57 protein-coding genes, 3 tRNA genes and 1 pseudogene (2 of these 61 running past the window's edge) are annotated in these 54755 nt (G+C 71.1%); 31 read left to right on the forward strand and 30 right to left on the reverse strand.

Annotation, left to right across the window (positions count from 1 at the left end; all coding sequences use genetic code 11):
• Both ABZZ20_RS16085 and ABZZ20_RS16090 read right to left on the reverse strand, forming a co-directional pair.
• Positions 1-398, reverse strand: partial view of an aminopeptidase P family protein gene (locus tag ABZZ20_RS16085; RefSeq protein ID WP_356870021.1) — the 5' end (the start) only. 1069 nt of this gene lie to the left of the window's left edge; the window shows 398 of its 1467 coding nt (coding positions 1-398); its start codon is at positions 396-398; the stop codon falls past the left edge of the window.
• Between the two features lie 87 nt (positions 399-485).
• Positions 486-2177 carry a PP2C family protein-serine/threonine phosphatase gene (locus tag ABZZ20_RS16090; protein WP_356870022.1) on the reverse strand — a complete coding sequence of 564 codons (1692 nt, stop codon included), beginning with the start codon at positions 2175-2177 and terminating at the stop codon, positions 486-488.
• Between the two features lie 408 nt (positions 2178-2585).
• On the opposite strand from ABZZ20_RS16090, the gene ABZZ20_RS16095 reads away from it, so the two are divergent.
• A complete protein-coding gene (locus ABZZ20_RS16095; RefSeq protein ID WP_356870023.1) occupies positions 2586-3284 on the forward strand; it encodes a bifunctional DNA primase/polymerase in 699 nt (232 codons plus the stop codon).
• Between the two features lie 90 nt (positions 3285-3374).
• Positions 3375-3953, forward strand: coding sequence for a hypothetical protein (locus ABZZ20_RS16100; protein WP_356870024.1), 579 nt, complete (start codon positions 3375-3377; stop codon positions 3951-3953).
• A gap of 183 nt (positions 3954-4136) precedes the next feature.
• Here the strand turns inward: ABZZ20_RS16100 and ABZZ20_RS16105 are convergent, their stop codons facing one another.
• The 3 genes from ABZZ20_RS16105 to ABZZ20_RS16115 all read right to left on the reverse strand — a co-directional run bounded on the left by ABZZ20_RS16105 (position 4137) and on the right by ABZZ20_RS16115 (position 6785).
• The gene (locus ABZZ20_RS16105) at positions 4137-5111 is read right to left on the reverse strand and encodes a DUF5926 family protein (protein ID WP_356870025.1); all 975 of its coding nucleotides are present in this window, start codon (positions 5109-5111) and stop codon (positions 4137-4139) included.
• A gap of 188 nt (positions 5112-5299) precedes the next feature.
• Positions 5300-5902 (reverse strand): ATP-binding protein, encoded by a 603-nt coding sequence (locus ABZZ20_RS16110; RefSeq protein ID WP_356870026.1) that lies wholly within the window; start codon positions 5900-5902, stop codon positions 5300-5302.
• A gap of 85 nt (positions 5903-5987) precedes the next feature.
• Entirely contained in the window at positions 5988-6785 is a 798-nt protein-coding gene (locus ABZZ20_RS16115; RefSeq protein ID WP_356870027.1) for a glycerophosphodiester phosphodiesterase, read from the reverse strand.
• Positions 6786-7009: 224 nt separating this feature from the next.
• On the opposite strand from ABZZ20_RS16115, the gene ABZZ20_RS16120 reads away from it, so the two are divergent.
• From ABZZ20_RS16120 to ABZZ20_RS16145, 6 genes are all read left to right on the forward strand, one after another.
• Complete coding sequence (locus ABZZ20_RS16120; RefSeq protein ID WP_356870028.1) at positions 7010-8677, forward strand: trypsin-like peptidase domain-containing protein; 1668 nt, start codon at positions 7010-7012, stop codon at positions 8675-8677.
• Positions 8678-8779: 102 nt separating this feature from the next.
• Positions 8780-9685 (forward strand): LysR substrate-binding domain-containing protein, encoded by a 906-nt coding sequence (locus ABZZ20_RS16125; RefSeq protein WP_356870029.1) that lies wholly within the window; start codon positions 8780-8782, stop codon positions 9683-9685.
• Positions 9686-9805: 120 nt separating this feature from the next.
• The gene (locus ABZZ20_RS16130; protein WP_356870030.1) at positions 9806-10360 is read left to right on the forward strand and encodes a cysteine dioxygenase family protein; all 555 of its coding nucleotides are present in this window, start codon (positions 9806-9808) and stop codon (positions 10358-10360) included.
• Positions 10360-11418 (forward strand): putative sulfate exporter family transporter, encoded by a 1059-nt coding sequence (locus ABZZ20_RS16135; RefSeq protein ID WP_356870031.1) that lies wholly within the window; start codon positions 10360-10362, stop codon positions 11416-11418. The genes ABZZ20_RS16130 and ABZZ20_RS16135 overlap by 1 nt, the downstream gene beginning before the upstream one ends.
• A gap of 171 nt (positions 11419-11589) precedes the next feature.
• Complete coding sequence (locus ABZZ20_RS16140) at positions 11590-12549, forward strand: peptidase (RefSeq protein ID WP_356870032.1); 960 nt, start codon at positions 11590-11592, stop codon at positions 12547-12549.
• 39 nt (positions 12550-12588) lie between these two features.
• Positions 12589-12675: transfer RNA gene (locus tag ABZZ20_RS16145), tRNA-Ser, on the forward strand.
• A gap of 54 nt (positions 12676-12729) precedes the next feature.
• On the opposite strand, the gene ABZZ20_RS16150 is transcribed toward ABZZ20_RS16145, so the two are convergent.
• Positions 12730-13017: a hypothetical protein gene (locus ABZZ20_RS16150; RefSeq protein ID WP_356870033.1), complete on the reverse strand. Its 288-nt coding sequence runs from the start codon at positions 13015-13017 to the stop codon at positions 12730-12732.
• 295 nt (positions 13018-13312) lie between these two features.
• On the opposite strand from ABZZ20_RS16150, the gene ABZZ20_RS16155 reads away from it, so the two are divergent.
• The 8 genes from ABZZ20_RS16155 to ABZZ20_RS16190 all read left to right on the forward strand — a co-directional run bounded on the left by ABZZ20_RS16155 (position 13313) and on the right by ABZZ20_RS16190 (position 21633).
• Positions 13313-13660, forward strand: coding sequence for a DUF6344 domain-containing protein (locus ABZZ20_RS16155; RefSeq protein WP_356870034.1), 348 nt, complete (start codon positions 13313-13315; stop codon positions 13658-13660).
• Between the two features lie 588 nt (positions 13661-14248).
• On the forward strand, positions 14249-15400 hold the full coding sequence (locus ABZZ20_RS16160) for an acyl-CoA dehydrogenase family protein (protein WP_356870035.1): 1152 nt from the start codon (positions 14249-14251) through the stop codon (positions 15398-15400).
• A complete protein-coding gene (locus ABZZ20_RS16165; RefSeq protein ID WP_356870036.1) occupies positions 15397-16440 on the forward strand; it encodes an OB-fold domain-containing protein in 1044 nt (347 codons plus the stop codon). Before ABZZ20_RS16160 ends, ABZZ20_RS16165 begins: the two co-directional genes overlap by 4 nt.
• Entirely contained in the window at positions 16440-17489 is a 1050-nt protein-coding gene (locus ABZZ20_RS16170; RefSeq protein WP_356870037.1) for an acyl-CoA dehydrogenase family protein, read from the forward strand. The genes ABZZ20_RS16165 and ABZZ20_RS16170 overlap by 1 nt, the downstream gene beginning before the upstream one ends.
• Entirely contained in the window at positions 17486-17869 is a 384-nt protein-coding gene (locus ABZZ20_RS16175; protein ID WP_356870038.1) for a MaoC family dehydratase, read from the forward strand. Before ABZZ20_RS16170 ends, ABZZ20_RS16175 begins: the two co-directional genes overlap by 4 nt.
• Complete coding sequence (locus ABZZ20_RS16180; protein WP_356870039.1) at positions 17866-19032, forward strand: lipid-transfer protein; 1167 nt, start codon at positions 17866-17868, stop codon at positions 19030-19032. The genes ABZZ20_RS16175 and ABZZ20_RS16180 overlap by 4 nt, the downstream gene beginning before the upstream one ends.
• A gap of 137 nt (positions 19033-19169) precedes the next feature.
• The gene (locus ABZZ20_RS16185; protein WP_356870040.1) at positions 19170-19703 is read left to right on the forward strand and encodes a SigE family RNA polymerase sigma factor; all 534 of its coding nucleotides are present in this window, start codon (positions 19170-19172) and stop codon (positions 19701-19703) included.
• 280 nt (positions 19704-19983) lie between these two features.
• A complete protein-coding gene (locus ABZZ20_RS16190) occupies positions 19984-21633 on the forward strand; it encodes a long-chain fatty acid--CoA ligase (protein ID WP_356870041.1) in 1650 nt (549 codons plus the stop codon).
• 71 nt (positions 21634-21704) lie between these two features.
• On the opposite strand, the gene ABZZ20_RS16195 is transcribed toward ABZZ20_RS16190, so the two are convergent.
• The 3 genes from ABZZ20_RS16195 to ABZZ20_RS16205 form a co-directional block, all read right to left on the reverse strand.
• The gene (locus ABZZ20_RS16195) at positions 21705-21941 is read right to left on the reverse strand and encodes a hypothetical protein (RefSeq protein ID WP_356870042.1); all 237 of its coding nucleotides are present in this window, start codon (positions 21939-21941) and stop codon (positions 21705-21707) included.
• A 13-nt stretch (positions 21942-21954) separates the two neighbouring features.
• Positions 21955-25455 carry a PAS domain-containing protein gene (locus ABZZ20_RS16200; protein ID WP_356870043.1) on the reverse strand — a complete coding sequence of 1167 codons (3501 nt, stop codon included), beginning with the start codon at positions 25453-25455 and terminating at the stop codon, positions 21955-21957.
• Positions 25456-25574: 119 nt separating this feature from the next.
• Positions 25575-26009 carry an SSI family serine proteinase inhibitor gene (locus ABZZ20_RS16205; RefSeq protein WP_356870044.1) on the reverse strand — a complete coding sequence of 145 codons (435 nt, stop codon included), beginning with the start codon at positions 26007-26009 and terminating at the stop codon, positions 25575-25577.
• 209 nt (positions 26010-26218) lie between these two features.
• Between ABZZ20_RS16205 and ABZZ20_RS16210 the strand changes: the two genes are divergently transcribed.
• Together ABZZ20_RS16210 and ABZZ20_RS16215 are read left to right on the forward strand one after the other, a co-directional pair.
• A tRNA-Ser gene (locus ABZZ20_RS16210) sits at positions 26219-26309 on the forward strand.
• Positions 26310-26565: 256 nt separating this feature from the next.
• A tRNA-Arg gene (locus ABZZ20_RS16215) sits at positions 26566-26638 on the forward strand.
• A gap of 78 nt (positions 26639-26716) precedes the next feature.
• Here ABZZ20_RS16215 and ABZZ20_RS16220 read toward each other — a convergent pair.
• The 12 genes from ABZZ20_RS16220 to ABZZ20_RS16275 all read right to left on the reverse strand — a co-directional run bounded on the left by ABZZ20_RS16220 (position 26717) and on the right by ABZZ20_RS16275 (position 33732).
• Positions 26717-27955, reverse strand: a complete 1239-nt coding sequence (locus ABZZ20_RS16220) for a site-specific integrase (protein WP_356870045.1) — start codon at positions 27953-27955, stop codon at positions 26717-26719.
• The gene (locus tag ABZZ20_RS16225; RefSeq protein WP_356870046.1) at positions 27943-28149 is read right to left on the reverse strand and encodes an excisionase family DNA-binding protein; all 207 of its coding nucleotides are present in this window, start codon (positions 28147-28149) and stop codon (positions 27943-27945) included. The genes ABZZ20_RS16220 and ABZZ20_RS16225 overlap by 13 nt, the downstream gene beginning before the upstream one ends.
• Positions 28137-29549 carry a replication initiator protein RepSA gene (gene repSA, locus ABZZ20_RS16230; protein ID WP_356870047.1) on the reverse strand — a complete coding sequence of 471 codons (1413 nt, stop codon included), beginning with the start codon at positions 29547-29549 and terminating at the stop codon, positions 28137-28139. Before repSA ends, ABZZ20_RS16225 begins: the two co-directional genes overlap by 13 nt.
• Before the next feature lie 4 nt (positions 29550-29553).
• On the reverse strand, positions 29554-29739 hold the full coding sequence (locus ABZZ20_RS16235; RefSeq protein WP_356870048.1) for a hypothetical protein: 186 nt from the start codon (positions 29737-29739) through the stop codon (positions 29554-29556).
• A gap of 5 nt (positions 29740-29744) precedes the next feature.
• Positions 29745-29924 (reverse strand): hypothetical protein, encoded by a 180-nt coding sequence (locus tag ABZZ20_RS16240; protein WP_356870049.1) that lies wholly within the window; start codon positions 29922-29924, stop codon positions 29745-29747.
• Between the two features lie 94 nt (positions 29925-30018).
• A complete protein-coding gene (locus ABZZ20_RS16245) occupies positions 30019-30561 on the reverse strand; it encodes a GGDEF domain-containing protein (protein ID WP_356870050.1) in 543 nt (180 codons plus the stop codon).
• Positions 30562-30565: 4 nt separating this feature from the next.
• Complete coding sequence (locus ABZZ20_RS16250; protein WP_356870051.1) at positions 30566-30907, reverse strand: SpdD-like protein; 342 nt, start codon at positions 30905-30907, stop codon at positions 30566-30568.
• 11 nt (positions 30908-30918) lie between these two features.
• On the reverse strand, positions 30919-31074 hold the full coding sequence (locus ABZZ20_RS16255) for a hypothetical protein (RefSeq protein ID WP_356870052.1): 156 nt from the start codon (positions 31072-31074) through the stop codon (positions 30919-30921).
• A gap of 19 nt (positions 31075-31093) precedes the next feature.
• Positions 31094-31282, reverse strand: a complete 189-nt coding sequence (locus ABZZ20_RS16260) for a mobile element transfer protein (protein WP_356870053.1) — start codon at positions 31280-31282, stop codon at positions 31094-31096.
• Between the two features lie 20 nt (positions 31283-31302).
• Entirely contained in the window at positions 31303-31962 is a 660-nt protein-coding gene (locus ABZZ20_RS16265; protein WP_356870054.1) for a DUF2637 domain-containing protein, read from the reverse strand.
• 91 nt (positions 31963-32053) lie between these two features.
• A complete protein-coding gene (locus ABZZ20_RS16270; RefSeq protein WP_356870055.1) occupies positions 32054-33400 on the reverse strand; it encodes an FtsK/SpoIIIE domain-containing protein in 1347 nt (448 codons plus the stop codon).
• A 2-nt stretch (positions 33401-33402) separates the two neighbouring features.
• Positions 33403-33732, reverse strand: a complete 330-nt coding sequence (locus ABZZ20_RS16275) for a hypothetical protein (protein ID WP_356870056.1) — start codon at positions 33730-33732, stop codon at positions 33403-33405.
• A 155-nt stretch (positions 33733-33887) separates the two neighbouring features.
• Here ABZZ20_RS16275 and ABZZ20_RS16280 point away from each other — a divergent pair, with 155 nt between their 5' ends.
• Both ABZZ20_RS16280 and ABZZ20_RS16285 read left to right on the forward strand, forming a co-directional pair.
• On the forward strand, positions 33888-34682 hold the full coding sequence (locus tag ABZZ20_RS16280) for a GntR family transcriptional regulator (protein ID WP_356870057.1): 795 nt from the start codon (positions 33888-33890) through the stop codon (positions 34680-34682).
• A complete protein-coding gene (locus ABZZ20_RS16285; RefSeq protein WP_356870058.1) occupies positions 34679-35362 on the forward strand; it encodes a YdcF family protein in 684 nt (227 codons plus the stop codon). The genes ABZZ20_RS16280 and ABZZ20_RS16285 overlap by 4 nt, the downstream gene beginning before the upstream one ends.
• Here the strand turns inward: ABZZ20_RS16285 and ABZZ20_RS16290 are convergent.
• Positions 35335-35901, reverse strand: coding sequence for a nuclease-related domain-containing protein (locus tag ABZZ20_RS16290; RefSeq protein WP_356870059.1), 567 nt, complete (start codon positions 35899-35901; stop codon positions 35335-35337). The genes ABZZ20_RS16285 and ABZZ20_RS16290 overlap by 28 nt on opposite strands.
• Before the next feature lie 950 nt (positions 35902-36851).
• On the opposite strand from ABZZ20_RS16290, the gene ABZZ20_RS16295 reads away from it, so the two are divergent.
• Positions 36852-37514, forward strand: a complete 663-nt coding sequence (locus ABZZ20_RS16295; protein WP_356870060.1) for a hypothetical protein — start codon at positions 36852-36854, stop codon at positions 37512-37514.
• A 250-nt stretch (positions 37515-37764) separates the two neighbouring features.
• Here the strand turns inward: ABZZ20_RS16295 and ABZZ20_RS16300 are convergent.
• Positions 37765-38391 (reverse strand): annotated as a pseudogene (locus ABZZ20_RS16300) (SMP-30/gluconolactonase/LRE family protein); the annotation flags it as partial.
• Positions 38392-38531: 140 nt separating this feature from the next.
• Here ABZZ20_RS16300 and ABZZ20_RS16305 point away from each other — a divergent pair.
• The 9 genes from ABZZ20_RS16305 (at position 38532) to ABZZ20_RS16345 (ending at position 48131) form a co-directional block, all read left to right on the forward strand.
• Positions 38532-38966, forward strand: a complete 435-nt coding sequence (locus ABZZ20_RS16305; RefSeq protein ID WP_356870061.1) for an Lrp/AsnC family transcriptional regulator — start codon at positions 38532-38534, stop codon at positions 38964-38966.
• The gene (locus ABZZ20_RS16310) at positions 38963-39877 is read left to right on the forward strand and encodes a DUF2797 domain-containing protein (RefSeq protein ID WP_356870062.1); all 915 of its coding nucleotides are present in this window, start codon (positions 38963-38965) and stop codon (positions 39875-39877) included. The genes ABZZ20_RS16305 and ABZZ20_RS16310 overlap by 4 nt, the downstream gene beginning before the upstream one ends.
• Positions 39878-39996: 119 nt before the next feature.
• Complete coding sequence (locus ABZZ20_RS16315; RefSeq protein WP_356870063.1) at positions 39997-40335, forward strand: antibiotic biosynthesis monooxygenase; 339 nt, start codon at positions 39997-39999, stop codon at positions 40333-40335.
• Complete coding sequence (locus ABZZ20_RS16320; protein ID WP_356870064.1) at positions 40319-41197, forward strand: amidohydrolase family protein; 879 nt, start codon at positions 40319-40321, stop codon at positions 41195-41197. Before ABZZ20_RS16315 ends, ABZZ20_RS16320 begins: the two co-directional genes overlap by 17 nt.
• A 77-nt stretch (positions 41198-41274) precedes the next feature.
• On the forward strand, positions 41275-42042 hold the full coding sequence (locus tag ABZZ20_RS16325; RefSeq protein ID WP_356870065.1) for a response regulator transcription factor: 768 nt from the start codon (positions 41275-41277) through the stop codon (positions 42040-42042).
• A gap of 44 nt (positions 42043-42086) precedes the next feature.
• Positions 42087-43826, forward strand: coding sequence for a HAMP domain-containing sensor histidine kinase (locus ABZZ20_RS16330; protein ID WP_356870066.1), 1740 nt, complete (start codon positions 42087-42089; stop codon positions 43824-43826).
• Between the two features lie 25 nt (positions 43827-43851).
• Positions 43852-45120 carry a bifunctional glycosyltransferase family 2/GtrA family protein gene (locus tag ABZZ20_RS16335; RefSeq protein ID WP_356870067.1) on the forward strand — a complete coding sequence of 423 codons (1269 nt, stop codon included), beginning with the start codon at positions 43852-43854 and terminating at the stop codon, positions 45118-45120.
• Positions 45117-47384: a glycosyltransferase family 39 protein gene (locus ABZZ20_RS16340; RefSeq protein ID WP_356870068.1), complete on the forward strand. Its 2268-nt coding sequence runs from the start codon at positions 45117-45119 to the stop codon at positions 47382-47384. The genes ABZZ20_RS16335 and ABZZ20_RS16340 overlap by 4 nt, the downstream gene beginning before the upstream one ends.
• Positions 47385-47474: 90 nt before the next feature.
• On the forward strand, positions 47475-48131 hold the full coding sequence (locus ABZZ20_RS16345) for a TetR/AcrR family transcriptional regulator (protein WP_356870069.1): 657 nt from the start codon (positions 47475-47477) through the stop codon (positions 48129-48131).
• Positions 48132-48212: 81 nt separating this feature from the next.
• On the opposite strand, the gene ABZZ20_RS16350 is transcribed toward ABZZ20_RS16345, so the two are convergent.
• Positions 48213-50000, reverse strand: coding sequence for an MDR family MFS transporter (locus ABZZ20_RS16350; protein WP_356870070.1), 1788 nt, complete (start codon positions 49998-50000; stop codon positions 48213-48215).
• A gap of 13 nt (positions 50001-50013) precedes the next feature.
• Complete coding sequence (locus tag ABZZ20_RS16355; protein ID WP_356870071.1) at positions 50014-50478, reverse strand: MarR family transcriptional regulator; 465 nt, start codon at positions 50476-50478, stop codon at positions 50014-50016.
• Between the two features lie 188 nt (positions 50479-50666).
• On the opposite strand from ABZZ20_RS16355, the gene ABZZ20_RS16360 reads away from it, so the two are divergent.
• Positions 50667-50900 (forward strand): hypothetical protein, encoded by a 234-nt coding sequence (locus ABZZ20_RS16360; protein ID WP_356870072.1) that lies wholly within the window; start codon positions 50667-50669, stop codon positions 50898-50900.
• A 145-nt stretch (positions 50901-51045) separates the two neighbouring features.
• Here the strand turns inward: ABZZ20_RS16360 and ABZZ20_RS16365 are convergent, their stop codons facing one another.
• The 5 genes from ABZZ20_RS16365 to ABZZ20_RS16385 form a co-directional block, all read right to left on the reverse strand.
• Entirely contained in the window at positions 51046-51789 is a 744-nt protein-coding gene (locus ABZZ20_RS16365) for a hypothetical protein (protein WP_356870073.1), read from the reverse strand.
• A gap of 47 nt (positions 51790-51836) precedes the next feature.
• Positions 51837-52685 carry an RNA polymerase sigma factor SigF gene (locus tag ABZZ20_RS16370; protein WP_356870074.1) on the reverse strand — a complete coding sequence of 283 codons (849 nt, stop codon included), beginning with the start codon at positions 52683-52685 and terminating at the stop codon, positions 51837-51839.
• A gap of 220 nt (positions 52686-52905) precedes the next feature.
• The gene (locus tag ABZZ20_RS16375; protein ID WP_356870075.1) at positions 52906-53919 is read right to left on the reverse strand and encodes an RNA polymerase sigma factor SigF; all 1014 of its coding nucleotides are present in this window, start codon (positions 53917-53919) and stop codon (positions 52906-52908) included.
• A gap of 221 nt (positions 53920-54140) precedes the next feature.
• Positions 54141-54302, reverse strand: a complete 162-nt coding sequence (locus tag ABZZ20_RS16380; RefSeq protein WP_199828096.1) for a hypothetical protein — start codon at positions 54300-54302, stop codon at positions 54141-54143.
• Positions 54303-54663: 361 nt separating this feature from the next.
• Positions 54664-54755 carry the 3' portion of a hypothetical protein gene (locus ABZZ20_RS16385; RefSeq protein WP_356870076.1) on the reverse strand. The gene runs 196 nt beyond the window's last position, so 92 of the gene's 288 nt are visible here — the last part of the coding sequence; its start codon lies off the right edge, out of view — the gene reads right to left on this strand; it ends in the stop codon at positions 54664-54666.

Genomic DNA, 54755 nt, shown 5'->3' on the forward strand with positions numbered 1-54755 from the left:
TTGGAGCGCGGCAGCAGGTAGACCGTGGCGGTGTGGCCGGTCTCGCCCGTGGGCTCCAGGACCAGCACGCCGTTCTCGGTCTGGTCACCGGTGAGGTACGCGTACTCGGTCGAGGCGCGGAAGGGGTACTCGGTGTCGTTCGAGCGGGTCTTGAGGCGCCCGGCGGGCACGACGAGGCGCTCGCCCGGGAAGCGCTCGGACAGTGCGGCGCGGCGGGCGGCGGTGTGCGCGGCCTGGGCGATCGGCTCGAGTCCGTGCAGCTCGGTGTCGGCCCAGCCCGTGCGCATGTTCTCGGCGAGTTCGTCGCTGACGCCCGGGTACAGCCCGTTCTTGCGCTGCTTGTGCTTCTTCTGGGGCTGCTCTTCTTCCGGGGTCTCCGGGGTGAGCTCGTCAGCCACGTCTTCTCCTCAGCTACGACAGGACCGGGTGCGGACCGCATCCATCGTATGTGCGAGGGGAAGACGCCCGGCGGCGGGTGTGATAAATCAGTCAAAACGGGCAGCGAGCAGGATGATGTCCTCCACCCCGCCTTCCTCCGCGGCCCATGCGGCGCTGGCGTTCGCGGTGGCTGCGGGACCCGTGGAGCCGGAAGCGACCGGGGAGCCGGAACCCGCCGGAGAACCGGAGCCGGGGCCGGCCGTGGAAGCGGCCGTGGGTCCGGAGCCGGCCGGGAGGACGGTGGCGAGCGCCGGGTCCTCCTCGGGCAGCACCGTCCGCAGGATGTGGTCGCAGAGGGCGGCCGGGTCGTCCCGGATGCCGCGGGGCGCACCGGCGGCTGCCGCGTGCAGCCGTGCGTAGGCCCGGTCCATCGGGTCGCCGGTGCGCCGCAGCAGCCCGTCGGTGTACAGCAGCACCGTTTCTCCGCGGGCGGGCTCGATCTCCACGCTCGGCGCCTCCCAGCACGACAGCATCCCGAGCGGCGCGGAGAGCGAGGTCTCCACGTACTCCGTGCGGTGCTCGCCGATGAGCAGTGGCGGCGTGTGTCCCGCCCCGGCCAGGAGGATCTTTCCCCGGGCGGGTTCGCAGTACGCGAAGAGCGCGGTGGCACAGCGCGCCGGCTCGGTCAGGCGCAGTAGTAGCTCCAGGTCGGACAGGACCGCTACGGGGTCCTCGCCCTCCATGACGGCGTACGCCCGCAGCGAGGCCCGCAGCCGACCCATCGCGGCGACGGCGCTGGGCCCCGAGCCGGTCACGGAGCCGACGGCCAGCCCCAGGGCGCCTTCGGGCAACGGCAGCGCGTCGTACCAGTCGCCGCCGCCGCGCGGCCCGGTGTGGTGGCGGGCGGCGAGCTGGACCCCGGGGATCCGGGGGAGCCGGCTGGGCAGCAGTTCCTCGGCGATCGTGGCCAGGTCGCTGCGGGACCGTTCCACCTCAAGCATCCGGGCCAGGTGCTCGGCGGCGTGCCGGACGTACAGCCCGACGAGGTCGCGCTGGCGGTCGCTCGGCTCGACCTGATCGTCGTAGAGCCAGACGACCGCGCCGAGTCGGCCGATGGCCTCCGCGGTCAGCGGCAGCGCATAGCTGGCGGCGTAGCCGAGTCGCGCGGCGACCTCGCGGTGGCGGGGGTCGACCGGGGGGCCGTACGTGCCGATGCCGGGGGCGGCGTCGGGTTCGGGGAGCACCTCGGAGCCGCCCTCGGCGTCGGGGAGTCCGTCGAGGATGCGGCCGTAGGACGTGGCGGCGCGCGGGACGGTCTCGATGTGCCCGAGGTCCGCGCGGCCGAGACCGAGGCCGATCGTGGTCGTCGGCCCGAGCCCATCGGAGGGCTCCAGGACGATCAGGCCGCGACGGGCGCCGACCAGCGCTGCTCCGGCACGGAGGAACTCCTGGAGGGAGGAGTCGAGATCGCGGGTGCGGGCGAGGCGTTCGGTGAGCTCGTGGAGGGTGGTCAGGTCGGAGACCATCCCCGCCAGCCGGTCCTGGATCAGGGTGCTCGGTCCGGGGACCGCTGCCGGGGCCGGTGCGGGGGCGGTGCGGGCGCGCGTGGACGCCGCAGTGTGCTGGACCGCTGTAACTGCTGGATCGATTCCAGCCACTTTCGGCAGATGCGGGGCGCTCATGGCGTCCGCCTTTCCACCTGGTGCGATTCGCCATATAGCATCGCAAACCCCCAGATCGTGCTGCGCCGCCATCAATGAATCCACATCTACACGCACACGAGGATCGATGTCCAGCATCGCCCAGGTGGGAATACTGGTGTCCGTGGGACGGCAACTCATTGTCCAGCCAAGGCTAGAACTTGGCCGGAAAAAGCTGGAAGCAGACGGTTTTTGCGATCGACTGGTCGGGCGTCAGAGTGGCCCCGGGTACCTCATCTGTGGTGCACGAAGGCAGTTGGCGCAGCCCGGCAGCCGCCGGGAACCGCCCGACACGGACCGTCGTCCTTAGCGGCGGCAGCCGGTTTCGGCGCTGGCGCGGGTCGCGCTCCGCCCCCGCCGGACGTTTCATGGACCCGTAAGAAGACTGCACGAACCCGTGTGGACCTGCTTCTGGCGGACAGTGACGCGAAACGTGTACGTGTGGTGAGACACCGGTTACATGGTGTGATGTGGCCCTCGGCGTTCAACGGAAAGGAACGAGCGCTCATGCGCGAGATCCTCGGAAGGCGTCTCCAGCGGCTCCGCAATCGCTTGATGTCCCTCCGTCCCGCCCCCGGGCGGAACGACGATCCGGCTCTCCTCGACGCGGCGCTCGCCTGCGCCACCGCCTGGCAGTGGCCGGTCCTGCCCGGCGTCGGCCGCTCCGGCACCGACAGCGCCCGGTGCGCCTGCCCCGACCCCGACTGCGCCGTCCCCGGCGCGCACCCCTTCGACCCCGGACTGCTCGCGGCCACCACCGACCCCCGGATGGTGGCCTGGTGGTGGGCCAACCGGCCTGCCGCTCCCGTGCTCCTGGCCACCGGCGGGTCCGCGCCGTGTGCCGTGAGCCTGCCGGCCACCGCGGCCGCGCGGGCCGTCGTACGGCTGGACGCGCAGGGCGTACGGCTCGGTCCGGTCGTGGCCACGCCCACCCGGTGGTCACTGCTCGTCGCGCCGTACTCCCTGGAACGGCTCGGTGAACTGCTCTACGCCAAGGACCACGTGCCGTCCGCGCTGCGTTTCCACGGCGAGGGCGGCTACCTGTTGTTGCCGCCCTCGCCGGCGTCGGGCGGCGGGCACGTGCGATGGGAACGGAAGCCCGTGGACACCGGTGGCCTGTGGCTTCCGGAGGTCGAGACGGTCGTGGATGCACTGGTCGAGGCGAGCAGCGGGGCCTCCGGCGGTGGGAGCCGCCTCGCGTACTGATCACTCGTACGGGTGTCAGTGCGACGTGTTTCCAAGGGAATTGGGCGCGGGGATCTCCGTGCCCCATTCCCGCATCGCTATCTTCGGCGAATGAATCTCCGCTTGATCGGTATCAGCGCCGGTGTGCTGGTCATCTTGTCGCTCCCACTGGCAGGGGCGATCGCCGGACCAGATTTCGCCGGTCAGGATGACGGAAAAGGCGGCGGGTTGCTCTCCTCGCTCGGGTTCGTCGAGCCCGGGGGGCGCTCCCGTACCCCGGCGCCGGCCGCTGCACCGGCACGGCCGGCCGTTCCGCAGGAGCCGGGCCCGTCCAAGCAGCCCCGGACCGATTCCCGGTGCGGTCCCGAACTCTCCTCGCCGCAAGGGGTGGAGGCGCAGACCTGCATCCTGGTCGGCGACGGTCAGACGTGGGGCCGCAGCTACTACCGCAACACGGGCAGCCGCGCGCTGGACGCCGTTCTGACAATGATGGGGCCTGCGGGGCACACGGTGCAGATCCGGTGCGCGGTCAAGGCGGGTGGCGAGCCGGGGCTGTGCGAGACGCCTCGGGAGGCCTCGGCGGGAGGGCCGGACGCCTACTCGGCCATTGCGGAGTTTGCAGTTCCGGATGATGAAGGGCAGCTGCTGCTGCGGTCCGGGAGCAACTCGCCGGCACCGGCCGACGGTTGAGCGACGTCGGAAATGGAAGGGCCCGGTCGCTGGCGACGGGGGATGCACCAGCGACCGGGCTACAAGAACGGTAACAAGAGATCGCCTGTTCGCAAATTCGATCTCTGATATTCAGACACCGATTTGCAGGCGATTAGCGGGAGTTGTGACCCCAGTCACCGGTCTGCCAGGGGGTGTTGGACGTCAGTTGAGCGTGACCTGGCGGTTGGTGAGTCCGCCGCGCGCCCGGCGCTCCTCCGGGGTGAGCGGGGCGTCCGAGGCCAGGGCCGTGGCCAGCCGCTCCGCGAACTCCGCGGCCGGCTTCTCCACGTCGTCGGCGGTCACCCCGGTGGGCAGGTCCCAGACGGGGACCATCAGCCCGTGCGCCCGGAAGGAACCGACCAGTCGGGTGTTCTCGCCGAGCGAGGAGGCGCCCGCGGCGTGCAGCCGCGCGAGGGCGTCGAGCAGCTTCTCCTCGGGGTACGGCATGACCCAACGCAGGTGGTTCTTGTCCGGGGTCTCGCACCAGTAGGCCGCGTCCACGCCGGCCAGCTTGACCGTCGGGATGGCGGCGGCGTTGGCGCGCTCCAGGGAGGCGGCGATCTCCGGGGAGGAGTTCTGAGCGCTCTCCGCATCCGGAATCCAGAATTCGAAGCCGCTGTGCACAACCGGCTCGAAAACGCTGTCCGTGTCCAGGAGATCCTGAAGTCGCGGACCCTCGGCGGGAACGCGGCGGGCAGGAACCGGAGTGCCCGGCTCCGCGACGAGCGCGCGCTCCAGGGTGTCGGCCATGTCCCGGGAGAGGTCCCCGGTGGTCGAGTCGTTCTGGAGCCCGAGCAGGACCGACCCGTCCTCGCGGCGCAACGCCGGCCAGGCCATGGGCAGTACGGTCACCAGCGTGACGGAGGGGACGCCTTCGGGCAGGCCGCCCTTGAGCGTCAGGGGGATGGTCGCCGCGGGCACGAGCTCGCGCAGCGCCACCCAGTCGCACTCGCCGGGCAGGCCCTCGAAGGGGCGCGCCACGTGCTCGGTGACGGCGTGTGCGGCGGCTGCGCCGTGGCAGGCCTTGTAACGGCGCCCGGATCCGCAGGGGCAGGGCTCGCGCGCGCCCACCACCGGGATCTCCCCGTTCTTGAGCTGCGGCTTTGCAGTCTTGGCTGCGGGGCGCTTCTTGGCCATCGTGGGTGTCTCCCGGTTGCGGCGGTACGGCGTGGTCTGGGCGCGAGCCTAGCCGTTCGTACCGCCACAACTGGTGGGATGCGGCCGGGAGCACGGTCGGCGTGCGCTCCCGGGGCCGCCCGTTCGGATGGCCGGTGGTGCGGGTGCTGCTGTCGGAATCTCGTGAAGGATGCGACGGCGGATCCTGGTCAGGGAGCCAGATCGTCGAAGGCCGCGCTGAAATCGATCGCCGGGGGCGCAACGCGCGTAGCGAAATCCTCATGCCGGGCCCCGCACGCGACGATCACCCATACGGTGACCTCGCCCGCCGCTCCGTCCCGGACACCCCAGTCCTGGGCGAGGGCGCTGATGATGTTCAGCCCCCGACCGCCGCGCGCGGTGACCGAGGGCGTGGCCGGAACCGGGCGCGTGGGACCGCCCCCGTCCGTGACCTCGACCGTCAGCCGCCCCGCCTCGTCTATGCGCCATGCGGCGCGTATCTCCCCGTCTCCGATCGCTCCCGCGCCCAGCGGCCTGCCGTGCCGGCAGGCGTTGCTGAGCAGTTCGGAGAGGATCAGTACGGCATCGTCCACGACCGAATCGGACACCCCGCTCATGCGCAACTGTTCGCGCATGTGGCGTCTTGCCTCGCCCACGCCCGCAGGACCATGGCATACGTCCACGCACGACGACGTGGGCACTTCCTGTGCCACCACCAACGCCACCCCCGGAACCTCCTTAGTCCCACGCCATGGTCTGGATGCCCCAATGGCCTGGACCGGAAACGCCCTGACCTGGGCCCCCTGACGCATTCATGACCATTGATTGCGGAACGGATGCGCCGGGGCACACCCTGTCACGCGCGGGTCGTGCGGGGTCGGTGGGCAAAACGGGACGTCAGCGCCCGAGCTGTGACAGAACCTGTCGCGGCCGGTTCGTGATGATGGCTTCCACGCCCAGATCAGCGCAGAGCTGAACGTCTTCCGGATCGTTCACGGTCCACACGTGTACGGAGTGGCCCGCGCTCTGGAGCTTGCGGATGTAGCCGGGATGGTTGCGCACGATCCGCATTCCCGGACCGGCGATCCGCACCCCGGCAGGCAGTCGTCCGTCGCGCATCCGCGGCGAGACGAACTGCATCAGGTACACGGTCGGGACCGCCGGGGCGGCCGCCCGCACCCGGTGCAGGGAGCGCGCGGAGAAGCTCATGATCCGGACCGGGTGCGGGCCCTCGGCAGGCGGCGCGTCCAGCCCGAACCGCTTGAGGAGGAACAGGAGCCGTTCCTCCACCTGTCCGGCCCAGCGGGTCGGGTGCTTCGTCTCGATGGCGAGCTGCACCGGCCGCTCGGCGTCGCAGACCAGCTCCAACAGCCGCTCCAGGGTGAGTACGGAAGTGGCCTCGGGATCGGCGTCCCAGTCGGGGGACTCCTCGCGGTCCTTCCAGGAGCCGAAGTCGAGGGCGGCGAGGTCGGCCAGTTCGAGGGCGGAGACGGCGCCGCGGCCGTTGGAGGTGCGGTTGACCCGGCGGTCGTGGACCAGGACCAGATGGCCGTCGGCGGTGAGCCGGACATCGCATTCGAGGGCGTCGGCGCCGGCTTCGATGGCCTTGCGGTAGGCGGCCAGGGTGTGCTCGGGGGCATCCTCCGAGGCGCCGCGGTGGGCGACGACCTGGATGGGCGGCGTTGCATGGGTCACCGGGTCATGGTGCCACCGGGAGGGCCTCCGATGTCGGGCCCGGGCTTGCGGATGCGCCCGAAATGCCGGAGATAAAGGATGAGGGAGATGCACAGGTCCGGCTTACAGTGCTCTGACGGGTCATGGGGAAGGCTTTTCCCTGGAACTTGTGCGGCACGTCGAACGTTCAGTCGGGCCGAATCGCTAGTTTTTGTGAAGCCGTGTGTGACGAGGAGAAGAGCGCTGTGAGCACCGAGAACGAGGGCACCGCGGCCCCGACGCCCCCCGCGGCCCCGTCGGCACGCCCCGTGGCCGCTCCCGCCCCCGAGACGCCTGCACCCGCGACCGCACCGACCTCGGCACCGGACCCGACCGCGGAGACCCCGGCGGCACCCGCCCCGGGGGCGGAGCCGGCTGCGCCGGTCGCCACGCCTGCCCCGGCCGCAGCCGAGCCGGTGACCCAGCAGCTGCCGACGACGCCCGGCACGGAGCACACCCAGCAGCTGCCGCCGACGCCCGGCACGGAGCACACCCAGCAGCTGCCGCCGACGCCCGCGCCCGGCACGGAGCACACCCAGCAGTTCCCGCCGATGCAGCCCCCGGCCCCGGCGTACCCGCAGCCCCCGGCCTACCCGCAGCCTCCCGCATACCCGCAGGCCCCCGCCCCGGCCGCGCACGGAGCCGAGGGCTGGCCTCCCCCGCCGCCCGCGGTCCCCGCGTACGGCTCGGGCGGCGGCCACGGCGGCGGTGTTTGGGGCGTGCCCCAGACACCCGACGGCACCCCGCCGGCGAAGCCCAAGGGCAGGGGCGGCCTGATCGCCGCCGTGCTCGTGGCGGCCCTCCTGGCGGGCGGCGTCGGCGGCGGCATCGGCTACTGGGCCGCCGACCGCAGCGGCAACGGCTCCGGTTCGACCACGATCACTGCGGGCAACACCCCCAAGGACGTCAAGCGGGAAGCGGGTTCGATCGCCGGCCTGGCCGCGGGCGCGCTGCCCAGCGTCGTCACGATCGAGGCCTCCGCGGGCGACGGCGAGGGTGGTACCGGCACCGGCTTCGTCTACGACCAGCAGGGCCACATCCTCACCAACAACCACGTGGTGGCCTCCGCCGCGAACGGCGGCAAGCTCTCCGCGACCTTCTCCGACGGCAAGAAGTACGAGGCCGAGGTCGTCGGCCGGGCCCAGGGGTACGACGTGGCCGTGCTCAAGCTGAAGAACCCGCCGGCCGCTCTCAAGCCGCTGCCGCTCGGCGACTCCGACAAGGTCGCGGTCGGCGATTCGACCATCGCGATCGGTGCGCCCTTCGGCCTGTCCAACACGGTCACCACCGGCATCGTCAGTGCCAAGAACCGCCCGGTGGCCTCCGGTGACGGCTCGGGCAGCAAGAACTCGTACATGAGCGCCCTGCAGACGGACGCCTCGATCAACCCGGGTAACTCCGGAGGCCCCCTGCTCGATGGCCGTGGGGCGGTCATCGGCATCAACTCCGCGATCCAGTCGGCGGGCAACGGCGGCTTCGGCGGCGGCCAGGCAGGCTCGATCGGCCTCGGCTTCGCCATCCCGATCAACCAGGCGAAGAACGTTGCCGAGTCGCTGATCAAGACGGGCAAGCCGGTCTACCCGATCATCTCGGTCTCCGTGGACCTCCAGGCCAAGACCGAGGGCGCCAAGATCTCCGAGCAGGGCGCTCCCGCCAACGAGCTGGTGGACCCCAACGGTCCGGCCGGCAAGGCGGGCCTCAAGCCCGGCGACATCATCACCCGGTTCGGCGACAAGCCGATCGACAGTGGTCCGACCCTCATCAGCGAGATCTGGACGCACAAGCCGGGTGACGTGGTGAAGCTGACCTACTTGCGGGGTGGCAAGCCGACCACCGTCGACATCACCCTCGGCTCGCGGGTCGGGGACAAGTGAGGACCGGGCGCGAGGGCCGGCGGGGGACGCTGGCTTGATGGTGAGGGGCCGTGGGCGTGAATACGCCTACGGCCCCTCCCAACGTCCGCTTATGCTTCCCATGTGTTCGATTCTCGGCACATACGGACTTTCCACCAAGTGGTCGCCTCCGGGTCCTACTCGGGGGCTGCTCGTGTCCTCGGGTACACCCAGCCCGCGATCACCCAGCAGATGAAGGCGCTCGAACGCGCAGTCGGTACCCCGTTGTTCACCCGGGTCGGCCGCAAGATGCAGCTCACCGAGGCCGGGGAATCCATGGCCCGGCACGCCGAGTCGATCCTCGGCAGTCTCTCCGCCGCCGAGGCCCAGCTCAAGGCGTACGCGCGCCTGCGCACCGGGCGGGTACGGCTGTGCGGCTTCCCCAGCGCCAACGTCACCTTGGTCCCGGAGGCCCTGAGCGACCTGGCCAAGGACCATCCGGGCATCCAGGTCGAGCTGTTGGAGGGGGAGCCCCCGGAGTCGCTGCGCAGGCTGGAGCGCGGGGAGTGCGACATCACCCTGGCCTTCACCTACCCCGGTCTCCACGAGGAGGTCCCGGAGGAGGTCGCCGAGGTCAGGCTGCTGGAGGACCAGCTGACGGTACTGCTGCCGACCGGCCACCCACTGGCCCGGCGCAGGGCCGTGCACCTGGCCGACCTTGCGGAGGAGCGGTGGATCGCCGGCTGTCCGCGCTGCCGGGCTAACCTGCTCCACGAGTGTGCCGAGCTCGGCTTCGTGCCCGACATCCGGTTCGCCACGGACGACAACCTGGTCGTCCAGAGCATGGTCGGGCAGGGGCTGGGCGTGGCGATGATGCCCGCTCTGGTCCTCCCCTCCCTCTCCCTGAGCCGGGTGTGCGGGCGGCCCCTCCAGCCCGCCGCGCGCCGGCACATCGCCGCTTACGTCTACCGCGACCATCTGCGGATCCCGGCGACGGCCGTGGTCCTCGACGTGCTCAAGCAGGTGGCCTCGAACCGCGTCGGCTGCTGACCGACTGCTGACAGCTCCGGCCCGCCGCCCGGCATCCGCCCGCATGCATAAGCGCTGCTTGGGATTTCAGGTGAGAACTGTCGTTGGACGTGATGGGTGGGCTGTTCGACGCTGCCCCGTATGACCACCACTACGCCGGCCCGTACGACCGCGAGGATGGCCGCCCTCGTCCGTGAGATCCGTACGGTCGTGGACCGGGGGCTGGCCCCGGACCTGACCGCCTACCTCGTCGGTGAGCGCGTAGCCCCGTACCTGGGCACCCCCGACCTGCTCACGCCCGAACAACGCGAGGGGCACCCCGACCGGTACCGGCAGCACGTCCTGCACACGGAGCCGGGCGGCAGCTTCTCGGTGGTGGCACTGGTATGGCTGCCCGGCCAGGAGACCAGCGTCCACGATCACGTCTCCTGGGGCGTGGCCGGCGTGCACGAGGGCCAGGAGAGCGAGCTGCGCTACCGGCTGGTCCCCGCCACGGGCGAGGCCTGCGCCCGGCTGGTGGCGACCGAGGAAGTGGTCAACGGACCCGGTGAGGTCTGCGGATTCGCCCCGCCCGGGGACATCCACAAGGTGCGCAACTCCTGTCAAACGAAGGCGATATCCCTGCACGTGTACGGGGCCGACGTCATGCGCCTGGGCAGCAGCGTCCGACGCGTCTACACGCTCCCCACCGACTGATGGCGCTGCTGAACCGCCCGGTAGGTGGCGCGGGAGCCGAGCGCGCCCAACGTGTTTCACGTGAAACATCTTCCTCCTGGCCCGGGTTGGGACTGGCTGCCGCCGGGGTGCTGGTGGCGTGGTGCGTGCACCGGCTGGTGCCCGCGGTGCCGATGCTGACCGCGGCGGTGGTGCTCGGTATCGGGGTGGCCCACCTCCCGGGCATCCGCGAGGTCGTCCGTGGAGTCGCCCGCCCCGGGCTCTCGCTGGCCGGACGACGGCTGATGCGGATCGGTATCGTCCTGCTGGGCCTCGGCCTGGGCCTGGACCAGGTGCTCCGGCTGGGCTGGGCCACGGTGGCCATGGTGGCCGCGGTGGTCGCGGCCACCTTCTTCGGCACGCTCTGGTTGGGTCGCCGGCTCGGACTTCCCGGCGACCAGCCGCTGCTGATCGCCACCGGGTACTCGATCTGCGGGGCTTCGGCCATCGGCGCGGTGAGCCAGGTGTCGGGCAGTGACGAGGAGGACGTGGCCGCTTCGGTGGCGCTGGTGACCCTGTGCGGGACGCTGGCCATCGCCGTGCTTCCGCTCCTTCAAAGCCCGTTGGGGCTCTCCGACCCGGCCTTCGGTCGCTGGGTCGGTGCGAGCGTCCACGACGTCGGTCAGGTGGTGGCCACGGCCCAGACTGCGGGCCCGGGCGCGCTCGGCGAGGCGGTCCTGGTCAAGCTGATGCGGGTGGCGCTGCTGGCTCCGCTCGTGGCGGCCGTGGCCTTCTCCGTACGGGCGCGCCGGCAGGGCGTGCGCACGCCGGGAGGGCGTCGCCCGGCGCCGGTACCGCTGTTCGTCGCAGGATTCCTGGCCGCGGCCGCCCTCCGTGCCACCGGGGTGCTGCCCGATGTGGCGCTGGAGTGGGCGCACACCGCACAGGAACTGCTCTTGGCGGCAGCCCTGTTCGGGCTCGGCAGCGCGGTGGACCTGCCCACCTTGGCCCGGACCGGCGGACGGGCCGCGGTGCTGGGACTCGGGGCGTGGGTGGTGGTGGCCGGGGTCTCGTACGCGGGGGTACTGCTGACCGTATGACGGGGCAAGGGACAGGAGTTGGCCATTTCCTGGCCGGAACCGACCGAACGTTCTGACCGGCTCCTGACTTCTCGTGCCGCCCGTGCGACCCTGCGGCCGATCCGCACCGACAGCTCTTCACCCCCACCCTGCCCGGTCCGACGGGACCGGGCACGGCAGAAGGAGTCCTGCGTGAATCGTCATCGCACGGCAGCATCGGTCCTCCTGGCGGCAGGCGCCCTGGTCGCGGGCGCGCTGACGGCAGCCGCCCCCTCGGCCGCCGCCGATGCCCCGGCATCGTTCAAGCAGCAGCACGCCCAGGGTTTCTGGACCGCCGAGCGCATGCGCAGCGCCACCCCGCTGGACGTGACGGCAACGCCCGGGACCGGGCGTACGCCAGCGGCATCCTCGGCCCGGCCCACGGCGGTCGCCCCGACGGCGGCGTCCTCCGTGTCTGCCTCCCCGACGGCGTTCCCGCAGGCGGGCGGCGCGTGGACGGGCGGTGGGGCGGTGGTCAAAACCTCGGGCCGGGTCTTCTTCACCTTCGGCGACCGGACCGCGTCCTGCTCGGGTGACTCCATCAGCAGCGCCAACGGCAGCACGGTCATCACGGCCGGCCACTGCGTGAAGTACCAGGGCGCCTGGCACACCAACTGGATCTTCGTCCCCGCGTACGACAACGGAAGCGCGCCCTACGGCCAGTGGTCGGCCACCAAAACGTTCGCCACCGACCAGTGGGCCGCCAGCGAGGACATGAACATGGACGTGGGTCTCGCCGTCGTCGCCCCCCTGAACGGCCAGACGCTCAGCCAGGTGGTCGGCGCCCAGGGCATCCTGTTCAACGGCGGCTACAACAAGAAGATGTACTCCTTCGGCTTCCCGGCGGCCGCGCCCTACGACGGCACCAAGCTGGTCTACTGCAGCGGGAACACCGGCAAGGACTTCCTGCTGACCAAGGACCACAGCCTGGGCTGCAACATGACCGGCGGCTCCAGCGGCGGCCCCTGGTTCCAGGACTTCAACGAGGCCACGGGTCTGGGCACCCAGGTCTCGGTGAACAGCTTCGGCTACTCCTTCCTGCCGAACCGGATGTTCGGCCCGTACTTCGGCCCCGAGGCGAAGGCGGCCTACGACAAGGCCCAGAATTCCTGACCCAGCAGCCCCCCACCTGCCGGTACTCTGTACCGGCCAGGTGGGTTGCCCGAGCGGCCTAAGGGAACGGTCTTGAAAACCGTCGTGGCAGCGATGTCACCGTGGGTTCAAATCCCACACCCACCGCAGATGAACGGCCCCTGACCAGCGACACCGGTCAGGGGCCGTTCGCTGAGGGGCCTAGCGGGCCGTGAGCTTTGCGAGGGCGGCTCGGGCCCGTCGGACCAGGAGCAGGAGCAGGACCAGGACCAGGGCGAGGTGGGCCATGGCGGCTCGGGCGGTGATCACTTCCTCGGCGTGGGCCGCCGTGGTGCTCTCGTTCAGGGCCACGTTCGGGTAGGCCTGCCCGAAAGGCCGATGCCGGTCACCGGGTTCGACGAGGAGATCGGGTCGCGGACGTGCTCCGTCGTGGAGAACGCCCCCAAGGTGATCGACGTCCGGGGCGCCGCGCTCGTTCTGGTTCCGCATGGAAATGCCCCCCGCTGGCTTGCCATCTCGCTGAACGAGCGGATGAGAGTTGCTGGCTCGCGGTCCCCCGGCCACGAGAGGAGAAGCGCCGTCGGGTGTGTGGAGCATGGTTTTGAGGAGGCGGAAGTGCCAATGGCTGGGGCCGAGCGCAGGGTCTGAAGGGCGGCGTTACGCCCTTCGAGTGGTGTTTGTCGGAAGATCGGCGCGCGGGGTGGGAGCGCTGCGGTTGCGGACACATCATGACGAATGTATGCAGATCCGCCCGTCGGACCATCGCGAAACGAGGTACCCTGTCATGGCTCACCGCATCACCGTCACGTCCATCTGGACCGCACTCGTCGCCGCCCTCGTGGCGCTCTTCACCTCCCTCGGATTCGGTGCGGAGACGGCCCCGGCTGCCGCCCCCACCGGCTCGGCTCCCGCCCGCCCCGCAGCCGCCGCCGTGCGTCGGCCGGCCGTGCCGATGGCCCGGCGGACCTGGCGAGCCATGATGCGGGGCGGCTCCCTCCCGCCGACCATCAAGCAGCGGATCCGCGCCGAGGCGCACGGCAAGGCCCCGTCCGTCCGCCGCTCGACCACTGCCGCGTCCATGGTCGGCGGGACCGCTGGAGTGGCTCGGGACGAGCTCGAACTGGTCGCGTAGCACCGCTACGGAGGTACGCGGGTAGCCCGTTCGAAGGCAGCGGGAGTGCAGCCGCGAGCAGTAGGCCGGTGAAGCCAGATCCGGCCGTGGTGGCAACGACAGCAACAGCAACAGCAGCAGTAACAACAGCAGCAAGAGTAAAAGGCGTTGGAGCCGGGTCCGTCATACGTGACCGTGGATCGCGCCGGTGATGCGCCCTGGAACGGGGCGCGGTGGGATGACCCCGGCGAGCGCCGGGGCAGTGAAGCTTGGCATTGCAGGGCCGCAGGCCCGGGAGACGGTGGGGTTCCCGGACGCGCGCGGCCCCTTTCGGCGTGCCCGGGGCGGATGAGCCGCTGGCCTGCGGCGTCGAGTGGGTAGGTGAAGGTCCAGCTGAGTGCGGGCTCGCGAGGTCGTCACTGCGCGGGGTGGCCGTGGTGGTCGGCGCCACGGGATCGGTCGGGGTCCGGTGATGCATGTGCCCTCGCGTGTCGTGCGTCGATCCGGCCACGGCCTTCCCTTGTGGGCGCTCTCCCGACCTTGACATCGACAGGGAATCTGACGGACAGTCAGGTTCACTCGATGATGTGATGCCGGGAGGCCAGCGCCGTGCACCTCGCCCCGACCGAAGGTCAGTTGCGGCTCCGTTCCGAACTGCGGGCTTACTTCCACGATCTGCTGCCGGACGGTCCCCCCGCCGATCCCGCCGACCAGCGCACGCTCCTGCGCCGCATCGGCGCCGATGGACTGCTCGGGCTCGGCTGGCCCGTCGAGTACGGCGGCCAAGGGCGCGGACCCGACGAGCAGTTCGTCTTCTTCGACGAGGCCTACCGGGCCGGTGCCCCCGTCTCCATGGTCACCCTCAACACCGTCGGCCCGACCTTGATGAAGTACGGAACTCCGGAGCAGAAGGACTACTTCCTCCCCCGGATCCTCGCCGGCGAGATCGTCTTCGCCATCGGCTACTCGGAGCCCGGGGCCGGCACCGACCTCGCCTCGCTGCGCACCCGCGCCGTACGCGACGGAGCCGACTGGGTCATCGACGGGCAGAAGATCTTCACCTCCAACGCCCAGAACGCGGACTGGATCTGGCTCGCATGCCGTACCGATCCCGACGCCCCCAAGCACAAGGGCATCTCGATCCTCCTGGTGCCCACCGACGCCCCCGGCTTCGCATGGACCCCGATCGACACGGTCGGCGGCCTCACGACCACATCGACGTACTACGACTCCCTGCGCGTGCCCCTCGGCAGCCTCGTCGGCCCCGAGCACGGTGGCTGGGGCCTGATCACCAACCAGCTCAACCACGAGCGTGTGGCCCTCGCCGCCATCGGCATGCAGGCCGAGGACTTCTACACGCGCGTGCTCGGTTACGCCCGCACCCCCGATCCGGTCACCGGCGAGCGCCCCGCCGACCGGCCCTGGGTCCAGTCCCGGCTGGCCGAGGCGCACGCGAGGCTGGCCGCCGTACGCCTCCTCAACTGGCGCCTCGTCCAGGACGTGGGCAACGGCACCCTGGCTCCCGGCGATGCCAGCGGCGTGAAGTTCCTCGGCACCGAGTCCACCGTCGAGGTGTACCGGATGTGCCAGGAGGTGGTGGGCGAGGAGGCCCTCGTCCGGGGACCTACGGCCTTCGCCGGCGGCGAGTTGGAGCGGATGAACCGGGCCGCCCAGATCAACACCTTCGGCGGCGGGGTCAGCGAGGTCCAGCGGGAGATCGTCGCCATGATGCGGCTCGGCATGAAGGGGAGGAAGCGATGACCGCCACGGCGGACGAGTCGGGGACGACGGCGGCGCGAACCACGGCGGCGCGAACCACGGCGGCGCGAACCACGGCGGCGCGAACCACGGCGGCGCGAACCACGGAAGCTGCGGAGACGGACCGGTTCCACGCGCTGCTCAAGGCCTTCGAGGGACAGCCCGCGGCCACTGCCGGCCAGGGCAAGGACCCGGTCAACGCACCGATGATCCGCCACTGGTGCGAGGCGATGGGCGACACCCACCCCGCCTACCGCGGCCCGGACGCGGTCGCCCCGCCCACGATGCTCCAGGCATGGACGATGGGCGGACTCTCCGGCCACGCCGACCGCTCCTCCTCCTACGACGAGCTCCTCACGCTGCTCGACGGCGCGGGCTGCACCTCGGTGGTGGCCACCGACTGCGAGCAGGAGTACCTGCGTCCGCTGCGCCCCGGAGACGCGATCACCTTCGACGCCGTCATCGAGTCCGTGTCCCCCCGCAAGTCGACCAAGCTGGGCACCGGCCACTTCGTGACCACCCGCACGAACGTCCGTGCGAACGGCGAACTTGCCGGCACCCACCGCTTCCGGATCCTCAAGTACGCGCCCGCCGCCCCACGCGAGAAGAAGCCGACTGCCAGGCGCCCCCGCCCGGTCGTCAACCGCGACAACGCGGGCTTCTGGGCCGGAGTCGAGGACCACAAGCTGCTGATCCAGCGCTGCACCGTCTGCGCGACCCTCCGCTTCCCCTGGCTGCCCGGCTGCAACGCGTGCGCCAGCCCGGACTGGGACACCGTCGAGGCGGCCGGCGCCGGCACCGTGTTCTCGTACGTCGTCATGCACCACCCGCCCTTCCCGGCCTTCACCGCGCACGAAGACGGCGCTGCCGAGGCGGGGCCCTACGCGGTCGCCCTCGTGGAACTCGCCGAAGGCGTCCGGATGATCAGCAACATCACCGGCGTCCCCTACGACAAGGTGCGCATCGGGATGCCCGTGCAGTTGGAGTTCCTGCGGGTCGACGAGGACCTGGAGCTGCCGGTCTTCCGAGGGGGCGAGGGCTGATGGACTTCCAACCCAACGAGGACCAGGCGGCGGCGGCCGGACTCGCCGCCCGGATCTTTCGCGACCTCGCCACACACGAACGCCTTGCCGCCGCCGGCACGGGCAGTGACGCAGAGCTGTGGAAGGCTCTCACCACGGCCGGACTGACCGCCGCCGTCGAGGACGTCGGCCTGCTGGGCCTGGTGCTGCTCCTGGAGGAGCAGGGCCGCACCACCGCGCAGGTCCCGTACGCCGCCACCTGCGTGTACGGGATCCTGCCCGTCGCCGCGCACGGCAGCGCCGAGCAGCGCGCCCGGCTGCTTCCCGCCCTGGGCTCGGGCGAGGCGGTGGCCACCGGCGCATTCCCGGCCCGCGGCCGCATCACCGCGTCCCCGGAGGGCAGGCTCACCGGTACCGCCCCCGTCGTGCCGTGGCTGCGCGATGCCACCCACGTACTGGTCCCGGACGCCGACCGCGCCCTGTGGCTCGTGCGGACGGACGCGGGCGGGGTGCGGACGTCCGCGGTGGAGACCACCGCCCCCTGGGCTGCGGGGCGGCTGACCCTGACCGGGGCCCGGGCGGAACGGCTCGGCGACGGCCGGGCCCACGACGAGGTCCTCGCCGCCGCCCGCACCGCCTTCGCCGGGCTTCAAGCCGGGGTCTGCGCGGGTTCCCTGGCCCGCGCGGTGGAGCACACCTCCAGCCGTGAGCAGTTCGGCCGCCCGCTGTCCACGAACCAGGGGGTCATGCTGCGCGCGGCCGACGCGTACATGGACACGGAGGCGATCCGGGTCACCGCGTACGAGGCGGCCTGGCGCATGGACGAGGGACTTCCGGCCCGCGGGCACGCCCTGACCGCGGCCTGGTGGGCCTCGGAAGCGGGCAAGCGGGTCGTGCACGCCGGCCAGCACCTGCACGGCGGGACGGGCGCCGACCTGGACCACCCCGTACACCGACACTTCCTGTGGGGGCGCCAGCTGGACGCGTACCTGGGCTGCGGCAGCGAGCTGCTGGCCGAACTGGGTGCGTTCCTGTCCGACGACTCCGCACTCGAGGGGGACGACGCATGAACGTCGGCGACACACTGGCGCCGCTGGAGATCCCGGTGACCCGGACGCTGATCGTCGCGGGCGCCATCGCCTCGCGCGACTACCAGGACGTGCACCACGACGCGTCGCTCGCGCGCGAGAAGGGATCCCCGGACATCTTCATGAACATCCTGACCACCAATGGGCTGGTCGGCCGGTACGTCACCGACCGGCTCGGGCCGGGCTGCGTCCTGCGCAAGGTGGCCATCCGCCTCGGCGCCCCCAACTATCCGGGCGACACGATGGTCCTGACCGGGACGGTGGTCGCCCTCGACGGGGACACGGTGCAGGTCCGGGTCGTCGGCGCCAACGGCATCGGCCACCACGTCACCGGCACGGTCACCGCGGAGGTGGCGGCATGAGCGCCCGCCACCGTGACGCACTGGGCGGCCGGGCCGCCATCGCCGGCATCGGTGCGACCGAGTTCTCCAAGAACTCCGGACGCAGCGAGTTGCGGCTCGCAGTCGAGGCCGTGCACGCCGCACTCGACGATGCCGGGCTGAGCCCCGCGGACGTCGACGGCATGGTCACCTTCACCATGGACACCAGCCCCGAGATCACCGTTGCCCAGGCCGCCGGAATCGGGGAGCTGTCCTTCTTCTCCCGGGTCCACTACGGCGGTGGCGCGGCCTGCGCCACCGTTCAGCAGGCCGCCCTCGCCGTCGCGACCGGGGTCGCGGACGTCGTGGTCTGCTACCGGGCCTTCAACGAGCGTTCCGGCCGGCGCTTCGGCTCCGGAGTGCAGCAGCGCGAGCCGTCGGCGGAGGGCGCGGCGCTCGGCTGGTCGCTCCCCTGGGGGCTGCTCACTCCGGCCTCGTGGGTGGCCATGGCGGCCCGGCGCTACGTGCACGCCTACGGCCTGACCCCCGAGGTCTTCGGCCACGTCGCGGTCACCGACCGCCGACACGCCGCGAACAACCCGGCCGCCTATTTCCACGGCAAGCCCATCACCCTCGCCGACCACGCCGCCTCGCGCTGGATCGTCGAACCGCTGCGGCTGCTCGACTGCTGCCAGGAGACGGACGGCGGCCAGGCACTCGTCGTCACCAGCATCGAGCGGGCCCGGGAACTGCGGCACCCGCCCGCCGTGATCACCGCGGCCGCGCAGGGCGCAGGCCGTCGCCAGGAGGCCATGACCTCCTTCTACCGCGACGACCTCACCGGGCTGCCGGAGATGGACGTGGTCGCCCGCCAGTTGTGGCGGACCAGCGGACTGCGGCCTTCGGACATCGACGTCGGCATCCTCTACGACCACTTCACCCCCTTCGTCCTGATGCAGCTGGAAGAATTCGGCTTCTGCAAGCCCGGCGAGGCCGGCGACTTCGTGGCCGCGGACGCGCTACCCCTCAACACCCACGGCGGCCAGCTCGGGGAGGCGTACCTGCACGGCATGAACGGCATCGCCGAGGCCGTCCGCCAGCTGCGCGGCACCTCGGTCAACCAGGTCGCGGGAGCCGCTCACACCCTGGTCACGGCCGGTACCGGGGTGCCGACGTCCGGACTGATCCTTGGCGCCGACGGCTGAGACCCGCCCTCGCACGCACGCCCCGCCTCCTCCACCTTCAGGAGGTGGGGCACACCCCACCCCTACAACCTGAGATGGATCCCGCTTCGGCACCTGCGGCCGATCCCAGGCCCGTACTCCGCTCCTAGCGTTGAGCCATGACCCCGCCTCTGTGCACGCTCGCCTCGAATCCGACGCCGTACCCGTCGTTCTCGGCGTACGTCCGGACCCGCGGCACGGTCCTGATGCGCACCGCGCGCTCGCTCACCGCCAACCCGTGTGACGCCGAGGACCTGCTGCAGACGGCGCTCGCCAAGACGTACGTGGCCTGGGACCGCATCGATGACCACCGCGCCCTCGACGGATACGTTCGGCGGACCCTGGTCAACACCCGCACCTCCCAGTGGCGCAAGCGCAAGGTGGACGAGTTCGCCTGTGACGACCTCCCGGAGCCGGAGGGGACGCCGACCAGCGACCCCGCCGAGGCACAGGCGCTGCGCGACGCGATGTGGCGTGCGGTGACCCGGCTGCCCGACCGACAGCGCGCGATGGTGGTCCTGCGCTACTACGAGGACCTGAGCGAGGCACAGACCGCCGAACTGCTCGGAGTCTCGATCGGCACGGTCAAGAGCGCCGTCTCCCGTGCGCTGGTCAAGCTCCGCGAAGATCCGGAACTCACTCCGGTCCGCTGAACGGGCCGCTGAAACGGTGGCCCGGGCCCGGACCCGGCGCGTGTTTCACGTGAAACACACGCCGGTCCTGTGTTTCACGTGAAACATTCACCGCGTTCCGGCCTGTGCGCGATGCACCGAGGGCCCGCCCCCGGCCTGTGCATCAGGCCACCACAGGCACCCGAACAGCGAATACTTGCCGTGTCTGTACCCCCGGGTAGTGACATGCCGACCGGTACGTGCGCAGAATCGGCAGCATCCGTAGCAGCCGCAGCGCCGCAGCGCCCACCGGGAGGACGCTTTGCTGAGCACCATGCAGGACGTACCGCTCCTCGTCACCCGCATACTCCAGCACGGGATGACAATCCACGGGAAGTCCCAGGTCACGACCTGGACCGGGGAGGCCGAGCCGCACCGCCGCAGCTTCGCCGAGATCGGTACCCGTGCCACCCAACTCGCCAACGCCCTGCGCGACGAGCTGGGAGTCCAGCAGGACGATCGCGTGGCCACCTTGATGTGGAACAACGCGGAGCACGTCGAGGCGTACTTCGCGATCCCCTGCATGGGTGCCGTCCTGCACACGCTCAACCTGCGGCTACCTTCCGAGCAGCTGATCTTCATCGTCAACCACGCCGCCGACCGGGTCGTGCTGGTCAACGGAACCCTGCTGCCGCTGCTCGCGCCGCTGCTGCCGCACCTGCCCACCATCGAGCACGTCGTCGTCTCCGGCATCGGAGACCGGTCCGTGCTCGACGGGCTGAACGTGCGCGTGCACGAGTACGAGGACCTGCTCGCGGGGCGCCCCGACAGCTATGCCTGGCCGGAGCTGGACGAGCGCCAGGCCGCCGCCATGTGCTACACCTCCGGCACCACCGGCGACCCCAAGGGCGTCATCTACTCCCACCGCTCCATCTACCTGCACTCCATGCAGGTCAACATGGCCGAGTCGATGGGCCTGACCGACAAGGACACCAGCCTCGTCGTCGTCCCGCAGTTCCACGTGAACGCGTGGGGCCTGCCGCACGCGACCTTCATGACCGGTATCAACATGCTGATGCCGGACCGCTTCCTCCAGCCGGCCCCCCTGGCCGAGATGATCGAGCGGGAGAAGCCCACGCACGCCGCGGCCGTCCCCACCATCTGGCAGGGGCTGCTCGCCGAGGTGAGCGCCAAACCGCGCGACCTGACTTCCATGAAGCAGGTCACCATCGGCGGTGCGGCCTGTCCGCCCTCCCTGATGGAGGCGTACGACAAGCTCGGCGTCCGTCTCTGCCACGCCTGGGGCATGACCGAGACCTCCCCGCTGGGCACCATGGCGCACCCGCCGGCCGGACTGAGCGCCGAAGAGGAGTGGCCGTACCGGGTCACCCAGGGCCGCTTCCCGGCGGGCGTCGAACCCCGCCTGGTGGGACCCGGGGGCGACATCCTGCCCTGGGACGGCGTATCTGCGGGCGAGCTGGAGGTGCGCGGCACCTGGATCGCGGGTGCCTACTACGGCGGCGCCTCCGGCGAACCGCTGCGCCCCGAGGACAAGTTCAGCGCGGACGGCTGGCTCAAGACCGGCGACGTCGGTGTGATCAGCCCCGACGGCTACCTCACGTTGACCGACCGCGCCAAGGACGTCATCAAGTCCGGCGGCGAGTGGATCTCCAGCGTGGAGCTGGAGAACGCACTGATGGCGCACCCGGAGGTCGCGGAGGCGGCGGTCGTCGCAGTCCCGGACGACAAATGGGGCGAGCGCCCGTTGGCCACTGTCGTCCTCAAGGAGGGCGCGAGCGTGGACCATACGGAGCTGCACGTTTTCCTGGGCCAGTCCATCGCCAAGTGGCAGCTGCCCGAGCGCTGGTCGTTCGTCACGGTCGTGCCGAAGACGAGCGTCGGCAAGTTCGACAAGAAGGTGATCCGCAGGCAGTACGCGGACGGCGAACTGGACATCAGCAAGCTCGACTGAACCACTCGACCGACCGCTGGTCGAGCTGCTCGTTCGATCCGCTCGACCGAGCCACGGAACGCGCTGCCCGCTCAGCCCTGGCCGGCCTTCGCCAGCCAGGGCCGCAGCAGCCTGCTGACCGCCGGCATCGCCAGGTAGGTCGTCAGCGTGCTGAAGACGACGGCGAAGGCGGCCGTCCGCTCCAGGATGCCGTGGGCCCAGGCCTCGAACGTCTCCTCGTGGCCCGGCTCCACTTGCCGGGCGACGAGCAGGTTCGCCTCCCCGTTGTCAGCGGGGACGGTGCGCTCGGTGGAGTCGACGACGGCCATCGCGCCAGGATGACTAGTTCGTGCCGATCTTGGCCAGCAGGTCCACGATGCGGCCCTGGACGTCCGCGGTGGTGGACCGTTCGGCGAGGAAGAGCACGCTCTCGCCGGAGGCCAGCCGCGGCAGTTCGGACGGGTCGATCCCGATGGCCGTGTAGACGACCAGCGGCGTGCGGTTGAGCTGCCCGTTGGCGCGCAGCCAGTCCACGATCCCGGCCCGACGGCGGCGGACCTGCATGAGGTCCATGACCACCAGGTTCGGCCGCATCCGGGTCGCCAACTCCACCGCGTCGGGGTCGGCGCCCGCCCGCGCGACCTGGAGGCCGCGCCGTTCCAGGGCGGCCGTCAGTGCGGTCGCGATCTCGTCGTGCTCCTCGATCAGCAGGACCCGCGAGGGGTGCTGCTCGCTGTCGCGCGGCGCGAGGGCCTTCAGGAGGACGGCCGGATCGGCACCGTACGCCGCCTCGCGCGTGGCGTGTCCCAGCCCGGCCGTGACCAGAACGGGCACCTCGGCGGCCACCGCGGCCTGACGCAGGGACTGCAGGGCGGTCCGGGTGATCGGTCCGGTCAGCGGGTCCACGAACAGCGCGGCGGGGAACGCCGCGATCTGCGCGTCGACCTCCTCGCGGGAATGCACGATCACCGGCCGGTAGCCCCGGTCGCTCAGCGCCTGCTGTGTCTGCACATCGGGCGCCGGCCAGACCAGGAGGCGGCGCGGGTTGTCCAGCGGCTCCGGCGGCAGCTCGTCGTCCACGGGCAGCGGCACGGGCCGGTTGACCACCTCGACGGCGCCCCCGGGCCCGTCCAGCGGCTCGGGGCCCTCGGCGGCGCCCGCCTCGGGGGCTCCTATCGCGAACGCCCGGCCCTGCGGCGCGGGCTCGGCGAGCCGGCGCCGACGGCCGGAGCCGCTGGTGCTCCCCGCGCCACCGGTGCTCCCGGAGTCGATCGAGATGCCCTGACCGAGGGTTCCGAGAGCACGCACGCTGATGGGCTGTGCGGTCTCCGCCGGAGTGTTCTGCGACTGCCGGGCGCCGGGTACGGCAGTGGGACCGGCGGCCTCCTCGTCCTCGGGAGCGGTGCGGGCTGCCGGAACCGGCCAGGCCGGAGTGGCGGGCAGCGCACGCCGCCGCCCGGTCGGGGGTACGGGCTCCTCCGCGGCCGCGGCCGGCTGCGCGGCGGGGGCGGCCTCGGCGCCGGGCGCGCCCAGTACCCGGCGTCCACGTCGCCCGCCCGGAGCTTCGCCTTCGGTCTCGGCGGGAGCGGGAGCGGGAGCGGGGGCCGGAGCAAGAGCAGTGGCAGGAGCAGGAGCAGGAGCAGGTCCGGCCGGGGCGGGGGCCTGCGCAGGGGATGCGGTCGGAGCCGGGGTCGTGATCCCCGCCGGCCCGGCGGCGGGCGCCGGCGTCGGGCCGGCGGGCAGCGCGAAGCCGCCCTCCGGGGCGATCGGCCGGGGGGCCTGAGGTGCGGCCGGAGCCGGCCCGAGCCCGGTTGCGGGCACCGGGCCGCCGGGCTGCGGCGCGGCGGCGGGACCCAGCGACCGCCGGCGCCCGGCGGGATGTTCGGTCACCGGAACCGGCGGCACCGCCGGCTGCGCAACCGGCGGCAGCTGCAGGCCGGCCGGTACCGGCGTGCCCTGCGGGACCTGGGCGCCACCGGGACCGGAAGCCGCCTGGGGCACCGGCGGGAGCGCGGGCATGGCGGTGCCCTGCGGGGGCACCGGCCGGCCGGGACCGCCCTCGCCGCTGCCGTCGCCGTCACGGCCGCGCCGGCGGCCGGTGCCCAGGCCCGCCGGGTTCACCGGGGACTGGGCGAGTTCGGGGCCCGCGGAAGCGTCCGGCGCGCCGGCCTCGCCCGCGCGTCGCCGCCCGGACGGCAGCGCCAGCGCGCCCCCGCCCTCGGCCTCTTCGGGCGTCTTCGGCTCGGCGGCCGCGTCCTCCAGGAACGCGTCAACTCCGCGCCGGGCGCGTCGCCCACCCGGGCCCTTCTGCGCAGCCGCCTCGGTGGCCGACGGCTCCGCCTCCGTCTCCTGCTTCGGCTTCGGTTTCGGCTCCGGAAGGGTCACCGTTCCGGCTCCCGCACCCAGCGGCAGCTCCAGCACGTATGCGCCTCCGGGCGCGCCGGGTACCTTCACCGTCTGCAGCACGCCCGCGTGCGCGGCCACGATGCCCCGCACGATCGGCTCGTGCACTGGGTTCCCGCCCTCGTACGGCCCGCGCACCTCGATCCGTACGACGTCACCGCGCTGCGCGGCGGCTACCACGATCGTCGAGTCGCTGTACCCGCTGCCCTGGCGGGTCTTGCCCGTGGCGTCCACCCCTGCGACGTCCGCGACCAGGTGCGCGAGGGCGGTGGCGATCCGCTCCGCGTCCACCTCGGCCTCGATGGTCGGCGCGTGCACGGCGAACTGCACCCGGCCCGGGCCGATCAGTTCGACCGCGCCGTCGATGCCGGCGGTGACGACCCCGTCGATCAGGACCTTCTTCTTCTTGAGCTTCTCGCTGCCCGCGTCCAGGCGCTGGAAGCCGAGCACGTTGTCCACCAACGTGGTCATGCGGGAGTACCCGGCTGCCAGGTGGTGCAACAGCTGGTTGGCCTCGGGCCACAGCTGGCCCGCGTCGTCGGCGGCCAGCGTGGCCAGTTCGCCGCGAAGTTCCTCGAGCGGCCCGCGCAGGGACTCGTCGAGGACGGCCAGCAGCTGCGCGTGCCGTGCTGCCAGGGCGTCGTAGGGCCGCCGGTCGGTGAAGGTCATGACGGCGCCGACGAGCAGTTCCCCGTCGCGCACGGGCGAGGTGGTCAGGTCGACGGAGACCGGCTGCCCGGCCTTGTTCCACAGCACCTGGCCGCGGACCCGGTGCTTGCGCCCGCTGCGCAGGGTGTCGGCGAGCGGGGACTCCTCGAAGGGGAACGGCGAGCCATCGGCGCGCGAGTGCTGGACCAGCCCGTGCAGCTCGCGGTTGCCGAGGTCGGTCGCGCGGTATCCGAGGATCTGCGCGGCGGCCGGGTTGACGAGGACGACCCGGCCGTCGGTGTCCGTGCCGACCACGCCCTCGGCGGCGGCCCGCAGGATCATTTCGGTCTGCCGCTGCGAGCGGGCCAGCTCGGCCTCGGTGTCCACGGTCTCGGAGAGGTCGCGCACGACGAGCATCAGCAGCTCGTCACCCGTGTAGGCCGGTTGGGGCTCGCGGTAGGCGTCGCGGCCGTCGAGGTGGGCGCTGGTGACTTCGACGGGGAACTCGCTCCCGTCGGTGCGGCGCGCGACCATCCGCTTGGGCTTGGCCCGGCCGCCTTCGTCCTCACCGGGCCGGCGCATGGAGCCGGGGATCAGCTTGGAGTCGAACTCGGGGAGGAGGTCCAGCACGCCGCGGCCGACCAGGCCGGTGCCGGGGCTCTCCATGACTTCGAGGGCGATCGAATTCGCGTTGACGACCGTGCCGTTGGCGTTGACGAGCAACAGCGCGTCCGGAAGAGCGTCGAGTATTGCTGCGAGGCGAGCAGCGCCTCGGGATGGCCTGCTGCTCACGACGAGCTTCCTCCCTGACCACAACTACCGGCATGTCACGGGAGGAGTCTAAGGGCACTGCCCCGGCCTGAGGTGGCGGATGTTCGGCCGATACCGTGCATCCGCCGCATCCTCCCAGGTCAGGAGCGCCCACCCGGAAGCACAGGTTCCATGTCGTTCCAGCGGGCGATCTCGCATCCGTTGGTCCGCCGGAACGTGGTGTCCACCCGGTGGCCTTGCCACGTTCCGGTGACGTGCGCGGTGGCTGGACCACCGTCCTGCATGGTGCAGATCTGCCGTTTGGACTCGGCGGCGAAGGGGTCCTTGCCCTCCTTCGCGAACGTGTCGAGGCGGGCGCAGGCCCGCGCGGCCTCGGGGTGGTTACCGCCGACCGGGTCGCATTCGAGGAGGTACTCGCCGTCCGCCCGGGGGTTGCCGGTGGCGGACACGGCGATGGTGAGGCGGTCGGGCGTCGCCAGCAGCCGGTCCAGGGGCAGCGGGGGCAGTGGCCCTGCGGCCGTTGCGGCCGTGGCGGCCAGGGCTGAGGTGACGGCGAAGGCGGCGAGACGCAGCATGGGGCACTCCAGGTCGTCCGTACGTCGTACGCCTGACCAACGACGTGCGCCCGCCGACGTTGCGTGCGGGCGGGGTGTTCGCGGGGTGTGTCGGGGTGCTTAAGCCTTTGCTCTGTCGGCGGCCGGCCTAGTACCGTTGGGAGCGGATTGGTGACCGGCCCTGCTGTTGTGTCATCATCTGCACGCACCCTCGTACGCGGGGGTGTGCTGGAGGCGTCGCCTAGTCCGGTCTATGGCGCCGCACTGCTAATGCGGTTTGGGGCTTACACCCCATCGAGGGTTCAAATCCCTCCGCCTCCGCACCCACCGAAGCCCCGGTCCTGACGGACCGGGGCTTCGGTGTGTTCCGGGCCCTTCTCCGGGTCCAGCGCCTTCCGGCCGCGGACGCCCCCGCCCGACCCCTGTCCGATCTCTGTGTGAACCCTTCCGGATGATCTACATCCGGAGCGTTTTCGCAGGTCAGAGCTGGTCTGGCTAATGGATTTCGCGTCCCGCCGAGGTCCATGTATTGTTGTTCTCGCAAGGCCAACGGGGCGAAAAACCCCGGGAAGCCCAAGCACTCGTAGCTTAACGGATAGAGCATCTGACTACGGATCAGAAGGTTGCAGGTTCGAATCCTGCCGAGTGCACAGCAGGCCAGAGGCCCCGGACGAAAGTCCGGGGCCTCTCGCGTTTAGCCCGTACAGCAGCGAAGTACCGCAACCGCCTCAGCCGGTGCCGCTGCCCATCGCTTCGGACAGCTTGCCGAGAGCGTCCCGTACGGCTTCCTCGCTCGCTTCGGCGTAGACCTCCATCGTCATGGCGATCTGTGAGTGCCGCAGGATGCGCTGGGCCACCTTCGGGTGGACCTTGAGCGCGACCAGGAGCGCGGCGCAGGTGTGCCGGGTGTTCCGGAGCGGGATCACCCGCAGGCCGGCCCGGCGAGCCCGTAGGGCAAACATCCGGGTCAGGTTCCCCGGCTCGATCGGCGTCCCGTACTTCGTCGTGAAGACAAGACCGTGGCTGTCCTGCCACAGCTCCCCGGCGGCCTTGCGGTCCCCGATCTGCTGAGCCCAACGCATCCGCAGCGCTTTCAGGCAGAGCTCCGGCAGCGGAAGGAAGTCGTCGGAGTCCTCCGTCTTGGTTTCCCGGTGCAGGATCTGGCGTCCCGCCCGCTGGATCTGGTGATCGACGTACAGCTCCCCGGCGTCGAAGTCGATCGACTTCCAGGTGAGTCCGAGGACCTCCCCGCGCCGCAGCCCCAGGCACAGGACGAGCATCCACGCGGCGAAGAGGTGATCCTCACGAGCCACCCCGTCCGCCAGGAACCGACCCGCTTCGACCACGGACCACGGCTTGATCCGCTTGCGGCGGGGCTTGGGCACCTTCACGAGCGAGGCGACGTTCTTGCCGATCTCCTCTTCGGTCACGGCGTGCGTGAGGGCGGCCCGCAGCGCGTCACGCGATCCCTGGATCACGCGGCGCGAGGGGTACGACTCGCAGCACTCCCCGACGGCGCAGCACCGGCGACCGTCGGGGGAGCGCTTGGCGTCCTTCCCCTGAGCGCAGCACTGGCAGACGGCCGCCAGCTTGGTCAGCCACTCGCGGACGTCCCGCACGGTGAGCTTGTCCAGCCGCTTCGTCCCCAGGTGCGGACCGATGTAGAGGCGCACGTACCCCTCGTACGAGACGTACGACAGCGGCGCAAGGTTCGGCTTCACGATCGAGTCCAGCCAGTACGCGAGGAAAGCCGAGACCGTCCGGTGCCGGGTGGCCACGGGCCCCTTCTTGGCCTCCGCGTGCAGGTTGAGCCACTTCTCGTGGACCTCTTCGCGGGTCTTGCCGTAGGCGTACTTCCGGGCGCGCTTCCCGTCCGGCTTCGTCACCCAGACGTAGGCCGCGTAGCCGCCCTTGTACGGGTAGATCGAGCCCTCACCGTTGCCCCTCTTGCCGCTCATGCCGCCCACCCATCGGCGCCGGTGGTGATGCGCTCGACGTACTCGTCCACCCAGGCCGGGAGGATGCGCCGGTTGCGGCCGACCTTCACGGAGCGGATCTCTCCCGTCAGCACGAGCATCTTGGTCTTGGACAGGCCGAAGCCGAGCATCTCGGCAACCTCGGCGGTGGTGTGCCACTTCCGCTGGATGACTACGGCAGCCACGCGGTTTCCCCTTCCAGTTCGGTCAGTTCGGCCCGCACCTCGCGGGCGTGTTCGCGGTTGTGCTGGAGGTCCCGTCGGACGTTGGCGGCGAGCCAGGACTCACCGGGGGTGGAGCCGTGGCCGGCGTAGGACCAGTGGGCGACGACGAGGGCGGTGGATTCCGGGTGGTCGTCGGGGTCGGGCAGGCCGAGGGAGGCGCGTTGTTGTGCGGCGCGGTAGTCGGCGCGGACTTGGCGTAAGGCGCCGAGGGTGGTCGAGTAGCGGCGGGACTTGGTGGAGAAGTGGCCGCGGAAGCCGAGCATGTGAGCCCAGGCCCGCAGGCGCCGGTCCGGGTAGGCCCGGTCGAGATCCATGCAGGCTTCCATGAGGCGCCGGGGGTGGTCGGGCACGCCGAGGAGGACGAGCGCTTCCTTGTTGCCCACGGGGTGGTCCACGGTGCCGGTCGTCTCGGCGGCTTTGGTGGCGTACTTGGCTACGTAGGAGGCGACCGCCTGTTCCGTCAGCTCTTCCCCGTTGCCGAAGGCGCCGATGGGCTGCACGTCGATCTGCTCGCCCCACCGCAAGTCCCAGTCGTTGGCGAAACCGTGCTCCGGGCTGGCGGGTACGACGATGCGGACGCGGGCGGCGGCGGCCCGGATGGCGTCGGTGAGCAGGTCGAGGGTGGCCCACGCAGGTGGCGGGCTGTCGGGCCCGTCCGGTCCGTCGAAGCGGATCACGGCGTGGAAGTGCACGGCCCCGCGCTTCTGGTACTCCGCGACCTTGCCGAAGGAGACGCGGGATTGCTCACGAGCGGCCTTCTGCGTCAGGCCGGCGCGACGGGCGATCTCCCGGCGGAAGTAGATCGTGAAGTAGCGCCACAGCTCCGAGGCGTGGTTGTTCCACAGCACCGCCCCCGCGTAGTCGTACGCATCCGGGTCGAGCGCTGTACCCAGTTCGGGAGCGTCCTCGGGGTGGCGGACGCCGCAGCGACAGGGGCGGGTGCCGAGGCGGTTGTGGACCGGCCCGAAAGAGGGGGCGGTCAGGGTGGCGAACACGCGGGGGTGATCCCGGATCGTTTCGGGCGTTCCCTTGGCCGGGTCTCCGACCAGGCCGGCGCGGATCAGGTGGTAGGTGTCGCCTGCGTACGTCCAGGCGCAGGCGGGGCAGCGGGAGGCGCGGCGGTTGCCGCAGGCGACGCGGAGGACGCCGCCGGGTTCGGCGTCGGTGTTGTAGGCGTGGAGGACGGTCCGTGTGGCCGGGTCGAGGAGCTTGGTCCCGCCGGTGAGCCGGATCGGGGCGGCGCATCCCCCGGTGCGGCGGATCTGTTCGTGGAGGCGGTCGAAGCCGGGGGCCCCGGCCACCCGGAGCAGGTCGCTCAAGGTGGCCGGGTCCAGGCCCGCCGCAGTGGCGGTGTCGGTCACGTGCTCACTTCCCGTGGGCAGTGCCGTGGTTGGCAGTCCAACCGGCCACCAGGGCGCCGACCTGGATGTCTCCCTTGGCGGTGGCGGAAGCGCCGCAGTGGCAGACGGCGGAGGCGGTGGCGGGCTCGGACGGGGAGGGCTTGCTGACGTGCAGCCCGGGCGCGTCGCTTGTGGGCGCGAGGTTCTTCATGGCGCTCACCTGCCGACGCGGACGAGGGCGGCGGGGACGGTACGGCCAAGGCCCCGGCAGGCCGGGCAGTGGACGCTGATCGTGGCCTTGGTGCCGTCGGGGGTACGGACGCCGGTGGTGATGGTGGCGGTGGCGAAGCCGTCGCAGTCGCGGCAGACGCGCGAGATGACGGGGGTTCCGGGCATGATGAGGTCTCCCTTTCGGGTCCGTTGGATCTGGAGTGGGTTCAGGCGCCCGGGGCGGCGGAAGTTTGGCGACCGAGGCCGCCCCGGGGGCCGCTTAGCGTGTGTTGCGCCTGCCGTGGCCCTTGGCCGCGTACATCTCTGCGTCAGCAGCGGACAGGGCGTCGGTGAGGGTCGGAACGGGCAGCTTGTGGGGGATGCAGCCGCCGACCGACGCGGAGACCGGCACGACGTGGCCGTTGTGCGTGACCGGGGTGTCCAGCGCGGACCAGAGGTCGAAGAGGTTGGCGGCGCCGAGGTTGGCGATGGCGGCGGCGAATTCGTCTCCGCCGAGGCGGGCCGCGATGCCGTTGCGTCCGCACCAGCTGCTCAGCCGCTGTGCCGTGGCGGTGAGGACGGCGTCTCCGGCGGCGTGGCCGTGGGTGTCGTTGATGGCCTTGAAGTTGTCCAGGTCGACCAGGAGCACGAACGCACATGGGTGCTTGGCGATAAGGCGTTCGGCTCGGGCGGTCCATCCGGCGCGGGTGTGCAGGCCGGTCAAGGGGTCGCGGCGGGCGGTGGCCAAGCGGCTCTGGAGGAAGCCGCCGTGCAGGGCCCAGCCCAGGGCCGGTAAGCCCGCAGCGATGACGTGCGTATCCATGAGGTCACCGGCCCTTCTGGAGGTCTTTGACGAGCAGGCGCAGGACCACGGCGATCACGGCGACCGAGACGCCGGTGATGGCGACGGCGAGGAGCATGGAGACCAGGACGGCGCCGACGACCAGGACCACGGCGCCACCGCCCGCGGCGAGGGCGACCGCGCTGGCGGGGGTGAGCTGGATGGTGGTGCGGGGCGTGGCGGTCGAGGCGGCGGCCGAAGTGTCGGAACCGCCGGTGGTCGGGGTAGGCGCCTGGTGGCGCATGACGCCGGGCGTGGGGACGGGCGAGACGAGTGGTGCGACGATGCCGGTCGGGAGCGGGTTGACCGGGATACGCGGTCGGAACATTGCTGATCTCCCTACTTGGTGAGCGGGTCGAGGAGCGGGGCCAGGACACTGCCGGCGAGGAGGTATCCGCCGAGGAGGATCACCGCGACGAGCCACAGCGGCGGGCGGACGAGCTTGTAGCCGAGGACACCGACGGCGATCAGGGCGAGCCAGAGCGGGACGTCCATGGAGTGATCTCCTTCGCGGTCAGCGCGGGTTGCAGCGGTGGGTACGGGCGGCGAGTTCGGCGGCGGCGCGACCGCGGTAGTCGGCGGAGAAGTCGCAGCCGGGCGCGGTGCACACGGCGGTGTGAAAGGTGCGGCCCCGGCCATCGCTGTAGCTTCCGACCCTCACAGGGCCAAAGCGGATGACCTGGTAGAAGCGGTTCGGGCGCATGGGGTCTGTCTCCATTCGTGTCAGGCGAGTTGGAGGGCGATCGAGTCCGCCAGGGCAGCGGGTACGCCCAGACGGCTTCGCAGGGTTTCCGGATCGATCGGGGCGCCGGTCTGTGCACGGTGGGCGTTCGCGATCTTTCTGGCGTGGTCGAGCAGCGCGGGCGGAACCGGCACGGCCGGCGTAGCGGGAGCAGGTTCCGGCGGAACGTCCTCCGAGACAGGCTCGGCCGGGGGCAGCTCAGGCGCCGGATCCGCTTCGCGTTCGACGGTCAGATCCGGCGCGGACTCGACGTACGGCGGGTCCGTGGGCTCCGGCGCCGGTGCGGGTGCATGGGCGAGGAGCGTGCCGCCGAGGAAGGCGAGGGCGGGCCAGCCCGCGACGAGGATGCGCAGCCAGGGCGGGACGTTGTGCAGGTCGAGTAGTCCGGCGGTGGCGACGTTGGCGCCGAGCGATGCGATGAGGGCGATGGCGAACCAGAGCCAGGCATCACGGTTCTCCGCGTTCGTGCGCATCCGGCGCCATGCGGCGACCAGCAGCAGGTCAACGCTGACCGGGTAGGCCCAGGCCTTCCAGCCGTCCTGTCCGGCAGCCGCGGCAAGGTCATGCAGGTGGGCGAAGGACAGGGCACCGGCGATGACGGCCTGGACCAGCACGGCGTCCAGTCGGATGGAGCGTGCCATGGTTGTCCGCCTCCCTTCCGATCTCGTTTCAGGCATGGGTCGGGTAGGGACTTGGCGTGAGACGGTCACGCCAACCGAGGGGAGAGGGCCGCTACGGCGTCGCCGGAGTCGGCTTGACCAGCGGGACGGGCCCAGAGGGGCCGGGGGTGGCGACGAGCGGCTGGTAGGGGGCGAGGGCCGGAACGTACGGCGTCAGGTGCGCGTACGCGGCGCAGGTCGCGGCAGCCTCGGCCGCGCTCAACTCGGGCGTACGGATGCGGGACCAGCCGCCGGAGGAGTCTCCGGCCACCGCGACACCGGGCTGGTCGGAGGGGATCGTCGTAACGACCGCGACCGCATCGGGGGCGATGTCACCCAGGCCCATGTCGGCGGTCTGCTTGTCGTTGACCCGGTGGACGACACGGCCGGTGAGCTGGGCGCGGAGCGTGGTGGCGCCCTTGCCGAGTTCGGAGCCGAAGCGCTGCCCGCAGATCTCCAGGTACATGCCGGCCGCGCGAGCCATCTGCCCGAGACGGATCAGCTGCGTGACCATCCGGTCCCGGCGGTCCTCGTCCTTCCTACTGGCCACGAGGAACAGCTCCGCGACCTCGTCGACCAAGACCACGACCGGCACCGGCCGAACGTCCTCGGGCAGCGCCCACACATCGGCAGCCCCGTGGTCGCTCAGTAGGTCGAAGCGCTCTTCCATCTCCTCGACCAGCGCATCCAACAGTCCGGACGCCGTCTCCGGTGTCACGGCGAGCGCCGACAGCCGGGGCGCGTAACCGCGCTGTTCAACGCCGCGCTTGCAGTCGATCCCGACCAGGGCGACCGGCAAACGGGCGAGGCCCGCGACCAGGTTGCGCTGGTACATCGACTTGCCCGATTGGTTGGCCCCGAGCGTCAGCGCGTGCGGGACCTTCAGATAGTCCCGGACGAACGCCGTACCGTCCTCCCGCAGCGCGACAGGAACGGTCATCGGCCCAGACGGGTACCGGCGCGGCATCCTCACCCGCTGCAGCACGTCGTAGCCGGTCATACGCAGCTCGACGAACCCGGGCCTGATCTCCACCACGTTGACGGCATGGACGCCCCAGGCGTGCCGCAGCCGTTCGGAGGCCGCCATCACGTCGGCAGGCTCCAGACCAGCGGGCAGGCGGAGCGTGACCCGCATCCCGGTCAGCGAACCCCGGACACGGCGGATCTTCGGCGGGACGGGCTGCACATCAGGGCGGCGGGCGATGTTGCGTGCCAGGAACGCCCGCAGGCGGGACGGCTGCACCGTCAGCCCGCACACGTCCATCGTGGAGCGGTAGGTCACCGCGAACCGCACCCGTGTCACCGGCAGCCCGACCAGCGACCAGTACACGCGCGGCGCACGAGCCTTCGCGTACCGGAGACCACCTCCGGCCCCGGCGAGAGGGAGGGCGACCTCCCATAACGTCGACAGGTCGGCCATGGTCAGACCCCGACCGTGAGGGCGACGGCGCGGAACGAGATGCCGTGCCGGGTCTGGCCGTTGAATGTGTTCTCCCAGTCCCGCGCCTTCAGTCCGATCACCGAGACGGGCATACCCGGCATCAGGCCCTCGGGAAGCCCGGTCTCCGGCACGGTCACCTGGTAGAGGTTGCCCTCCCCCTCGTCCGAGATCAGCAGGCCCACCGTGGACAGACCGGCGCCGGTCTCCCGGTCCATCGCCCGCTCACCGGTCTGCTTGCTCACGAGCTTGGGGGTCGGGGCCGTGGCCACGAACACCACAGCAGTCGACGTGTCCACCTTGAACGACGGCATCAGTACCTCCAGCGTTGTGGGAGCAGCCCAAAGAGGACCACTAAGCCTCGCTGTCCTAGGACTGCGAGCGCCTGAAGAGATAGTGGCCCACAGTCCTAGGACTGTCAACAGTCCTAGGACTGTGTTTGACTTGCTTCCTGAGAGAGGAGTTCGAGATGGCGCCCAAGTGGCGAGAGCTGGCCGACAAGCTGGCTGATCAGATCAGAAGGGGTGACTACGCTCCAGGCCAGCAGTTGCCGCACATCAGAGAGCTGGTCGACGCTGGCGAGGGTTCTAAGGCCACCGTCCACGCCGCCTACAAGGCGCTTGAAGCGGAGGGCCTGGTCACCTCGTCCCGGGGCCACGGCACTGTCGTGCGACAGCAAGTTCCGCTCAAGAGACTTGGCATCGCCCGATACGACAAGGCCAAGTGGCGTGATGGGGACGAGGTGGCGTTCATCGCGGACCGCGTGGCCTCAGGGCGGGCGTACCGTCGGAACGAGCAGACCCAGTCGGTCAGCCTCGTTGACGCGCCACCCGAGGCGGCGGCTGCACACGGGCTACCGGCAGGCGCCCAGGTCTACGCACGCGCACGACTGGTGAAGGAGGGCGACCAGCCGACGCACACGCTGACCAGCTATTACCGGCCCGAGCACGTCGAAGGCACCCGTCTGGTGGATCCGACGCCCGGTCCGGCCGGCCGTGGCGGCGGATTTCGCGTGCTGTACGACGCGGGCTACGAGATCGACCACATGAAGGAGCGGATCTTTGCCCGTACGCCCACATCCGACGAGGTGAAGCTCTTGCAGCTCCCGCCAGGCGAACCGGTGGTCGAGCTGCACCGGACGACCTACACGGCCGACGGCACCGTGGTCGAATTCGCCATCGGGGTGCATGCCGCCTCGCGCTTCGCCTGGGAGTACGACTTCAAGGTGCCGGACTCGGCGAAAGACAGGGAAGGCCAAGAGTGATCTCGACACAGGATTGGGCTGACACCCGGCTCCTCTGGGACTACCACCAGATGGGCCATGCTCCGCATCCGTGCTCGGTCGCGATCGGGCTCGGTAGCCACGACTTGGGGGTGGCCGACACTGCGGTCGACCTGTACAGGCGCGGCATGGCTCCCTTGCTCGTATTCACCGGAGCCACCAGCCCGACGACGCGCGAACGGATGCCCCGCGGTGAGGCCGTTCACTACCGCGAGCGGGCGTTGGAGCTTGGGGTGCCCAGCTCAGCCGTGCTCGTGGAGCCGCGCGCTCGGAACACGGGCGAGAACATCCGCTTCAGTCGAGAACTGCTTCAAGAGGCTGGTGTCGACGTCTCCTCTGTGCTGCTGATCAGCAAGCCGTACGAGGAGCGGCGCGCGTACGCCACGGCGCGGAAGCTCTGGCCCGGAGTCGAGATCGTCAGCGCTTCCAGCCCGATGACACTGGACGAGTACGTCGACTCCATCGGTGATGCCCGCTTGGTCATCGACATGCTGGTCGGCGCGCTGCAACGGCTGCTGGTCTACCCGGAACAGGGCTTCATGATCAGCCAGCACGTCCCGGACGGCGTGGCCGAGGCTTACGAGCGACTGTGCCGGCAAGGCTTCACAGGTCGCCTCCTGCCCGATGCGCCGGGTCAGGCTCGGAGCCAGACGCGTCGGTGACGAGCGACGCTATGCACGTGCTCCACCTGCTCCGGAGTGAGCTTTCCGGCGAGCGGACCCAGAGCCGCCACCTCCCGTTCCTGGTAGATGCGAACGGTGTACTGCGTCGCTGCCCGAGTCAGTGACGTGATGCCGACGAAGACAAGGACCGGTTCGACAGGCACCTCGAAGGCGCAGTACCGCGCCAGCACCCTCCGCACAAAGTCCGCCTCAGCCTGGCTTGCCGCAGCGTACGGGCGTGGCGGCCCACCGTTGACTTTGGCCATCGAGTCGCCGATCCAGACCGAGGAACCCTGATGGTTCTTGGTGTTGATGCTGAACACGCCGCCAGCGCCGATCAGCAGGTGGTCGATGTCGCCGCCGTTGCTCTTCTCGATGCCGTGAAGCACCCGCCAACCGAGTGGGGACAGGCGTTCCAGCTCGCGTCCCACCCGTCGCTCACCTTCCAGGCCCGCGTACCAGCTGTCCCAATCCGAGGACTGTCGCAGTAACTTCGCCTTCAGCCGTTGAACGGTCGACGGACCTCGCTCGGCGATCATCCCGACGACTCGGGAGCCGGGCCGGTTCCTCGCCAGGTCCTCACTGGGGCTGAGGGGTGGGAGAGACGCCGGCCGTTCGGGTCGGTGTTTCGGGGTTGCGTGACCGGGTTGTCCAGGCTGCCGAGAAGGAGCTGCGGGGCGGGGCGCGCGAGTGGGCGAAGGGGTGGAGCTGACGGTGAGCCCCTCCCCAAGGTGACGCCGGAGAAGAGCCAGAGCTTCGTCCTGGTACTTCCGAATCTTGATCGTCACGGTCTTGGTCGCTCGATCCGCCCAGGCGACAGCTGTTCCGTCCGGCAGGTTCACATAGAGCCGGTCCCTGCCATGCCTCTTCCACGAATGCACCGTCAGATCGCTCATCAGTCGCCCCCCTGCGTGCCGTCCCCACACATATGCCAACACCTGGTGGCCAGGTCGGCAAGACCGCCGGTGACAGAGCGAGCTGTTACAGGTTTCTCTACCTCATCAAGCACCCGGCTGCGCTCCGCTCCGCCGGGCGGGCTTCCCGGCTCCGCTCGGGGCGACGCTCCTGCCTTCGGCCCGCTCCGCCCCCGCTGCGCCGACGCCCGCCCCTGCGAGTGGGATGGGCCCAAGGGCATGAGTCGAGCCCCGACCGGCCGTCGATTCCATCCCTCACCGACATGCCTCCGGCGGGGGCGCTCCGGCTCCGGGATGGCGGGGGCCAGTCGTGCGGCCGCGGATGCGTTGTGGTTCGGGGTGGGCTGTCATCCCGCCTGCCGTCGTCCCAGGACAAGCCGTAGCAGACCAGCCACCAGGGGCCCAGGTCGTTCGTCCAGCAGGGCGCTCCACCTGGGCCCCTGGCGACTGCCCTGCTACCACTCCGTGTGGGACGACGGCAGACGGGATGACAGCAGGGCACGCTGTGGCTGACGCCGGAGGCAAATGGCGTAACTCAAGTGGCAGCAGATGGTGGTAGGCGTGAAACTTTTGTTATGTTCAACGCCGAGATTCTGCCGATCTTCATTGCATCTCCAGGAGATGTCCTCGAGCGAGAATTTGTTCGAGTGGTCCTGGCCGAATGGAACGCTAGAAAAAGTTCACAGCAAAACAATGTCGCCTTCATCCCGATCGCCTGGGAGACCCATGTGTTCCCGGACCTGAGGACTCCTGGTCAAGTGGCCATCGATCAGCGGCTGATCGATGCTTCTTACGCATGTATCGCCCTCTTCTGGATGAAGTATGGAGGGGCGATGGACGGCACATCGGGGACAGAACACGAGATCGACAGGTTCCGCGCAGTAAACAAGCGGGTTATGGCATATTTCTGCAAGCGGAAGATTTCCGTGGGCGATGCGTTGCACTACGGCGACGATATTCGTCAGGTAGATGACCTCCGTACGCGACTGCAAGGCCAGGGAATCATCGGCACGTATACAGGGCGCCCAGATCTTGGGACGAAACTGCTTGGGGCACTTGATGATGTGGCTCGAGAGCACATCGCAAACCGCTCCCCCGCAGGTGCGACGGCGGCATCATCCCCAACCGGTACTCCGACGACCCCGAGGACCTCACCCTCTGCCCCGCCTGCAACCACGGCTACGACCCCCGCGACCACCACGACTACGCCGGCTGACCATCCCAGGACCCCGACGTGAGTCGGGGCCCTCAGGGTCTGCGGTACAGCAGCCTCGTACCGCAGCCACCGGAACCGCCACCGACCGCCAGTACCCCGGCGAGGCCGTGAAGCAGCCGGTATGACCGTCGTTGACCGGTCTTGCTAGAGCTACGGATCAGAAGGTTGCAGGTTCGAATCCTGCCGAGTGCACAGCAAGCGAGAGGCCCTCAGGAGAAATCCTGAGGGCCTCTCGCGTATGTCACGAAACCAGGGGCGGGCGGGCCTGGCGGCAGGGTGCCGTCCGGGGCGACCTTGAAGGCGCGGATGTGGCCCGCCCGGGTGTCCGCCGCGTACAGCTCACTCTCGTCCGGAGAGAGGACCAGGCCGTTCGGGCCGAGGAAGCCGTCCGCGACGAGGCGCACCTGCCCGGTCGCCGGGTCGGCGCGGTAGAGGTGGCAGGCGCAGATCTCGCTCGGTGCGCGGTGACCCTCGTAGTCGCTGGTGATGCCGAAGTCCGGGTCGGAGAACCAGATCGAGCCGTCCGAGCGCACCACCGCGTCGTTCGGGCTGTTGAGCCGCTTCCCGTCGAAGCGGTCCGCGATGTCCGTGAGGGTGCCGTCCGGTTCGGTGCGGGTGACGCGCCGGTTGCCCTGCTCGCAGGTGATCGGGCGGCCTTCGCGGTCCAGGGTGTTGCCGTTGGAATGGTCGGCCGGGGAGCGGAAGGCCGAGACCGAGCCCGTCGCCTCGTCCCAGCGCGGCATCCGGTCGTTGGGGATGTCGCTCCACGCGAGCTGCCGCCAGGCCGGCAGGTAGAGCGGACCCTCTGCCCAGCGGCAGTCGTCGTAGAGCCGGTCGAGTCGCGCGTCGCCGTTGGCGTAGTGCCCGGTGCGGAACCGTTCGTCCAGAATCTCATACAGATTGAGATCAGCTAGGAAGACATCATTTCCCCAGCAAAGTGGGAAGCCGAATGCTGTTCGGCCCAGTGGTGACATTGCAGGATCATGTACCGTCTGCGCAAGGGATTCCGTGGGGTGCGTGAGTGTGGGAGGAAGATCGCGTGGACGACATCGACCGGGCGCTCGTCCTGCGTCTGCAGCAGGACGCGGGCCAGTCGTACGCCGCACTCGGCGCGGCCGTCGGGCTCTCGGCCGGGGCCACGCACGAGCGGGTGCGCAAGCTGCGCGAGCGCGGGGTCATCCGACGGACCACGGTCGAGGTGGATCCCGCCGCCGTCGGGAGCGGCGTGCTCGCCTACGTGATGGTCGATTCCACCGCCTGGATGGGGGATTCGCGAGCCGCCTTCGAGGCCATCGCCGAGATCCAGGAGGCGCATGTCATCGCGGGGAGCGCCTCGGTCCTGGTGAAGGTGCGCACGGCCACGACCGAACAGTTGCAGGACGTGCTGCGCCGCCTCTACGCCATCGACGGGGTCAGCGGTACGCACGCCACCGTCGTCCTGGACACCTTCTTCGAACGGCCCCTCCCGCTGTGACCTGGCGGTGTACGGGGATCCGGTGGAACGACGGCCGCCCCGCCATCGGGTGGTGTGCCGATGGGCGCGGCGAGCGCAGCAGCCTGCTCGTCCACGGGCAGCGGCTGGCCTTCGCGGCCCGGGGCGAGCGGCTCTGCCTCGGCGTACGACGGGCCGGGAAGCGGACCGTGTGCCCCACATCCGCCGCCGTGCCCGCCCGGAGCGGGAACGCCCAGTGCCCCGACTGCGCCCGCCTGGACCGGTCGTTCTCGGTGGCCGCCGACACCAACGCCGCCGATCCGCGCCCCTATCGCGTCTACCTCGCCTGGTTCGGGCCCGGCATGGTCAAGGTCGGCATCACCGCCGAGGAGCGCGGGCCGGCCCGGCTGCTGGAGCAGGGGGCGGTGACCTGGACCTGGCTGGGCCGCGGCCCGCTGATGGCCACGCGCCGTACCGAGGAGCTGCTGCGGGCCGCCCTCGGGGTGCCGGACCGGATCGCGTACGCCCGTAAGCGCGCCGTACGCGGGCACCTGCCGGCGGCGGTCGAGCGGGCCGGGGAGGTCGCCGAGCTGCACGCCCGGGCCGTGGAGCTGTCGGGATGGCCGGAGTCGCTGGAGCCACTGGGGTGTGAAGTCACCGATCACGCCCGGCCGTTCGCACTGGACGGACTGCCCGCCCCCACCCGGGTGATCACCGAAATGGTCCCCGGTGGGGCCGTCGTCGGGCACCTCGTCGGCGCGGCCGGTCCCGACCTGCACCTCGCGGACGGGCTCGTGGTGGACACGCGCCTGCTGGCCGGGTGGGAACTCGTCGCCCCCGCTGCGGACGCCACGACCGACGTGCCGTCCGCCGACCTTCCACCCCTCGCCGCCCCGGGCAGCCGGGCTGGCCAGGACGGCCACGGCCAGGACGGCCAGGACGGGCTGTTCTGACCACGGCGCCCGCCCGCCGCACGCGCAAAGGACTCCTAAGGTCAAAACTTGGATCCCTTTGGGCACTCGGGCCGCTTTGCGGTGGACACGCCAGGGGGCTGCCACCGAGGGTGGTGGGCATGAGCATCCAGCCCGTACCGGCCTTCGAACCTCCTTACGTGATGGCGGTTTTCAGCAATGTCCGCACCCCCGACGACAGCGGTTACCTGGAGACCCTGTTCCGGATGGCCGCGATCGTCGAGGAGAATCCCGGCCTCCTCGGCTACGAGGCCGCCCAGACGCCCGGCGGCCTCGGCATCACCGTCGCCTACTTCCGCGATCACGAGTCCCTCGCCGTGTGGCGGCAGGACCTGGAGCACCAGGCGGCCATGAAGCAGGGCCGCGCCGACTGGTACGAGAGCTACACGCTGCACGTCGCCACCGTCGAGCGGAGCCACGGCTTTGCCCGCAACGGCTGAGGCGGTCCGCGCCTTCCGCGAACGGCTCGGGTTGCCCGGGCTGGTGGACGTCCACACCCACTTCATGCCCGAGCGGGTCCTGGACAAGGTGTGGGACTACTTCGACGCGGTCGGACCGCTGACCGGTGTCGAGTGGCCCATCACCTACCGGCACGAGGAGGAGCAGCGGGTCGCGCTCCTGCGGGAGTTCGGGGTCCGGGCCTTCACCTCCATGCTCTACCCGCACAAGCCGGCGATGGCCGCCTGGCTCAACTCCTGGTCCGCCGACTTCGCCGCCCGCACCCCCGACTGCCTGCACACCGCGACCTTCTTCCCGGAGGACGGGGTCTCGGGGTACGTCCACCAGGCCGTCGAGGCCGGGGCCCGGGTCTTCAAGGCGCACCTCCAGGTCGGCGGGTACGACCCGAACGACGACCTGCTCGACCCGGTCTGGGGGCTGCTCGCCGAGGCTGGCATCCCCACCGTCATCCACTGCGGGTCGGGGCCGGTCCCGGGCAAGCACACCGGACCCGAGCCGATCGCCCGGCTGCTGGCCCGCCACCCCCGGCTGCCGCTGGTCGTCGCGCACATGGGCATGCCCGAGTACACCGACTTCCTGGACCTCGCAGACCGCCACGCCCGGGTGTGCCTCGACACCACCATGGCCTTCACCGCCTTCTCCGAGCAGTTCAGCCGCTTCCCGCCCGGCGAGCTCGGGCGGCTCGCGGACCTGGGCGACCGCATCCTGCTCGGCACCGACTTCCCGAACATCCCCTATCCGTACGAGCACCAGATCGAGGTCCTGGAAGGGCTCGGCCTCGGCGACGATTGGCTGCGCGCGGTCTGCCACGACAACGGCGCCCGGCTGTTCGGCCTGGCCTGAGCGGTCCACCGGGGTTTCTCAGGAAATTCACAGGTAGGGACAAGAACGCTCTCAGAGGCCGCGGCCAGCGTGGTCGCATGACTGCGACGACCACCTCCCCAGCGTCCACGTCCACCAGCAACCCCACGGCCCTCGTCCGGCCCGACGGCGGCCCCTGCCGGGTGCTCGTCGTCGACGACGAGGCTTCGCTCTCCGAGCTGCTTTCCATGGCCCTGCGCTACGAGGGCTGCGAAGTCCGCAGCGCGGGCGACGGGGCCGGCGCGGTGCGGGCCGCACGGGAGTTCCGGCCGGACGTGGTGGTCCTCGACGTCATGCTCCCGGACATGGACGGACTCGCCGTCCTGGGACAGCTGCGCCGGGAGATCCCGCAGCTCCCGGTGCTGTTCCTGACCGCCAAGGACTCCGTGGAGGACCGGATCGCGGGCCTGACGGCGGGCGGTGACGACTACGTCACCAAGCCGTTCAGCCTGGAGGAGGTCGTCGCCCGGCTGCGCGGCCTGGTCCGCCGCTCGGGGGCGGCCCAGGCCGCGCGCGGGAGCTCCGTCCTGGCCGTCGGTGACCTGCAGCTCGACGAGGACAGCCACGAGGTGTCCCGGGGCGGCCGGGAGATCCACCTGACCGCGACCGAGTTCGAGCTGCTGCGCTACCTGATGCGCAACCCGCGGCGGGTGCTGAGCAAGGCGCAGATCCTGGACCGGGTGTGGTCGTACGACTTCGGCGGCCAGGCCAACGTGGTCGAGCTGTACATCTCCTACCTGCGGCGGAAGCTGGAGAGCGGCCCCGGCCTCCCGCCGATGATCCACACGCGACGCGGCGCCGGCTATCTGATCAAGCCGGCCGAGTAGTGGCACTCCGCCCGCCGAGGCCGCTTCGCGCCGGCCGCTCCCGCATGCCCGGCCGCTCCCGAACCCGCGCCGCCCGCTCCTGGTCCCTGCGGGCCCGGCTCGTCGTATCGGCGGTGGCCCTGATCGCCGTGGTCGGTGCGGCCATCGGGACGGTCACCACCCTCGCACTGCGCTCGTACCTCGTCGACAAGCTCGACGAACAGCTGACCACCTCCGTACGGATGGCCCCCTGGAGCCCCGGAGCGGGCAAGGCGGCGCGGGACAAGGCCATCGGCTTCGTCCTGGCCCCCGGATCCCCGCTGGGCGCCGCGGGGATCCGGTTCGACGCCGACGGCAAGGTCGTCGACACGGCCCGCAGCGCCGCCGTCGGCGGGCCCGGCCGGGACATCAGCCAACCCCTCACCGCGGCGCAGACCGACGTCCTGACGCGGGCCGCCCGCAAGGCCGCCGCCCGCAATGCCACCGCCCACGAACGGCCCGGCCCGGCGAACCTGGATCTGCCGGGCCTCGGCGCGTACCGGGTGCTGACCGCTCCCGACGGCAGCCTGATCCTCGGCTTCCCGCTCGCCGAGGTCGACTCCACCGTGAGCACCCTGGTAGCCGTGGAGGTCTCCGTCACCCTCGCCGGGCTGATCGCGGCCTCCCTCGCCGGACAGGCCCTGGTCGGGGTGGCCCTACGCCCGCTGCGCCGGGTGGCCGCCACCGCCACCCGGGTCTCCGAACTCCCCCTGCACAGCGGCGAACCCGCCCTCCACGAGCGGGTCCCCGACGCCGAGGCCGACCCCCGTACCGAGGTGGGACAGGTCGGCGCGGCCCTCAACCGGATGCTCGGGCACGTCTCCTCCGCCCTCACGGCCCGCCAGCAGAGCGAGACACGGGTCCGCCAGTTCGTCGCGGACGCCAGCCACGAGCTGCGCACGCCCCTGGCCTCCATCCGCGGGTACGCCGAACTCACCCGCCGGGGCCGGGAAGAGCCGGGTCCCGACACCCGGCACGCCCTGGGGCGCATCGAGTCCGAGGCGACCCGGATGACGGGCCTCGTCGAGGACCTGTTGCTGCTGGCCCGGCTCGACGCCGGCCGTCCGCTCTCCTGCGCCGTCACCGAGATCGACCTCGCGCCGCTCGTCGTCGACGCCGTCAGCGATGCCCGGGCCGCCGGCCCCGAGCACCACTGGCGCCTCGAACTGCCCGACGAGCCCGCGCCCGTCCGCGCCGACCCGGCCCGGATCCAGCAGGTTCTCGTCAACCTGCTGGCCAATGCCCGTACGCACACCCCGCCCGGCACCACCGTCACCGCCAAGGTTGCGTTGGGGGCGCCCCCAGCGGCGGCCGGGGGAGGAGAACCGGTCGTCCGGCTGCGGATCGAGGACGACGGGCCGGGCATTCCGGCCGCTCTGCTCCCCCACGTCTTCGAGCGGTTCGCACGCGGCGACGCCTCGCGCTCCCGCTCCGCGGGCTCCACCGGCCTCGGCCTCGCCATCGTCGAGGCCGTGGTGACGGCGCACGGCGGACGGGTCGAGGTACGGAGCGAGCCGGGGCGCACCTGCTTCGAGGTCCGCCTCCCGCTCGCCACGCCCTGGGGAACGACGTACCCCAGGACGGACGCGGGGACGGACCCGAGGACGGAGGCGGGGACGGACCCGAGGACGGAGGCGGGAAGGGACGCGGGGAGGGACGCGGGGGCGGACCGGTCGACGGCCCCGCGCAGCGGCTCGCGTACGAGCTCGGTGACGGTCCCGCCCCCGGACTCACAGACGGGGCACAGGCTCACCACACAGCGGTGACAGCCAGCCCGGCGAGGGTCGGTACATGCGAACCGACACCTCCTCCGGCGCCCTTCCGGCCCGGGCGCACCTCGCGCCCGCGCCCGGTGAGCCCGTACTCGACGTGGTGGTCCCGGTCTTCAACGAGGAGAAGGACCTCGGCCCTTGCGTGCGCCGGCTCCACGACCACCTCACCCGCACGTTCCCGTACCCCTTCCGCATCACGATCGCCGACAACGCGAGCACCGACCGCACCCCCGAGGTCGCGGCTGCCCTCGCCGCCTCCGTCGACGGCGTACGCAGCACCCGGCTGGAGGAGAAGGGCCGCGGGCGTGCCCTGCGCACCGTCTGGTCCCGCTCCGAGGCGCCCGTCCTCGCGTACATGGACGTGGACCTGTCCACCGACCTCAACGCGCTGCTGCCCCTGGTCGCCCCGCTCATCTCCGGGCACTCCGACCTCGCCATCGGCACCCGCCTCGCCCGCTCCTCGCGCGTGGTGCGCGGCGCCAAGCGGGAGTTCGTCTCCCGCGCCTACAACCTGCTCCTGCGCTCCTCCCTCGCCGCCCGCTTCAGCGATGCCCAGTGCGGGTTCAAGGCCATCCGCCGGGAGGTCGCCGAACGGCTGCTGCCGCTGGTGGAGGACTCGGGCTGGTTCTTCGACACCGAGATGCTGGTGCTGGCCGAGCGGGCGGGGCTGCGCATCCACGAAGTGCCGGTGGACTGGGTGGACGACCCGGACTCCACCGTCCACATCGTGAAGACCGCCACCGAGGACCTCAAGGGCGTCTGGCGGGTGGGTCGGGCCCTGGCCGTCGGCGCGCTGCCGCTCGACCGGCTCGCCCGCCCCTTCGGTGACGACCCGCGCGACCGCGGCGCCCTGCCGGGCGTGCCGCGCGGGCTGGCCCGCCAGCTCCTCGGCTTCTGCGTCATCGGAGTGCTGTCCACCCTCGCCTACCTTGCCCTGTACTCCGTGCTCCGGCTCGGCACCGGGCCCCAGCTCGCCAACGCCGGCGCCCTGCTGGTCTCCGCCGTCGCCAACACGGCCGCCAACCGCCGGCTCACCTTCGGGGTCCGCGGGCGCGACCGGGCCGTGCGCCACCAGGCCCAGGGGCTCGTGGTGTTCGGCGTCGGGTTGGCCCTGACCAGCGGCTCGCTCGCCGCCCTCGGCGCCGCAACGCCCCATCCCTCACACGGCACCGAACTGGCCGTGCTGATCACGGCCAACCTCGCCGCGACCGTGCTGAGGTTCCTGCTCTTCCGCGCCTGGGTCTTCCCCGAGCGGCGCACCACTCCAGCGAAGGACGACACCCGATGACCACGGCCGTACCACCCATGGATTCCCCGTTCCCGGAACGGACCCCAAGAGCCCAGGGCGCCCCGAGCGCCGCGGGCACGACCGGCACGCCGGCGGGCGCCACGTCCGGGCCGCGCCCCCGCTGGGAGCGTCCCGCGTACGTGGCACTCCTGCTGGCCACCGCCGTCCTGCTGCTGTGGAACCTGGGTGCCTCCGGTTACGCCAACTCCTTCTACTCCGCTGCCGTCCAGGCGGGCAGCGAGAGCTGGAAGGCGTTCTTCTTCGGCTCCTCCGACGCCGGGAACTCCATCACCGTCGACAAGCCACCGGCCGCCCTGTGGCCGATGGCCCTGTCCGTCCGGACGTTCGGGCTGGGCGGCTGGCAGATACTCGTCCCGCAGGCCCTGATGGGGGTCGCCACCACCGCCGTGCTCTACGCCGCCGTGCGCCGCCACTTCGGGCCGGCGGCCGCGCTGCTCAGCGGCGCGGTCTTCGCGCTCACTCCGGTCGCCGCCCTGATGTTCCGCTTCAACAACCCGGACGCGCTGCTGACCCTGCTGCTGACGGTCACCGTCTACTGCGTCCTGCGCGCGCTCGACGGGGCGCACACCAAGTGGCTGGTCTGGGCGGGCATCGCGGTCGGCTTCGCCTTCCTCACCAAGACCCTCCAGGCGTTCGTCATCCTGCCGCCGCTCGCGCTGGTGTACGCCGTCTGCGCGCCCACCCGGCTGCGCCGCCGGCTGGGTCAACTGCTGCTCGCCGGGGCCGCCATGGTGGTGGCCGGCGGCTGGTGGGTGGCGATCGTGGAGCTCTGGCCCGCATCCTCCCGCCCGTACATCGGTGGTTCGCAGACCAACTCCTTCCTGGAACTGACCCTCGGCTACAACGGCCTCGGCCGGATCAACGGCAACGAGACCGGCAGCGTCGGCGGTGGCATCGGCGGTGGCGGCTACGGCCCCGGGGGCCGGGCTGGCGGCCCTGGTGGCGGCTGGGGAGAGACCGGCATAGACCGGCTCTTCTCGGCCAACATCGGCGGGCAGATCTCCTGGCTGCTCCCGGCCGCCCTGATCATGCTCGTCACCGGACTGGTGATCACCTGGCGGGCCCCTCGGGCCGCCGACTCCCTTGAGGGCATGGCCCGGGCGGCCTTCCTGGTCTGGGGCGGCGCCCTCCTGATCACGGCCCTCGTCTTCAGCTACATGCAGGGCATCTTCCACGAGTACTACACCGTGGCGCTCGCGCCGTTCGTGGCCGCGCTGGTCGGCATGGGCGTGGCCATGTTGTGGGAGGAGCGGGGCAGCAGGGCCGCCGCGCTCACCCTGTCCGCCACGCTCGTCCTGACCGCGTGGTGGTCGTACGTCCTGCTCGGCCGCTCGACCGGCTACCTGCCGTGGCTGCGCTGGACGGTCCTTGCGGCCGGCCTGGCCGCGGCCGTCGGACTGCTCCTCGGGGCCCGGTTCGGACGCCGGTTCGCGCTGGGCGCCGCGGCGTTGGGGTTGGGCGCGGCGCTGGCCGGCCCCCTCGCGTACTGCCTGACCACCGTGGACTCCACGCGAGGAGGGTCGATCGTGACCGCCGGACCCGCGGTAGCGGGCGGCCGGGGCGGCATGCGGTTCATGGGCGGCGGTGAACTCCCGCCCGGCGCCTTCCCGCAGGGCGGGCCGCAGGGCTCTCTCCCGCAGGGGCAGCCGGGCCCGCAGGGGCAGCCGGGCCCGCAGGGGCAGCCGGGGCAGCAGGGTGGCGGACCCCAGCAGTTCCCCGGCGGCCAGGGCGGGCAGGGCGGTCAGGGCGGCCAAGGCGGTCCGGGAGCTCCCGGCGGGCGCGATGGTCGCGACGGGCGCGGTGCACGCGGTCCGCAGAACTCCGGCGGCGGCCCCGGCGGCCTGCTGAACGGGACCAAGGCCGGAGCGGAGGCCACGTCGGCCCTGCGCAAGGACGCACAGCAGTACACCTGGGCGGCAGCTGCCGTCGGCGCCCAGAACGCGGCGAGCTACCAGCTGGCCTCCGGCGAGCCGGTGATGCCGGTCGGCGGCTTCAACGGCAGCGACCCGTCGCCCACGCTGGCCCGGTTCAAGGAGTACGTGCGCACCGGGAAGATCCACTACTTCATCGGCCAGAGCGAGGGCCTCGGCGCGGAGGGGCCCGTCATGCGCGGCGGCCCGGGCGGTGGCACCAGCAGCGCCATCACGAACTGGGTCACGGCCAACTTCAGGTCGGTCACGCTCGGGGGAGCCACCTTCTACGACCTGACCGCCCCCCTGAACGGCGCGTCCGACCCGTCCTGAACCTGCCGGAGCGCGAGGGGCACCCTCTAGCATCAAGTGGGCGGACCGGGCATTCCGGGCTGATCCAGCTGTCGTGAGGAGGGTGCCTCCATGGTGACCGCGGCCGATCCCGGCAAGACCCGGAGCAGTGTGTGGCTGGCCGCCGGGCAGACCGCACCGGCCAGGCGCCGCAGCGAGGCGCCCTCCGGGCTCGACCGGGAGCGGATCACCGGCGCCACCGTACGGCTGCTCGATGCCGACGGGTTGGCCCGGTTCTCGATGCGGCGGCTCGCGGCCGGACTCGGGGTCACCGCGATGTCCCTGTACTGGTACGTCGACACCAAGCACGACCTGCTCGAACTCGCCCTGGACCACGCCCTGGGCGAGCTCCCGCTTCCGCAGACCGGAGCGGTGGACCCGGCTGCTCCCTCCGGTCCCGCCCCTGACGGCTGGGCCGGCCGGCTGCGCGCGCTGGCCTGCGGCTACCGACGGCTGTTGGCGGAGCATCCCTGGGTGGCTCCGCTCACCGCCGCGTACCCGAACATCGGCCCGCACGCCCGGGCCTTCGACGCCGCCCTGCAGCGGCTGCTCGACGCCACCGGCCTGGTGGGCGCTTGCCGGACGGGCGCCCATCTGGCCGTGTCGCAGTTCCTGCACGGTTGCGGGGGTACGGCTCGGCGGGCACCCGAAGGGGACTTCGGTCTCGCGCTCGACGTTCTGATCGCAGGCATCGAGGCCCAGGCCGTCGCTGCCCGGCCGGGCCCGTAGAGGCCGGGCCCGTAGAAAGGAAAGCCCCCGTCGGTGCCCCGCCCCGTGGACCGGGGCAGTCGACGGGGGCCGGTGGCGTCCCTACTCCGCGGAGGAAGCCGTTCCCCGAGCCGCGGGCGCAGTGGCCGCGGCGCGCTCAGCGGCCTCAGCGGCCTCAGCGGCCTCAGCGGCCTCAGCGGCCTCAGCGGCCTCAGCGGCCTCAGCGGCCTCAGCGGCCTCAGCGGCCTCAGCGGCCTTGGCGGAGGACGTGGACGACGCGGATGCGGCGGATGCCGTCGGGGCGTGTACCGCGGGCTTGGACTTCAGCGCGACCTCCTTGATGAACAGCACCAGGACGAGCGCCAGGAGCGCGGCGGGGGCGGCGTACAGGAAGACGTCGCCGACACCGTGCCCGTACGCGGACTCGACGACCCGACGGAACGGACCGGGCAGCTTGTCGAGGTCGGGTATCCCGCCCCCGGCGGTGCCGCCGTGGCCCATCGCCGCCGCCTTCGGGCCGAGTGCGGCCAGCCCGTCCTTGACGTAGTGGGTGACCCGGTTGGCCATGACCGCGCCGAGCGCCGAGACGCCCACGGCTCCGCCGAGCGAGCGGAAGAAGGTGACGACCGAACTGGCCGCGCCCAGGTCCTCGGGGGCCACCTGGTTCTGGGTGGCGAGGACCAGGTTCTGCATCATCATGCCGAGGCCGAGGCCGGTCAGCGCCATGTAGACCGCGATATGCCAGTACGGGGTGTCGTACCGCAGGGTGCCGAGCAGTCCGAGGCCGGCCGTCAGGAGGACGCCGCCGGCCACGAGCCAGGCCTTCCACCGACCGGTCTTGGTGATCACCTGACCGGAAACCGTGGAGGAGACGAACAGCCCGCCGATCATCGGAATCGTGAGGATTCCGGACATCGTGGGGGATTCGTTCCGGGCCAGCTGGAAGAACTGGCTGAAAAACACCGTGCCCGAGAACATCGCGATACCGACGAACAGCGAGGCCGCCGAGGCGAGGGTGATGGTCTTGTTGCGGAACAGGCGCAGCGGGATGATCGGGTCGCTCGCCTTGGACTCGACGAGGACGAAGAGCAGACCGAGCACCACGGCGCCACCGGTCATCGCCGCGGTCGTCCAGGAGATCCAGTCGTACGAGTCGCCGGCCTGCGTGACCCAGATCAGCAGCAGCGAGACGGCCCCGCTGATCAGGAAGGCGCCGAGCCAGTCGACCTTGACGTCGCGGCGGACGACCGGGAGGCGGAGCGTCTTCTGCAGCACGATCAACGCGTTGATCGCGAACGGGACGCCGACGTAGAAGCACCAGCGCCAGCCCAGCCACTCGGTGTCGGTGATGACGCCACCGAGCAGTGGGCCTCCGACGGTGGCGACGGCGAAGACCGCGCCGAGGTAGCCGCTGTACCGTCCGCGCTCGCGCGGGGAGATCATCGCGGCCATCACGATCTGGGCGAGGGCGGACAGGCCGCCGACGCCGATGCCCTGGACCACGCGGCAGGCGATGAGCGTGCCGGTGTTCTGGGACATGCCCGCGACCACCGAGCCGAGGACGTAGATCACCAGGGATATCTGGACCAGGAGCTTCTTGCTGAAGAGGTCGGACAGCTTGCCCCAGAGCGGGGTGGCCGCCGTCATCGACAGCAGGGCGGCGGTGACGACCCAGGTGTACGAGGACTGGGTGCCGCCGAGGTCGCTGATGATCTGGGGCAGGGCGTTGGAGACGATCGTGGACGACAGGATCGCCACGAACATGCCGAGCATCAGCCCGGACAGCGCCTTCATGATCTGCGGATGGGTCATGGGCGCGGATGCGGACGCGTGGTCGGACGTGGTCTCCGACCGGCTGCCTCCCTGCACACCGGTGGGTGCGGTCGCCATGGGGTTCCTTTGTCTAGAAGCTCGATCGGAGTCGGGCCAGCAGGGTGTTGAGTACGTCGATGTCGTGGGCTGACCAGTCGGCCAGGACCTTTTCCAGCGCGCAGGTGTACCGGGCGCTGAGTTCGGCGAGGAGCGCCCGCCCGGCCGGGGTGAGCCGCAGGATGCGGCACCGGCCGTCGCCCGGGTCGGTGACGCGGGTGATCCACCCGCGGTCGGCGACGTGGGCGACGTGGCGGCTGCTCACCGAGATGTCGACGGCCATGAGGTCGGCGAGGCGACTGAGCCGCATTTCGCCGTGGCGGTCGAGCAGGGTGAGGACGGCGGCGGAGCCGGGAGGGCAGTCGGGGGGGAGCAGTCGGGCGAGGTCGCGCTTGACCGCGCCGATGCCGGTGAGCTGGCGAGCCAACTCCTCGTGGCGGGTGGCGGGTGGTGCCTGCCGTGCGTCCGGCGCATCCGGCCCGAGCGTTGCGCGCCGCATGTGCGGTGCTCTCGGCGTTTGCGGCGGGCGCGGCGCTGGTGTCGCTCGTGAAGCCTGGGTGGTCACCGGGCGTCCCCCCTCTCATCTTGTTGCTTAGGGCAACCATAAGAGCGATTGGTTGCTACAGGCAAATGAATTAGGGGGTGGGGGCGGTAAAGGAATCGGAAAACCCGCTAGGGTCCTGAGGCATGGCTGCGAACCACAACTCACAGGGCCCCGAGGGCAACTACGACCCCGCGGGCAGCACTCAGATGTTCCGGGCGTTCGTCGAGGAGGCCGCGCCGGTCGGGCCGGGGCCCGTGGCGCCCGGGTCCCGGCGGCGGCAGCCGCAGGCTTCGGGGTCGAAGGCGGGGCTGTGGCTCGGCCTGGGGCTCGGACTGCTGATCGTGATCGGTGCCGTGGCCTGGCTGGCCCTGAGCTGACCGTTCCGCGCGGATCGCGGCGGACCGCGGCGGAGTGGGATGCGGCCGGGTGGGACGCGGTGCGGCGTGGCCGCCGTGCGCGCTTCCCCGGTGCCCGCCGTCCCGCCGCCCCGCCCTTTCCCCGTTTCCTTTCCCCGCTTCGGCTTCAGTTCCAGGCGGCCGTGACCTCCCGGGTCTCCACGTGCATGCCCAGGGGCACTCGCCAGGAGTCGACGCAGACCGTGTAGGTCTGCGTCTTCGTCGTGCCGCCGGGGACGGGCGTCGGGAGCGGCTGGGTCGTGGTGATCGTGGCCCAGTCGATGCCGAGGGCACCGATGACGTGCGTCGCGAAGGTGACCGTGCCCGAACGGGCCGTGACGGTCCCCGTGTTCGTGAATCCCACCGTGACCCGCTCGCACCAGCGGTCCGCCGCCGGCGCCCGGGTCGGCGGGCTCAGCGTCAGCTTCGCCGGGGTGGGGGCGGGCGGCGGCGGTGTCGCTCCCGGCTCGGCGCCGGGCGTACCGGGCGTGCCAGGAGTACTCGGGGTTCCGGGGGTGCCGGGTGGGGTGGTGGGCGGGGCGGCCCCCGGGGAACCGGGCGCTGGGGGCGAGCCGCCGGGTGCGGTGCTCGTGGCTCCGCTACGCGCGGATCCGGCCGGCGTCCCCGCATCCGGGGTACCGGACGACGTACGCGTGGAGGCCGAGGATCCGCCCGTCTGAGCCGGGGTCCCGAGGCGCTGGAACTCCACCGGGTCCCGGGGAGCGACGTTGTCTCCCGCGCGCCGCTCCGGGCCCGGGGCCACCGCGCCCGCGGCGGCGTAGCCCTCGCGGGCCGGGCCGCCGCAGCCGGACAGGCACGCGGCGGCCGTGCACCAGGACAGGGTCAGGAGGGTGATGGTGCGACGTCCCATTCGCATCGCGGTAGTTTTGCTGACTCTGCGTCAGATGGGAAGGGTGGTCACTCGCCGATCAGGCCCACGCGGAGCTGAGCGAGCGTGCGGGTCAGTAGTCGGGAGACGTGCATCTGGGAGATGCCGACCTCCTCGCCGATCTGCGACTGCGTCATGTTCGCGAAGAATCGCAGCATGATGATCTGCCGTTCCCGGGGCGGGAGTTTGGCAAGCAGCGGCTTCAGCGACTCGCGGTACTCGACCCCTTCGAGCGCGGTGTCCTCGTAGCCGAGGCGGTCCGCGAGCGAGCCCTCGCCGCCCTCGTCCTCGGGGGAGGGCGAGTCGAGCGAGGAGGCGGTGTAGGCGTTGCCCACGGCGAGGCCGTCGACGACGTCCTCCTCCGACACCCCGAGCACTGCGGCCAGTTCCGGCACGGTCGGCGAACGGTCGAGCTTCTGTGCGAGCTCGTCGCTGGCCTTGGTCAGGGCGAGGCGCAGCTCCTGGAGGCGGCGCGGGACGCGCACGGACCAGGAGGTGTCCCTAAAGAATCGTTTGATCTCGCCCACGACGGTCGGCATCGCGAACGTCGGGAACTCCACGCCGCGTTCGCAGTCGAACCGGTCGATCGCCTTGATCAGGCCGATGGTGCCGACCTGGACGATGTCCTCCATCGGCTCGTTGCGGCTGCGGAAGCGGGCGGCCGCGTACCGGACCAGTGGCAGGTTCAGCTCGATCAGGGTGTCCCGTACGTAAGTCCGTTCGGGGCTGTCCGCGTCCAGGGTGGCAAGTCGCTGGAAGAGGGAGCGGGAGAGGGTGCGGGTGTCGATGGCTTCCGAGCGGTCGGGCGCTGCAGGCGCTGCCGGCGCCGGGCTCTTGACGAGCGTGAGCACCTTGGAGCTGCCCTGGTCTACGGACATGCCACCCCCTTGAGGTCGCGGACGGTCGCGTACTGCGCGCCCGTCGGAGGAACGCAGCCTCCACCTGAATACCGGAGGCGGGGCTGCGGCAAACGCGGTTCCAGCAGAATGTCACATGTCGGCAACGCGCTGTAGCGTCATGTCGATATATATCTCCAGCGACAGAGCGGAATCAGCCCGTTCTGTCGGGAAACGGTGGAACGACATCCACCCGTTTCAGCTACGCCTCGATCCTGTTTGCGGATCGGAGTCGAGCGAAGCTCCGGGCGAGCAGTCGGGAGACGTGCATCTGGGACACCCCGAGCTCGGCGCTGATCTGCGACTGCGTCAGGTTGTTGTAGTACCGCAGCAGCAGGATCCTTTGTTCACGCTCGGGCAGTTGTACGAGCAGATGTCGTACGAGGTCCCGGTGTTCGACCCCGGCCAGCTCGGGGTCCTCGTAGCCGAGGCGGTCCAGCAGCCCGGGCAGCCCGTCGCCTTCCTGCGCGGCCTCCAGCGAGGTGGCGTGGTAGCTGCGCCCCGCCTCGATGCATGACAGCACTTCGTCCTCGGTGATCCGCAGCCGCTCCGCGATCTCGGGTGTGGTCGGCGTGCGCCCGTGCAGGGTGGTGAGGTCCTCGGTTGCCGCGTTCACCTGGACCCACAGCTCGTGGAGCCGGCGCGGCACGTGGACGGTGCGGACGTTGTCGCGGAAGTACCGCTTGATCTCGCCGACGACGGTCGGCATGGCGAAGGTCGGGAACTGCACCCCGCGGTCCGGGTCGAACCGGTCGATCGCGTTGATGAGGCCGATCGTGCCGACCTGGACCACGTCCTCCATCGGCTCGTTGCGGCTGCGGAAGCGGGCGGCCGCGTACCGGACGAGCGGGAGGTTGGCCTCGATCAGGGCCCCGCGCACCCGGTTGTGCTCGTTCGTGCCCGGCTGGAGGCCCTTCAGTTGCCCGAACAGGACCTGGGTGAGGGCCCGGGTGTCCGCGCCCCGGCTCTGCGGTCTCGGGGGCGCTGGAGGCTCCTGCGGGGGGTCCTGCTGGGGTGGTACCTGCGAGTCCGGCTGTGACCCGTCGGGTGAGCCGAGTGCGGCGGCACCGTGTCCGGATCCGTGCGCGGCACCGTGTCCGGAGCCGTGGGGCGCGATCGGTACGGCCTCGTGGGTGCGGGCGGGCTTGGCGTCGTGATCCGGGCCGTGCACGGGGTCCTGCTGGGGTGGCACCTGAGGCGCAGTACTGGCCGGCACGGTCACGCCACCCCTTCATGTCAACTCGTCCGTCAAAAGCGGTCATAGCATCACAAGACATGTGCACTGTGTGCAAGCACCGTATATCACCGTGTTGAGGGCAAGTTGGGCATAATGGGGTGTTTCGGGTAAGGGTATTCCGGGGTGCGGGAAATGCGAAAGCCCCCCACCTGTTCGGAGTGGGGGGCCGGTACGTCCGGAAACCGCGTCAGAGTATTGGTTCAGCGCACCAGTTCGGTCATGAACGCGCCGATGCCGTGGGCCGCGTCCGAGATTCCCTGGAACCCTATTTTGACGATGTCGGCCGCCTTGACCGGCTGGGTGATGATCACGAAGAGCGCGAACACGACGAGCCCACCCGTGATCATCTTCTTGGTGTCCACGAGCGGTGTCGGCCTCCCCAACCGGTCCTGCAAAGTCGGGTGAGTCTATCCGGTCGGGCCGGGACACTCACCCGGCCTTTATGGACCAATGGCCCGGCGCTCCGGGTCCTTTGCCGCGGCGCCTGCGGGTGGGGGTGGCGCAGTATGGAAGGCGAGCCCACCGGTTCTGGCAGGAAGTCGGTGGGTGAGGGACAGGACCTCACTGCGGGGTCCGAGCCGCGAGCTACCCCCTGACTGCGGTTCGGATTGCCAGGTTCCGTCCTCGTCGGGGGAAGTGGCTTGTCCCCCTGATACCACTTCCCCCGTCCTAGACGTCGAAGGCCCCGACCCCGGTCGGGGCCTTCGAGGTGCCCGGCGGCTTCTACTGGATGGCGCCGAGCAGGCCCAGGACGGGTTCGGCGGGAGCGATGAGGGGCAACAGCTGGTTCGGTACGTCCATCAGCTGGCCGAGCT

Source organism: Streptomyces sp. NPDC006430 (assembly GCF_040612395.1).
Classification (GTDB): Bacteria; Actinomycetota; Actinomycetes; order Streptomycetales; family Streptomycetaceae; genus Streptomyces.

Bases quoted from the DNA above. Each gene is read 5' to 3' on its own strand.
- ABZZ20_RS16090 (WP_356870022.1), bottom strand. From the start codon at position 2,177: ATGCTGGACATCGATCCTCGTGTGCGTGTAGATGTGGATTCATTGATG.
- ABZZ20_RS16095 (WP_356870023.1), top strand. From the start codon at position 2,586: ATGCGCGAGATCCTCGGAAGGCGTCTCCAGCGGCTCCGCAATCGCTTG.
- ABZZ20_RS16100 (WP_356870024.1), top strand. From the start codon at position 3,375: ATGAATCTCCGCTTGATCGGTATCAGCGCCGGTGTGCTGGTCATCTTG.
- ABZZ20_RS16105 (WP_356870025.1), bottom strand. From the start codon at position 5,111: ATGGCCAAGAAGCGCCCCGCAGCCAAGACTGCAAAGCCGCAGCTCAAG.
- ABZZ20_RS16110 (WP_356870026.1), bottom strand. From the start codon at position 5,902: ATGCGTCAGGGGGCCCAGGTCAGGGCGTTTCCGGTCCAGGCCATTGGG.
- ABZZ20_RS16130 (WP_356870030.1), top strand. From the start codon at position 9,806: ATGACCACCACTACGCCGGCCCGTACGACCGCGAGGATGGCCGCCCTC.
- ABZZ20_RS16135 (WP_356870031.1), top strand. From the start codon at position 10,360: ATGGCGCTGCTGAACCGCCCGGTAGGTGGCGCGGGAGCCGAGCGCGCC.
- ABZZ20_RS16150 (WP_356870033.1), bottom strand. From the start codon at position 13,017: ATGCGGAACCAGAACGAGCGCGGCGCCCCGGACGTCGATCACCTTGGG.
- ABZZ20_RS16155 (WP_356870034.1), top strand. From the start codon at position 13,313: ATGGCTCACCGCATCACCGTCACGTCCATCTGGACCGCACTCGTCGCC.
- ABZZ20_RS16165 (WP_356870036.1), top strand. From the start codon at position 15,397: ATGACCGCCACGGCGGACGAGTCGGGGACGACGGCGGCGCGAACCACG.
- ABZZ20_RS16170 (WP_356870037.1), top strand. From the start codon at position 16,440: ATGGACTTCCAACCCAACGAGGACCAGGCGGCGGCGGCCGGACTCGCC.
- ABZZ20_RS16175 (WP_356870038.1), top strand. From the start codon at position 17,486: ATGAACGTCGGCGACACACTGGCGCCGCTGGAGATCCCGGTGACCCGG.
- ABZZ20_RS16180 (WP_356870039.1), top strand. From the start codon at position 17,866: ATGAGCGCCCGCCACCGTGACGCACTGGGCGGCCGGGCCGCCATCGCC.
- ABZZ20_RS16185 (WP_356870040.1), top strand. From the start codon at position 19,170: ATGACCCCGCCTCTGTGCACGCTCGCCTCGAATCCGACGCCGTACCCG.
- ABZZ20_RS16195 (WP_356870042.1), bottom strand. From the start codon at position 21,941: ATGGCCGTCGTCGACTCCACCGAGCGCACCGTCCCCGCTGACAACGGG.
- ABZZ20_RS16205 (WP_356870044.1), bottom strand. From the start codon at position 26,009: ATGCTGCGTCTCGCCGCCTTCGCCGTCACCTCAGCCCTGGCCGCCACG.
- ABZZ20_RS16235 (WP_356870048.1), bottom strand. From the start codon at position 29,739: ATGAAGAACCTCGCGCCCACAAGCGACGCGCCCGGGCTGCACGTCAGC.
- ABZZ20_RS16240 (WP_356870049.1), bottom strand. From the start codon at position 29,924: ATGCCCGGAACCCCCGTCATCTCGCGCGTCTGCCGCGACTGCGACGGC.
- ABZZ20_RS16245 (WP_356870050.1), bottom strand. From the start codon at position 30,561: ATGGATACGCACGTCATCGCTGCGGGCTTACCGGCCCTGGGCTGGGCC.
- ABZZ20_RS16250 (WP_356870051.1), bottom strand. From the start codon at position 30,907: ATGTTCCGACCGCGTATCCCGGTCAACCCGCTCCCGACCGGCATCGTC.
- ABZZ20_RS16255 (WP_356870052.1), bottom strand. From the start codon at position 31,074: ATGGACGTCCCGCTCTGGCTCGCCCTGATCGCCGTCGGTGTCCTCGGC.
- ABZZ20_RS16260 (WP_356870053.1), bottom strand. From the start codon at position 31,282: ATGCGCCCGAACCGCTTCTACCAGGTCATCCGCTTTGGCCCTGTGAGG.
- ABZZ20_RS16265 (WP_356870054.1), bottom strand. From the start codon at position 31,962: ATGGCACGCTCCATCCGACTGGACGCCGTGCTGGTCCAGGCCGTCATC.
- ABZZ20_RS16270 (WP_356870055.1), bottom strand. From the start codon at position 33,400: ATGGCCGACCTGTCGACGTTATGGGAGGTCGCCCTCCCTCTCGCCGGG.
- ABZZ20_RS16275 (WP_356870056.1), bottom strand. From the start codon at position 33,732: ATGCCGTCGTTCAAGGTGGACACGTCGACTGCTGTGGTGTTCGTGGCC.
- ABZZ20_RS16280 (WP_356870057.1), top strand. From the start codon at position 33,888: ATGGCGCCCAAGTGGCGAGAGCTGGCCGACAAGCTGGCTGATCAGATC.
- ABZZ20_RS16290 (WP_356870059.1), bottom strand. From the start codon at position 35,901: ATGATCGCCGAGCGAGGTCCGTCGACCGTTCAACGGCTGAAGGCGAAG.
- ABZZ20_RS16295 (WP_356870060.1), top strand. From the start codon at position 36,852: ATGTTCAACGCCGAGATTCTGCCGATCTTCATTGCATCTCCAGGAGAT.
- ABZZ20_RS16315 (WP_356870063.1), top strand. From the start codon at position 39,997: ATGAGCATCCAGCCCGTACCGGCCTTCGAACCTCCTTACGTGATGGCG.
- ABZZ20_RS16325 (WP_356870065.1), top strand. From the start codon at position 41,275: ATGACTGCGACGACCACCTCCCCAGCGTCCACGTCCACCAGCAACCCC.
- ABZZ20_RS16330 (WP_356870066.1), top strand. From the start codon at position 42,087: ATGCCCGGCCGCTCCCGAACCCGCGCCGCCCGCTCCTGGTCCCTGCGG.
- ABZZ20_RS16335 (WP_356870067.1), top strand. From the start codon at position 43,852: ATGCGAACCGACACCTCCTCCGGCGCCCTTCCGGCCCGGGCGCACCTC.
- ABZZ20_RS16340 (WP_356870068.1), top strand. From the start codon at position 45,117: ATGACCACGGCCGTACCACCCATGGATTCCCCGTTCCCGGAACGGACC.
- ABZZ20_RS16345 (WP_356870069.1), top strand. From the start codon at position 47,475: ATGGTGACCGCGGCCGATCCCGGCAAGACCCGGAGCAGTGTGTGGCTG.
- ABZZ20_RS16350 (WP_356870070.1), bottom strand. From the start codon at position 50,000: ATGGCGACCGCACCCACCGGTGTGCAGGGAGGCAGCCGGTCGGAGACC.
- ABZZ20_RS16355 (WP_356870071.1), bottom strand. From the start codon at position 50,478: ATGCGGCGCGCAACGCTCGGGCCGGATGCGCCGGACGCACGGCAGGCA.
- ABZZ20_RS16360 (WP_356870072.1), top strand. From the start codon at position 50,667: ATGGCTGCGAACCACAACTCACAGGGCCCCGAGGGCAACTACGACCCC.
- ABZZ20_RS16365 (WP_356870073.1), bottom strand. From the start codon at position 51,789: ATGGGACGTCGCACCATCACCCTCCTGACCCTGTCCTGGTGCACGGCC.
- ABZZ20_RS16370 (WP_356870074.1), bottom strand. From the start codon at position 52,685: ATGTCCGTAGACCAGGGCAGCTCCAAGGTGCTCACGCTCGTCAAGAGC.